The 57,671-nt window shown below is 69.0% G+C and carries 45 protein-coding genes (2 of these 45 cut by a window edge); 19 read left to right on the top strand and 26 right to left on the bottom strand.

Annotated elements, in window-relative coordinates:
* The 3 genes from HNR09_RS15625 to HNR09_RS15635 form a co-directional block, all read right to left on the bottom strand.
* On the bottom strand, window positions 1–927 hold the 5' portion of the coding sequence (locus HNR09_RS15625) for an ABC transporter ATP-binding protein (RefSeq protein ID WP_179542863.1). It extends 282 nt beyond the left edge of the window; only the first 927 of its 1,209 coding nucleotides appear in the window; its start codon is at window positions 925–927; the stop codon falls past the left edge of the window.
* A complete protein-coding gene (locus tag HNR09_RS15630; protein ID WP_343047572.1) occupies window positions 924–2,453 on the bottom strand; it encodes an ABC transporter permease in 1,530 nt (509 codons plus the stop codon). Before HNR09_RS15630 ends, HNR09_RS15625 begins: the two co-directional genes overlap by 4 nt.
* A gap of 75 nt (window positions 2,454–2,528) precedes the next feature.
* Window positions 2,529–3,578 (bottom strand): iron ABC transporter substrate-binding protein, encoded by a 1,050-nt coding sequence (locus HNR09_RS15635; protein ID WP_179542864.1) that lies wholly within the window; start codon window positions 3,576–3,578, stop codon window positions 2,529–2,531.
* Between the two features lie 367 nt (window positions 3,579–3,945).
* Here HNR09_RS15635 and HNR09_RS15640 point away from each other — a divergent pair, with 367 nt between their 5' ends.
* Window positions 3,946–4,428, top strand: coding sequence for a RidA family protein (locus tag HNR09_RS15640; RefSeq protein ID WP_179542865.1), 483 nt, complete (start codon window positions 3,946–3,948; stop codon window positions 4,426–4,428).
* Here HNR09_RS15640 and HNR09_RS15645 read toward each other — a convergent pair.
* Genes HNR09_RS15645 through HNR09_RS15665 form a run of 5 tightly spaced genes read right to left on the bottom strand, consistent with a single transcriptional unit; the run spans window position 4,383 to window position 8,210 of the window.
* A complete protein-coding gene (locus HNR09_RS15645) occupies window positions 4,383–5,858 on the bottom strand; it encodes a solute carrier family 23 protein (RefSeq protein ID WP_179542866.1) in 1,476 nt (491 codons plus the stop codon). The genes HNR09_RS15640 and HNR09_RS15645 overlap by 46 nt on opposite strands.
* Before the next feature lie 55 nt (window positions 5,859–5,913).
* Complete coding sequence (locus HNR09_RS15650; RefSeq protein WP_179542867.1) at window positions 5,914–6,633, bottom strand: MFS transporter; 720 nt, start codon at window positions 6,631–6,633, stop codon at window positions 5,914–5,916.
* Between the two features lie 7 nt (window positions 6,634–6,640).
* Window positions 6,641–7,252: an MFS transporter gene (locus tag HNR09_RS15655; protein ID WP_179542868.1), complete on the bottom strand. Its 612-nt coding sequence runs from the start codon at window positions 7,250–7,252 to the stop codon at window positions 6,641–6,643.
* On the bottom strand, window positions 7,249–7,728 hold the full coding sequence (locus HNR09_RS15660) for a redoxin domain-containing protein (protein WP_179542869.1): 480 nt from the start codon (window positions 7,726–7,728) through the stop codon (window positions 7,249–7,251). The genes HNR09_RS15655 and HNR09_RS15660 overlap by 4 nt, the downstream gene beginning before the upstream one ends.
* Before the next feature lie 41 nt (window positions 7,729–7,769).
* The gene (locus HNR09_RS15665; RefSeq protein ID WP_218881960.1) at window positions 7,770–8,210 is read right to left on the bottom strand and encodes a DUF3052 domain-containing protein; all 441 of its coding nucleotides are present in this window, start codon (window positions 8,208–8,210) and stop codon (window positions 7,770–7,772) included.
* A gap of 274 nt (window positions 8,211–8,484) precedes the next feature.
* Between HNR09_RS15665 and aceE the strand changes: the two genes are divergently transcribed.
* The 6 genes from aceE to fabF all read left to right on the top strand — a co-directional run bounded on the left by aceE (window position 8,485) and on the right by fabF (window position 16,521).
* Window positions 8,485–11,277, top strand: coding sequence for a pyruvate dehydrogenase (acetyl-transferring), homodimeric type (gene aceE, locus HNR09_RS15670; protein ID WP_179541105.1), 2,793 nt, complete (start codon window positions 8,485–8,487; stop codon window positions 11,275–11,277).
* A 159-nt stretch (window positions 11,278–11,436) separates the two neighbouring features.
* Entirely contained in the window at window positions 11,437–12,612 is a 1,176-nt protein-coding gene (locus HNR09_RS15675) for a PucR family transcriptional regulator (RefSeq protein ID WP_179542871.1), read from the top strand.
* A 103-nt stretch (window positions 12,613–12,715) separates the two neighbouring features.
* On the top strand, window positions 12,716–13,654 hold the full coding sequence (locus HNR09_RS15680; RefSeq protein WP_179542872.1) for an acyltransferase domain-containing protein: 939 nt from the start codon (window positions 12,716–12,718) through the stop codon (window positions 13,652–13,654).
* A 108-nt stretch (window positions 13,655–13,762) separates the two neighbouring features.
* Window positions 13,763–14,767, top strand: coding sequence for a beta-ketoacyl-ACP synthase III (locus HNR09_RS15685; protein WP_179543266.1), 1,005 nt, complete (start codon window positions 13,763–13,765; stop codon window positions 14,765–14,767).
* A 144-nt stretch (window positions 14,768–14,911) separates the two neighbouring features.
* Complete coding sequence (locus tag HNR09_RS15690; RefSeq protein ID WP_179542873.1) at window positions 14,912–15,157, top strand: acyl carrier protein; 246 nt, start codon at window positions 14,912–14,914, stop codon at window positions 15,155–15,157.
* 119 nt (window positions 15,158–15,276) lie between these two features.
* Window positions 15,277–16,521: a beta-ketoacyl-ACP synthase II gene (gene fabF, locus HNR09_RS15695; RefSeq protein ID WP_179542874.1), complete on the top strand. Its 1,245-nt coding sequence runs from the start codon at window positions 15,277–15,279 to the stop codon at window positions 16,519–16,521.
* A 224-nt stretch (window positions 16,522–16,745) separates the two neighbouring features.
* On the opposite strand, the gene HNR09_RS15700 is transcribed toward fabF, so the two are convergent.
* The 14 genes from HNR09_RS15700 to ffh all read right to left on the bottom strand — a co-directional run bounded on the left by HNR09_RS15700 (window position 16,746) and on the right by ffh (window position 29,145).
* Window positions 16,746–17,249 carry a DUF3145 domain-containing protein gene (locus HNR09_RS15700; protein ID WP_179542875.1) on the bottom strand — a complete coding sequence of 168 codons (504 nt, stop codon included), beginning with the start codon at window positions 17,247–17,249 and terminating at the stop codon, window positions 16,746–16,748.
* A gap of 277 nt (window positions 17,250–17,526) precedes the next feature.
* The gene (locus tag HNR09_RS15705; protein WP_179542876.1) at window positions 17,527–18,519 is read right to left on the bottom strand and encodes a tyrosine recombinase XerC; all 993 of its coding nucleotides are present in this window, start codon (window positions 18,517–18,519) and stop codon (window positions 17,527–17,529) included.
* Window positions 18,520–18,581: 62 nt separating this feature from the next.
* On the bottom strand, window positions 18,582–19,982 hold the full coding sequence (locus tag HNR09_RS15710) for a DNA-processing protein DprA (RefSeq protein ID WP_179542877.1): 1,401 nt from the start codon (window positions 19,980–19,982) through the stop codon (window positions 18,582–18,584).
* A complete protein-coding gene (locus HNR09_RS15715) occupies window positions 19,979–21,580 on the bottom strand; it encodes a YifB family Mg chelatase-like AAA ATPase (protein ID WP_179542878.1) in 1,602 nt (533 codons plus the stop codon). The genes HNR09_RS15710 and HNR09_RS15715 overlap by 4 nt, the downstream gene beginning before the upstream one ends.
* On the bottom strand, window positions 21,577–22,023 hold the full coding sequence (locus HNR09_RS15720) for a YraN family protein (protein ID WP_179542879.1): 447 nt from the start codon (window positions 22,021–22,023) through the stop codon (window positions 21,577–21,579). The genes HNR09_RS15715 and HNR09_RS15720 overlap by 4 nt, the downstream gene beginning before the upstream one ends.
* A 173-nt stretch (window positions 22,024–22,196) precedes the next feature.
* Entirely contained in the window at window positions 22,197–22,871 is a 675-nt protein-coding gene (locus HNR09_RS15725; RefSeq protein ID WP_179542880.1) for a ribonuclease HII, read from the bottom strand.
* Window positions 22,871–23,629, bottom strand: a complete 759-nt coding sequence (gene lepB / locus HNR09_RS15730) for a signal peptidase I (protein ID WP_179542881.1) — start codon at window positions 23,627–23,629, stop codon at window positions 22,871–22,873. The genes HNR09_RS15725 and lepB (HNR09_RS15730) overlap by 1 nt, the downstream gene beginning before the upstream one ends.
* Complete coding sequence (lepB, locus tag HNR09_RS15735; protein ID WP_179542882.1) at window positions 23,619–24,440, bottom strand: signal peptidase I; 822 nt, start codon at window positions 24,438–24,440, stop codon at window positions 23,619–23,621. The genes lepB (HNR09_RS15730) and lepB (HNR09_RS15735) overlap by 11 nt, the downstream gene beginning before the upstream one ends.
* A 55-nt stretch (window positions 24,441–24,495) precedes the next feature.
* Window positions 24,496–24,888: a 50S ribosomal protein L19 gene (gene rplS, locus HNR09_RS15740; protein WP_179542883.1), complete on the bottom strand. Its 393-nt coding sequence runs from the start codon at window positions 24,886–24,888 to the stop codon at window positions 24,496–24,498.
* A gap of 289 nt (window positions 24,889–25,177) precedes the next feature.
* Complete coding sequence (gene trmD, locus HNR09_RS15745; protein ID WP_179542884.1) at window positions 25,178–25,966, bottom strand: tRNA (guanosine(37)-N1)-methyltransferase TrmD; 789 nt, start codon at window positions 25,964–25,966, stop codon at window positions 25,178–25,180.
* Window positions 25,967–26,027: 61 nt separating this feature from the next.
* Entirely contained in the window at window positions 26,028–26,612 is a 585-nt protein-coding gene (gene rimM / locus HNR09_RS15750; RefSeq protein WP_179542885.1) for a ribosome maturation factor RimM, read from the bottom strand.
* A gap of 25 nt (window positions 26,613–26,637) precedes the next feature.
* Window positions 26,638–26,880, bottom strand: coding sequence for an RNA-binding protein (locus tag HNR09_RS15755; RefSeq protein ID WP_179543267.1), 243 nt, complete (start codon window positions 26,878–26,880; stop codon window positions 26,638–26,640).
* 18 nt (window positions 26,881–26,898) lie between these two features.
* Window positions 26,899–27,312, bottom strand: coding sequence for a 30S ribosomal protein S16 (rpsP, locus tag HNR09_RS15760; RefSeq protein WP_179542886.1), 414 nt, complete (start codon window positions 27,310–27,312; stop codon window positions 26,899–26,901).
* Window positions 27,313–27,516: 204 nt separating this feature from the next.
* Window positions 27,517–29,145, bottom strand: coding sequence for a signal recognition particle protein (gene ffh / locus HNR09_RS15765; RefSeq protein WP_179543268.1), 1,629 nt, complete (start codon window positions 29,143–29,145; stop codon window positions 27,517–27,519).
* Between the two features lie 105 nt (window positions 29,146–29,250).
* On the opposite strand from ffh, the gene HNR09_RS16545 reads away from it, so the two are divergent.
* The 4 genes from HNR09_RS16545 (at window position 29,251) to HNR09_RS15785 (ending at window position 37,547) form a co-directional block, all read left to right on the top strand.
* Entirely contained in the window at window positions 29,251–32,679 is a 3,429-nt protein-coding gene (locus tag HNR09_RS16545; RefSeq protein WP_179542887.1) for a glycosyltransferase, read from the top strand.
* Window positions 32,680–32,824: 145 nt separating this feature from the next.
* Entirely contained in the window at window positions 32,825–33,205 is a 381-nt protein-coding gene (locus HNR09_RS15775) for a hypothetical protein (RefSeq protein WP_179542888.1), read from the top strand.
* Window positions 33,202–36,012, top strand: coding sequence for a glycosyltransferase (locus HNR09_RS15780; protein WP_179542889.1), 2,811 nt, complete (start codon window positions 33,202–33,204; stop codon window positions 36,010–36,012). The genes HNR09_RS15775 and HNR09_RS15780 overlap by 4 nt, the downstream gene beginning before the upstream one ends.
* 140 nt (window positions 36,013–36,152) lie before the next feature.
* The gene (locus HNR09_RS15785; RefSeq protein ID WP_179542890.1) at window positions 36,153–37,547 is read left to right on the top strand and encodes an ATP-grasp fold amidoligase family protein; all 1,395 of its coding nucleotides are present in this window, start codon (window positions 36,153–36,155) and stop codon (window positions 37,545–37,547) included.
* Here HNR09_RS15785 and HNR09_RS15790 read toward each other — a convergent pair.
* Window positions 37,534–39,693 (bottom strand): acyltransferase family protein, encoded by a 2,160-nt coding sequence (locus tag HNR09_RS15790; protein ID WP_179542891.1) that lies wholly within the window; start codon window positions 39,691–39,693, stop codon window positions 37,534–37,536. The two genes, HNR09_RS15785 and HNR09_RS15790, sit on opposite strands and share 14 nt — an antisense overlap.
* Window positions 39,694–40,003: 310 nt before the next feature.
* On the opposite strand from HNR09_RS15790, the gene HNR09_RS15795 reads away from it, so the two are divergent.
* From HNR09_RS15795 to HNR09_RS15810, 4 genes are all read left to right on the top strand, one after another.
* Entirely contained in the window at window positions 40,004–42,085 is a 2,082-nt protein-coding gene (locus HNR09_RS15795) for an acyltransferase family protein (RefSeq protein WP_179542892.1), read from the top strand.
* Window positions 42,086–42,302: 217 nt separating this feature from the next.
* A complete protein-coding gene (gene wecC / locus HNR09_RS15800) occupies window positions 42,303–43,541 on the top strand; it encodes a UDP-N-acetyl-D-mannosamine dehydrogenase (protein WP_179542893.1) in 1,239 nt (412 codons plus the stop codon).
* A gap of 123 nt (window positions 43,542–43,664) precedes the next feature.
* Window positions 43,665–44,870 carry a signal recognition particle-docking protein FtsY gene (ftsY, locus tag HNR09_RS15805; RefSeq protein ID WP_179542894.1) on the top strand — a complete coding sequence of 402 codons (1,206 nt, stop codon included), beginning with the start codon at window positions 43,665–43,667 and terminating at the stop codon, window positions 44,868–44,870.
* Window positions 44,871–45,090: 220 nt separating this feature from the next.
* Window positions 45,091–46,365 carry an ammonium transporter gene (locus HNR09_RS15810; RefSeq protein ID WP_179542895.1) on the top strand — a complete coding sequence of 425 codons (1,275 nt, stop codon included), beginning with the start codon at window positions 45,091–45,093 and terminating at the stop codon, window positions 46,363–46,365.
* Between the two features lie 85 nt (window positions 46,366–46,450).
* On the opposite strand, the gene HNR09_RS15815 is transcribed toward HNR09_RS15810, so the two are convergent.
* The 3 genes from HNR09_RS15815 to wecB all read right to left on the bottom strand — a co-directional run bounded on the left by HNR09_RS15815 (window position 46,451) and on the right by wecB (window position 52,607).
* Window positions 46,451–47,683 (bottom strand): MFS transporter, encoded by a 1,233-nt coding sequence (locus HNR09_RS15815; protein WP_179542896.1) that lies wholly within the window; start codon window positions 47,681–47,683, stop codon window positions 46,451–46,453.
* A gap of 97 nt (window positions 47,684–47,780) precedes the next feature.
* Window positions 47,781–51,347, bottom strand: a complete 3,567-nt coding sequence (smc, locus tag HNR09_RS15820; RefSeq protein WP_179542897.1) for a chromosome segregation protein SMC — start codon at window positions 51,345–51,347, stop codon at window positions 47,781–47,783.
* 111 nt (window positions 51,348–51,458) lie between these two features.
* Complete coding sequence (gene wecB / locus HNR09_RS15825) at window positions 51,459–52,607, bottom strand: non-hydrolyzing UDP-N-acetylglucosamine 2-epimerase (RefSeq protein WP_179542898.1); 1,149 nt, start codon at window positions 52,605–52,607, stop codon at window positions 51,459–51,461.
* Between the two features lie 215 nt (window positions 52,608–52,822).
* On the opposite strand from wecB, the gene HNR09_RS15830 reads away from it, so the two are divergent.
* The 4 genes from HNR09_RS15830 to HNR09_RS15845 form a co-directional block, all read left to right on the top strand.
* Complete coding sequence (locus tag HNR09_RS15830) at window positions 52,823–53,950, top strand: ATP-binding protein (RefSeq protein ID WP_179542899.1); 1,128 nt, start codon at window positions 52,823–52,825, stop codon at window positions 53,948–53,950.
* 4 nt (window positions 53,951–53,954) lie between these two features.
* Window positions 53,955–56,282 carry an SGNH hydrolase domain-containing protein gene (locus HNR09_RS15835; RefSeq protein WP_179542900.1) on the top strand — a complete coding sequence of 776 codons (2,328 nt, stop codon included), beginning with the start codon at window positions 53,955–53,957 and terminating at the stop codon, window positions 56,280–56,282.
* A gap of 67 nt (window positions 56,283–56,349) precedes the next feature.
* Entirely contained in the window at window positions 56,350–57,300 is a 951-nt protein-coding gene (locus tag HNR09_RS15840) for an ABC transporter permease (RefSeq protein ID WP_179542901.1), read from the top strand.
* Window positions 57,297–57,671: the 5' portion of an ABC transporter ATP-binding protein gene (locus HNR09_RS15845; RefSeq protein WP_246348912.1), read on the top strand. 657 nt of this gene lie beyond the right edge of the window; the window shows 375 of its 1,032 coding nt (coding positions 1–375); it begins with the start codon at window positions 57,297–57,299; its stop codon lies off the right edge, out of view. Before HNR09_RS15840 ends, HNR09_RS15845 begins: the two co-directional genes overlap by 4 nt.

Raw genomic sequence — 57,671 nt, forward strand, 5'->3', positions numbered from 1 at the left:
CCCGGGTTGGCCGTCGGGGACCTCGGGCGAATTCTGAGGGGCCGTGAGCTCGGCTGCGTCCGGGGAGATCACTCGTATCTCACCCAGGGCCGTGGTGGCTCGGCCGGTGCCCGTGGTCCGCGCCGGGAGCAGCACCGACTCCCCGAGGAACTGTGCGGTGCGGGTGTCCCGCGGACGCCGGTAGACGGACTCTGGACTGCCGATCTGAGAGAGGCGTCCCTCCTGGAGCACGGCCACCTGATCTGCGAAGGACAGCGCCTCGTCCTGATCATGGGTGACCAGCACCGTGGTGGTGCCGGTGGTGGCGAGGATCTCACGCACTGCCTGACGAGTGGTCTCGCGGAGCCCCGCGTCCAGCGCGGAGAAGGGTTCGTCGAGCAGGATGACGTCAGGCCGGCGTGCCAGCGCCCGAGCCAGTGCGACGCGCTGCCGCTGGCCGCCAGAGAGCTGGTCGGGCCTCCGGCGAGCGTGCTCACGGTCCAGGCTGACCAGATCAAGGAGCTCCTCGACCCGGCGCCGGGTCTCCCTGCGTCGAGTCCCGCGCGGCAGGCCGAAGGCGATGTTGCCGGCGACGTCAAGGTGCGGGAAGAGCGCTCCGTCCTGCGCCACCAGGCCGATGCTGCGCCGATGTGGCGCCACGGCTGTGACATCGGCGCCGCGGAGCATCACGGCCCCGGATCCAGGGTCGAGGAAACCGGCGATGACCCGTAGCAGCGAGGTCTTTCCAGAGCCCGATGGCCCCACGATCGCGGTGGTGGTGCCGGCCGACACCTGCAGAGCGATGTCGTGAAGAACCCGCTCCCCGCCGAAGCTGACCGCCACGCCTGTGACCTCCAGTCCCGCGGGGGTGGCGACATCGAGCGGACTCGACGCGGCCGCGGCAGGGTGGGGCTCGGATGTCGAGGTGTTCAGGGTCAGGGCGCTCATCGGACCTCCTTGAGCAGTCGAGAGATCATCATCCAGGCCGGGACCGCGGCGACGAGCACCAGCAGCGCCGCAAACGGTGCGGCGGCCGCATAGGATTCGTTGCCGGTGTAGGTCCACAGCCGCGTGGCCAGGGTGTCGAATCCGGTGGGTCGCAGCATGAGGGTCGCGGGAAGCTCCTTGATCACGGTCAGCAGCACCAGAAGCGCCCCGGAGATGATCCCCGGGAGCATCAGCGGCAGGGTGACCCGGGCGTAGGCCAGCAGGGGGCTCTTGCCGAGTGCGCGGGCGGCATCCTCAAGCTCGGGAGGGGCGCTCAGCGCGGAGGAGAACACCGGACCCAGGGCCAGCGGCAGCATGAGGGTGCAGTAGGCCAGGGTGAGAAGCCACATCGTCTGATAGAGCCCCGGGAGCACAGTGATGCCCAGCATGACCACAGAGAGCCCGATGACCACGCCGGGCAGCGAGTGCGCCAGATAGGCGGTGCGCTCGAGGAGTCGAGCGAGCACGGTGGGGCGCCGGGCGAGCCATAGGCCCAGCGGCACCGCGACCACGGTGGTCGCGGCCGCCGCGGCGCCGGCGGCCCACAGAGAGTTTCCCAGTGCGGCGAGGATCTCCCCGATCGATCCGGGCCGCGAGACCCCCTGGGCACTCCAGACACCGAGGGCGCACAGCGGCACGCCGAGCCCGACGACGACCGGCGCCCATCCCAGCAGCGCGGCCGGGGCCGCCCAGCGCCCCACATCGAGAAGCTCCGGGCGCGTGCGACTCGCCCCGGAGAGGCTCGCGTAGCGGGTTCCGGTGCGTCGGATGCGTCCCTCCGCAGTGAGCACGCAGAGGGTGAAGACCAGCAGCACCGAGGAGAGCGCAATGCCTCCCAGCCGGTCGAAGCCCATGGAGAAGCTGGTGAACACGGCACGGGTGAAGGTGTCTACGCGCAGGATCGACACGGCACCGAAGTCGGCGATGACGTAGACAGCACACAGCAGCCCTCCGGCCGTGATCGCCGGAGCGGCCTGCCGTGCGGTGACGGTGAAGAACGTGGTGACCGGTCCCCGCCCCAGTGACCGGGCCGCCTCCTCCTGACCGGGGTCGACGGCGACCAGCGCAGCGACTGCGGGAAGGTACACATAGGGGTAGGTCACCGACGTGATGACCAGCACAGCGGCGGCGAAGCCCTCGAAGGTGGTTCCTGGACTGATCAGGGCGTTCATCGACTGCCAGCCGAAGGCCGCCACGTAGGAGGGGATGGCCAGCGGCAGCGCAGCGGCTACGCCCAAGGCGAGGCGGCCGCGCACCCGGATCCGGGTCACCAGCACGGCGAGACCGACGCCGACGGCCACGCACAGCGCCGTGACCGCACCGGTCAGGGCCAGTGAGGTGACGGCGAGCCGCCCGCTGCGCGCGCTGAACACCACGTCGATGAAGTCCCCCGGCGGGTACTGGGCGGCTCGGACCACCAGGTAGGCCAGCGGCAGCAGTGCCACACCTGTGCCCACCAGGGCGGCCGCCCGCAGCCACCAGGGCACACCGACGGCTCCGCCCCTGCCGGGGGCGGAGCCGCGAGTGCGCCGGAGGCGTCCGGCGGTGGCCAGGGTGATGGGTCAGCCCACCAGCCCGGACTCGGTGATCATCTGCACGGTGGTCTCCAGGTCTTCCAAGGAGTTCAGGTCGATCTCAGGGACATCCAGGTCCTCCAGAGCGGGCATCCCTTCGGGTCCCTCCACACCCTCGATCAGCGGGTACTCCGCGGTCTCCTCCGCGAAGTAGCGCTGTCCGTCCTCACTGAGCAGGTGCTCCACCAGCGTCTGGGAGGCCTCGTGTTCCGCGTCGAACAGCCCGACGCCGGCCACGTTCACCAGGGCCCCGATGTCGCCGCCGCCGAAGAGGTGGTTCGCGATGTTCAGGTCGGCGGGATCCTGTCCGAGCTCTGCCGCACGACCGTAGAGGTAGTAGTGGTTGACCAGACCCATCTCGATGGCGCCGTCGGCGACATCGGACACAATCTCGCCGTTCTTCTCACGGATCTGTGGATCGTTCTCGGCCAGGCCGGTGAGGAAGTCCTCTGCGGCCTGCTCGCCCTCGACCTCGCGGTACGCGGTCACGAAGGACTGGAAGGACGCGTTGGTCGGGGCGACGCCGACGCGTCCTTCGTACTCGGGCTCGGTGAGCTCGGCCACCGAGTCGGGCAGGTCCTCCTCGTCGAGGAGGTCCGTGTTGTAGACCAGAGTGCGAGCCCGGCCAGAGACGCCGATCCAGTGGTCCTCCGCGTCGCGGAACGCCTCCGGAACCTGGCCGCGGGTCTCAGCGTCGAGCTCGTCGAAGAGCCCCTCCTGAGCCACCGCGCCGAGAGCACCGGCATCCTGGGCGAGGAAGACGTCCGCCGGGGTGTCCTCTCCCTCTTCGAGGATCTGGGCCGCGAGCTCGGCGGTGTCGCCGTAGCGGACCTCTACCTCGATCCCCGAGTCCTCGGTGAACTGATCGATCAGCGGCTGGATGAGCTCCTCGTTGCGTCCGGAGTACAGCACGAGGCTGTCCTGACCGGCTTCGGCCTGCTCGCCGGCGCCGTCCTCCTGGTCATCGGCGGCGTTGCCGCAGGAGGTCAGCGTCAGGGCCAGCAGCGCAAGGGCCGCCGGCATCAGAGTGCGAGTCATCGGATGAGTGTCCTTTCCAAGGGGCGTTGCAGGTGCCCGGGCCGATGGACGTCCCGGGGTGCCCGGACGCCCGGAGCCGTGGCCCGGTCTGCGTGACTGTCGGAGTGGTGCGTGGCGACCGCGGGTGCGGTCCTTGGTGTGCGACAGCGCGTGCCCGACGTCCCCGACGGGCACAGTGCCACAGTATACGCAAGGCGGGTGTTCACTAATTGAGCCCCGGCGCCCTCCAGCGGAGTGAGGCACCCCTTGCCTGTCACATGACGCGCGTCAGCTGCTGGATGTCGCGCGTCAGCACCACGGAATATGACACGTCGGGGCCATCGGGCCCCGGCCCCCGATGGCCGCGGCGGGCTGAGATGATGAACCCATGGACGCCTCCCCCGCTGACCGGCCCTCGCCCGTCACCCTGCACCGCTCCGTCACGCTGAGCGATGTCGCCGAGTATGCCTATGCCTCCACCGTCCCCGCCGGAGCCCGACTGGCCTTCCTGGCCGGCTCCTGCCCGCTCGACGCCTATGGGCGGACCGTCGCCGTCGGCGACGTCGCGGGCCAGGCCCACCGGTGTGTGGAGAACCTGCGCACGGTGCTCAGCGAGCTCGGTGCCGACCTGAGCCATGTGGCCACCACCCGCGTGCTGGTCGCCTCGTCCCGGCAGCAGGACCTCGTCGCGGCCTGGGAGGTCGTCCGCGACAGCTTCGGCGCCCACGACGTGCCCAGCACCCTCGTCGGTGTGGCCGCCCTCGGCTACGACGACCAGCTCGTGGAGATCGAGTCCACGGCGGTCCTCGACGCGGAGCCGGCCGCTCAGCTGACGCCGAGGGCCTCCTGGATGGGCCCGGAGACGAAGTAGAGCACGAACAGCACGGCCGTGACGTACATCAGCGGATGCACCGCACGAGCCTTGCCGCGAAGCACCTTGATGACCACGAAGGTGATGAAGCCGGCACCGATGCCGTTGGTGATCGAGTAGGAGAACGGCATCATCACCACGGTCATGAACGCCGGGATGGCGATCTCCACGTCCGTCCAGTCGATCCGGGTGATCTGCTGCATCATCAGGAACCCGACGAGCACCAGCGTCGCCGAGGCCGCCTCGGTCGGGATCACGGCTGCCAGCGGAGCGAGGACGATGGTGGCCAGGAACAGCAGGCCGGTGACGACGTTGGCCAGGCCGGTGCGGGCGCCGTCGCCGACTCCGACGGTGGACTCGATGAACCCGGAGTTCACCGAGGTCGAGCCCAGGCCGCCGCCCATGGTGCCGATCGCATCGGAGACCATGATCCGGCGTGAATAGGGGATGTCGCCCTTCTCGTCCTTGATCCCTCCGGCGTTGGAGACGCCCACCATCGTGCCCAGCAGGTCGAAGAAGTTGGCCAGCAGCAGGGTGAAGATCGCCAGCGACGCGGCGATGATCCCGATGTTCTGCCAGGATCCCAGCAGGCTGAACTCGCCCAGGAGCGAAAGGTCCGGAAGGGTGAACCAGTCCTGGTCCAGCGTCGGCACGGAGAGCCCCCAGCCGAAGGGGTTCTCCTCGCCGTCGGGACCGGTCTGCGGGCCGACTCGGAAGATCGATTCCACCGTGATCGCCAGGACCGAGGCGCCGATGATGGAGTAGAGGATGGCCCCGCGCACCTTCGCCGCCCACATGGCGAACAGCGCGAACAGGGCCACCAGGAAGATCAGCAGCGGCCACCCGAAGAGGAAGCCGCCCACCCCGAGCTCGAGCCCGACGCCGCCGGAGTTCTGGATGAACCCGGCGTTCATCATGCCGATCAGGGCGATGAACAGCCCGATGCCGACGCTGATCGCCGTCTTCAGCGGCGACGGCACGGCGTTGAAGATCGCCGAGCGGAAACCGGTGAGCACGAGGATCAGCAGGATGAAGCCCTCGATGACCACCAGACCCATCGCGTCTGCCCAGGTCATGCCGGGCAGCACCACGATGCCGTAGGTGATGAACGCAGACAGACCCAGCGACGAGGACACCGCCATCGGGAACTTGCCGATGACGCCCATCAGGATGGTCAGCACTCCGGAGATCAGCGAGGTCGCCGCGGCGACCGCGGGCAGGTTGGGCTCGGTCCCTCCGCCCAGGTAGTGCCCCGTGGAATCCGCCGCGGCGCCGATGATCAGGGGATTGAGCACGATGATGTAGCTCATGGCCAAGAACGTGGCCAGTCCTCCACGGACCTCGCGCCCGATGGTCGACCTACGCTCGGAGATGTGGAAATAGCGGTCGAGGACGCCCAGCTGCGTCCTTGGGGAACTCTGAACACTCACGGGGACCCACTCTAAGCGATCAGCACCCGGGCGTCCGCCGGCCCTTCCCCACGCGTCACCGAGGAGGACCTCCTGCCGGCCCCTCCTCGGGCGCTCCGTCCACGAAGACCCTTCGCCCGGCGAACCACCCGGCCATGCCCTGCACACCCACCACCACCAGGAGCACCTGCAGCACCGGCAGCCAGGAGCCCGCGACGTCGACCAGCACGCCTGCCGCCAGCGGCCCGAGGCCGGCCACCAGATACCCGATGCCCTGTGCCATCCCGGCCAGCCGGGCCGCCTGCTGCGGTGTGCGCGCCCGCAGCGAGACCATGGTCAGGCTCACCAGCAGCGTCGCCCCGGAGGCGAATCCCGAGATCAGACACCAGATCGGGAGCAGCTCCGGAGCGAAGGCCATGCCCGCCACTCCGAGGCCCATCATCGCCGAGAGTCCGACGGCGATGACCCGCTGATCGCTGGTGCGCTGCATGAGCGGCCCCACCACCAGGCTCGCGACGATCCCCATCGCCTGATAGCCGGACAGCCACCAGCCCGCCACCGCCGGTGTGACGCCCTGATAAGTCTGGATCGAGGGCAGCCACGTGAGCATCACATAGAAGACCGCAGACTGAAGCCCGAAGTAGGCGGTCACCTGCCAGGCGACGGGCGAGCGGAGCAGCGCACGGCCGGGACGCCCTGCCGGGCCTGCGCCGCTCCTTCCCGTCACGCCCTCGGTGCCCCGCCCCTCGAGGGGGACGAGGTCCTGCCGGCCGAGCCGCACAGGGCCCTCACGCACAGGGCCCTCACGCAGAGCGCCCCGAGGCCGAGGTGGACCGCGCCGCACCCAGATGCCGGCCGTCGCGAGAGCGAGCAGCGCCGCGGCACCGAGGGTCAGCTCCCAGCCCCACCAGCTCGGCCAGGGGCACCGCCACTCCGGAGGCGACCGCCGCCGCGCCCACCAGCGTCGCGGTGTAGAGACCGGTCATGAGCGGGACCTGGTGGGGGAAATCACGCTTGACCACTGCCGGGACCAGCACATTGCCCACGGCGATGGCCGCCCCGATGATCGCCGTGCCCAGATACAGGGTCCACGCCCCGCTGGGCATCTGGCCACCGGGCAGCGAACGCAGCACCGTGCCGCCTGCCAGCACGACGAGGCCCACCAGGATGCTGCGCTCCATGCCGATCCGAGCCGAGAGACGATGCACCAGCGGCGAGAACACGCCCAGACTCAGCACGGGCAGGGCCCCGAGCAGACCGAGGGCGCTCGGGCTGATCCCGTTCTCCACACCGATCTGCTCGATCAGCGGGCCGACGACGGTGATCGCCGGGCGCAGATTGGCGGCCACCAGAAGCACGGTGGCCAGGAGCAGCAGGCGCGAAGGCCCCGCGGAGGGGGCATCGGCCGCGGTCATGCGGCGCGGCCGAGCTCGACCAGAGCCTCCTGCAGGTCACGCGACTGGTGGGCAGGGACGTGCTGGACGTGGCGGACCCGCAGAGCCGGGTCAAGGATGTAGCTGGTCCGCGTGGGGGCCCCGCGGGCCTCGTCGAAGGCGCCGCAGCCCCGGGCGACGGCGCCGTGGGGCCAGAAGTCGCTCAGCAGGTCGAAGCCGAGCTCAGCCTCCGTAGGGGCCAGGTGCTCGGCGTAGGCGCGCAGAGCATGGACGGCGTCACAGCTGATGGCGACCGCCCGGGCGCCCAGCTCCGCCAGGTCGCCGCGCGCCGCGTGCAGAGCCGCGAGCTCGGAGCCGCAGACGCGGCTGAAGGCGAAGGGATAGAACATCACCAGGGCCGGCGCCCCGGCGAGCTGCTCCAGGGAGAGGTCCTCCCCGTGGTGGGTGCGGCCCCGCAGGGACGGGATCCGGTCCCCCACGCGCAGCTGTCCGGTCACCCCTGGGCCTGCACCGTCGCGTCGGATCCGTGCCGCACCGGTCACTTGCGCGGCATGAGGCGCGCCGCGGCCCAGTGAGCACACACTCCGGCCGAGGAGGTCACGTGCAGCCCGGCGTTCGGCGCGGCGTCCTGGATCTCCACCGGAGCGACATAGCCGTCACGACCGGAGCGCGGGGTGAGCAGCCAGACGACCCCTCCCTCATCGAGGGTGGTCAGCGAGTCCACCAGCGCATCGGTGAGGTCTCCGTCGCCTTCGCGGAACCACAGGAGCACGGCGTCGACGACCTCATCGTCGTCCTCGTCGACCAGCGGCTCGTCGAGCAGATCCTCCAGGGCATCTCGGAAGGCGTCGTCGACGTCGTCGTCCACGCCGATCTCCTGGACGAGGGAATCGGACGAGAAACCCAGCTCCCCCAGCAGTCCGGATGTCTCGACCACATTGGTCGCGGCGTCGTAGAGCTGCCCGGTCTCAGCACTCAACGGGTCCTCGGCAGCGGCTGCCTGACTCACCTCGGGCGTCACTTCCTCTCATGTCATGGGACAGAGGACGACGGCGTGTGCCGCGCCTCTCACAGGCAACGTTACGTCCCCAGGGCGCTCGGTGGGAAGTGCGACACCTGGTGTTCCGGGTAGAGTTGCCGTGACGACGCGCGCCCGCACCCTGACGAGCGTGCCTGACCTCCACGGCGTCGCCGAGGACCATCCCTGTCCTCGGGCCACCGGCGTTGTCCTTCGATTTTTGAGAGAGGTGCTTGTGAGCGCTGGTGAAGAGATCTCGCATATTCGCAGTGGTCTGACCAATCAGCTTCCGGATCGTGATCCTGAAGAGACTCAGGAATGGTTGGAGTCTTTTGATCAGTTGGTCCAGGCTCATGGCACCGAGCGAGCGGAATACATCATCCGGACTCTGCTGCAGCGGGCAGGGGCGAAGTCCATCGAGGTCCCGATGGTGACCACCACTGATTATGTGAACACGATCCCGGTGGATCAGGAGCCAGAGTTTCCTGGTGATGAAGCCATCGAGCGCAGGTTCCGCCGGATTCTGCGCTGGAATGCTGCGGTGATGGTCCATCGTGCTCAGCGTGATGGTGTAGCAGTGGGTGGGCATATCTCCTCCTATGCCGGAGCAGCGACGCTCTATGAAGTCGGGTTCAATCATTTCTTCCGGGGCGCGGATCATCCCGGGGGTGGGGACCAGGTCTTCTTCCAGGGCCATTCCTCGCCGGGCAACTATGCCCGGGCCTATCTGGAGGGTCGGCTGAGTCAGGCGCAGCTGGATGGATTCCGTCAAGAGATCTCTAAGGCCCCAGAGGGGCTGAGCTCGTATCCGCATCCACGGCTGATGCCTGATTTCTGGCAGTTCCCCACGGTCTCGATGGGCATCGGACCGATGAACGCGATCTATCAGGCCCAGTTCAACCGGTATCTGGAACATCGAGGCATCAAAGACACCAGTGATCAGAACGTGTGGGCCTTCCTCGGTGATGGCGAGATGGACGAGCCCGAGTCCCGGGGGCTGTTGCAGCACGCGGCCAATGAGAAGCTGGATAACCTGCATTTCGTGATCAACTGCAATCTGCAGCGCCTCGATGGTCCGGTGCGTGGCAATGGCAAGATCGTCCAGGAGCTGGAGGCCTTCTTCCGGGGTGCGGGCTGGAACGTGATCAAGGTCCTCTGGGGTCGGGAATGGGATGATCTGCTGGCCGCTGATGAGGATGGCGAGCTGGTCCGGATCATGAACGAGACCCTGGATGGGGACTATCAGACCTATAAGGCCGAGTCTGGGTCCTTCGTGCGGGAGCATTTCTTCGGGCGTTCGGCCAAGACCAAAGAGATGGTCGCTGATCTCTCCGATGATGACATCTGGGGACTCAAGCGTGGTGGTCATGATTATCAGAAGGTCTACTCGGCCTATCAGGCCGCAGTGCAGACCAGCGGTAAGCCCACGGTGATCCTGGCCCAGACGGTCAAGGGCTATGGGCTGGGTCCTAGCTTCGAGGGTCGTAATGCCACCCATCAGATGAAGAAGCTGACCATCGAGGACCTCAAGCGTTTCCGCGATACCCTGCGGATCCCGATCAGTGATGAACAGATCGAGGCTGATCCCTATCAGGTGCCCTATTACCATCCTGGTGAGGACTCTGAGGAGATCACCTATCTGCGGGCTCGTCGGGCTGCTCTGGGTGGGCCTCTGCCGGCACGCAGGGTGGCTAAGAACACTCTGGAGCTGCCCGGGGAGAAGGCATATGCCCAGGCTAAGAAGGGCTCGGGCAAGCAGCAGGCCGCGACCACGATGGCTTTTGTGCGGCTGCTCAAGGATCTGATGCGTGATAAGAACATCGGGGCTCGGATCGTGCCGATCGTGCCCGATGAGTCCAGGACCTTCGGGATGGATTCCTTCTTCCCCACCGCGAAGATCTATAACCCCAAGGGGCAGAACTATCTGGCAGTGGATCGTGAGCTGATGCTGGCCTATAAGGAGTCTGCCCAGGGTCAGATGCTTCATCCCGGGATCAATGAGGCCGGTGCTACTGCGGCGTTCACTGCGGCAGGGACCTCTTATGCCACTCATGGGGAGCCGATGATCCCGGTCTATGTGTTCTATTCGATGTTCGGCTTCCAGCGCACTGGGGACTCGTTCTGGGCGGCAGCGGATCAGTTGACCAGAGGATTCATCATCGGTGCGACCGCGGGTCGGACCACTCTGGCAGGGGAAGGGCTGCAGCATCTGGATGGGCATTCCCCGATCCTGGCCGGGACCAATCCCGCGGTGAAGCATTATGATCCAGCCTTTGGCTACGAGATCGCTCATATCATCGAACATGGACTCTTCGAGATGTATGGCGATCATGACGGTGATCATGACCTGATGTATTACCTCACGGTCTATAACGAGCCGGTCACTCATCTGCCCGAACCTGAGGACCTCGATGTTGAAGGTGTCATCGGGGGCATCTATCGATTGGCCACTGCGGAATCGGCCGGGCTGGGAGAACACCTCAACAACCAAGACCCGGAGGGTCCGGCTGATCAGGGTCCGGTGGTTCAGCTGCTGGCCTCGGGGGTGGCGGTGCCGTGGGCGTTGGAGGCTCAGCGGCTCTTGGCCACTGATTGGGGTGTCGGGGCTGATGTGTGGTCGGTGACCTCTTGGAATGAGCTGCGTCGTGAGGCTCTGCGGGTCCAGGAATCAGCGATGCTGGATCCCGATCGTGAGCCTGGGGAGCCCTTTGTGGCCCGGCAGCTGGCTGGGGCGCGGGGTCCGATCATCGCGACTACTGATTTCTCTACTCAGGTCCCGGACCAGATCCGGCAGTTCCTGCCTCATGACTTCGCCACGCTAGGTGCTGATGATTTCGGGATCTCTGATACCCGGGCTGCCGCGCGCAGGCATTTCCGGATTGATGCTCATTCCATGGTGATTCGTGGGCTGCAGATGCTGGTCCAGCAGGGCCAGATCGATGCCGGGGTCCCTGAGGACGCGATCCGCAAGTATCGCCTTGCTGATGTCAATGCGGGCAGTACTGGAAGCACTGGTGGAGACGCCTGAACCACACCACCACCACTGAAGTACCGTATGCACCGGAGGGTGCCGGCGTCCTGACACAGGACGTCGGCACCCTCCGGTGCATACGGAGAAGACGCGGAAGGGCTTTGTAGGTGATGCACAACTGGCCGGTCACCTTCCCCGCGGGCTAGGCTCGGGGCCATGACCGCCTCCGCACCGCAGGTGCCTCCCCGCGTCCGGGTCTCCGAGGCGTCACTGAACGTGCTGCGGTCGCACACCGACCAGCTGACCACCGCTGTGAACCTCCATCTGGAGGGCACCTTGCCGTGGTATCGGCAGCTCACCACCGACGAGCGCGCCTCGCTGCGACTCATCGCCCAGCGCGGCATCATGGGGCTAGTCAACTGGCTGGACAATCCGCAGACCCGCTCCCTGCCGCTGGTCAACGAGCTGCTCGGCTCCGCTCCCACGGACCTGATGCGCAGCATCTCGCTGCAGCGGGCGCTGCAGCTGATCCGCACCATCGTCGAGGCCGTGGAGCACCGCCTGCCCGGTCTCGTTCCCGTCGGGGACCAGCAGGGCATGCTCGAAGCCGTGCTCCGCTACTCCCGCGAGGTCGCCTTCGCCATCGCCGACGTCTATGCCCGTGCGGCGGAGTCCCGCGGCGCCTGGGACTCCCGCCTGGAGGCGCTGCTGGTGGATGCGGTGCTTCGCGGAGAGGCCAGCGAACAGATCACCTCCCGTGCCTCGGCGGTGGGCTGGGGAAGCACCTGTGGCGTCGTGGTCGTCGTCGGGCCGGCCCCGGAGCAGGCCGACGCCGCCTTCATGAGTCACCTGCGCCGCCAATGCGTGCGCTTCGCCGCGGACGCGGTCGTCGGTGTCCAGGGAGACCGACTGGTGCTGCTGCTCGGCGGGGTCACGGACCTCGACACCGGCCTGGAGCGCATCATGCCCAGCTTCGGCCCAGGGCACGTCGTCTACTCCCGCATCGAGGGATCCATCGACCAGGCGCACCGCTGCGCCCAGGCCGCCTACTCCGGGCACGCTGCGGCCCCCGCATGGACGCTCGCACCGAACCCCGTGCCCGCAGACGACCTGCTTCCCGAGCGAGCCCTGGCCGGGGACGACACCGCCCGCCAGATGCTCCGCGACGCGATCTTCGCCCCCCTCGCCGAGGCCGGCAACGGTCTTCTGGAGACCGTGACCGCCTACATCAGCGCCGGGCACTCCCTGGAGGGAACCGCTCGCGAACTCTACGTGCACCCGAACACAGTGCGGTACCGACTCCGACGGGTCACCGACATCACCGGCTGGGACCCCACCGAGCCTCGCGACGCGTACGTCCTCCAGACCGCTCTGGCCGTCGGTCGCCTGTAGACTCGTGCAGGCGTCCGGTTTGTAGAGACCCCACAAAAGTACCCGGAGAGCTTGGTCTCACCGTGCCCCGCTCCGAGCAGCCGCGATATGGAAAGTTGGTAATGTGCTAGCGATCGTATGCCCAGGACAGGGTTCCCAGACCTCAGGCTTCCTCGCCCCGTGGCTCGAGGAGGCCGATTCTCGTGAGACCCTCCAGGCCTGGTCCGAGGTCGCCGGTACGGATCTGCTCCACCACGGCACCGAGTCCGACGAGGAGACGATCCGCGACACCGCCGTCGCACAGCCCCTCATCGTCGCCGCCTCGCTGCTCGCCGCCCGCGCACTAGGCCTCGCGCCCGGCATGCGCCCAGGCGATGCGGACGCCGCCCAGCTGATGCTGGCCGGCCACTCCGTGGGCGAGGTCCCTGCGGCCGCGCTGGCCGGGGTGCTCACGGAGGAGCAGGCGCTGACGCTGATCCGGGTGCGCGCCCAGGGCATGGCCGAGGCGGCCGCCGCAGAGTCCACGTCGATGGCCGCCGTGATCGGCGGGGTCGAGGACGAGGTCCGTGAGTCCATCACGTCCCATGGGCTGACGCCTGCCAACGCCAACGGACCGGGCCAGATCGTCGCCGCCGGCACCGCCGAGCGCATCGCGGCCCTGGAGGCTGCGCCCCCGGCTCGTGCTCGGGTCATTCCGCTGAAGGTCGCCGGAGCGTTCCACACCGAGCATATGGCTCCTGCTCAGCAGGCCCTGAGGGACGCCGTCGCCGATTTCGAGGTGGCCGACCCCGAGGTGCGTCTGCTCTCCAACCGTGACGGGCAGGCCGTGGCCTCCGGTGCCGAGGTGCTGGACCGCCTGGTGGACCAGGTGACCCGCCCGGTCCGGTGGGACCTCTGCATGGAGTCCATGAAGGCCGCCGGCGTGACCGGTGTGCTGGAGCTGCTGCCAGGAGGCACCCTGACCGGTCTGGCCAAGCGCGGTCTCAAGGGCGTGGCGTCCCTCGCCGTGAAGTCCCCTTCAGACCTGGACTCCGCGCGAGAGTTCATCCGAGACCATGCCTGAGTCGAGTCCCCGACTCAGCGCATCGACCACCGCACCATTGAGCAGGCAAGGACAGCTTCCGTGACAGCCACCCTCAACCAGCCAGAGACCGTCACCGGCACACAGGTGATGGGCATCGGCGCCTACCGCCCGGACGTGATCGTCGACAACGATCAGATCTGCCAGTGGATCGATTCCTCGGACGAATGGATCCGCCAGCGCACCGGCATCCGCACCCGCCACCGTGCTCCCGCCGACGTCTCCGTGGTGGACATGGCCACCGGCGCCGCCCGCGAGGCGATCGAGAAGGCCGGCCTCACCGGTGAGGACATCGGGGCCATCATCGTCGCCACCGTGACCCATCCGTACCAGACCCCGTCGGCGGCGGCCGCCGTTGCTCACCAGATCGGCTCCACCCCGGCCGCGGCCTTCGACATCTCCGCCGCCTGCGCAGGGTACTGCTACGGCATCGCCCAGGCAGACTCCTTCGTCCGCTCCGGCCTGGCGAAGCATGTGCTCGTCATCGGCGTGGAGAAGCTCTCCGACGTCATCGACAACCACGAGCGCAGCATCTCCTTCCTGCTCGGCGACGGTGCAGGCGCCGCCGTCGTCGGCCCCTCCGAGACTCCCGGGATCTCCCCCAGCGTGCTCGGATCCAACGGCGAGAAGTGGGACGCCGTGGCCATGACCGGCTCGCTGCTTCCGATGCGCGATGCGCTCCGCGACGCGCGAGCGAGCGGCGACGCCGCCGAGCTGCTGGACCCGGAGAGGGACCTCTGGCCGACACTTCGCCAGGACGGACCCACGGTGTTCCGCTGGGCGGTCTGGGAGATGGCCAAGACCGCGCAGAAGGCCCTCGACGCCGCGGGGGTCACCGCGGAGGACCTGGTCGCCTTCGCCCCGCACCAGGCCAACATCCGCATCATCGACGAGATGGTCAAGCAGCTCAAGCTGCCCGAGCATGTCACCGTGGGGCGAGACATCGCGGACGCGGGAAACACCTCGGCGGCGTCCATCCCGCTGGCCGTCCACCGCCTGCTCGAGGAGAACCCCGAGCTCTCCGGCGGTCTGTGCCTGCAGATCGGCTTCGGCGCAGGTCTGGTCTACGGCGCCCAGGTCATCCGGCTGCCCTGATCGGGCCGTTGAGGAGACCACCACAGATGTCCTGGCCCCACGGCACACGCGCCGCAGGCCAGGCCGAGAGCGTCAGGGACACCTGAGGCGCACATCACCACCCGTACGAGCGACACGTACGACTGAGAAGAAGGGAGCAGCCCCGTGGCTGACAAGAACGAGATCCTCGCCGGACTGGCTGAGATCGTCAATGAGGAGACCGGCCTGGAGACCGAAGAGGTCCAGCTGGAGAAGTCCTTCACCGAGGACCTGGACATCGACTCGATCTCGATGATGACCATCGTGGTCAACGCCGAGGAGAAGTTCGACGTGAAGATCCCCGATGAAGAGGTCAAGAACCTCTCTACGGTCGGCGACGCCGTCACCTTCATCGCCGACGCCCAGGGCTGACCACCTGACCTCGGTGTCCAGGGAGCGGGCCAGTGCCATGGCGCCGATGATCTCGGCCGCGGCGCCGGCCCGCTCCCGACTGAAGCACCCACCACCCACCACTGACCAGAGGTAGATCCATGACACGCCGTCTCGTCATCACCGGCCTCGGCGCCACCACTCCCATCGGCGGCGACGTGCCGACCCTGTGGAAGAACGCCCTGGCCGGGACCCCGGGCGCCAAGACCCTCGAGCACGACTGGGTCGAGAAGTACCAGCTCCCCGTCACCTTCGCCGCGGAGGTCGAGGTCGAGCCCGCCGAGGTGCTCGCCCGTCCCGAGACTCGCCGCATGGACCGTTCCACCCAGCTGGGCATGGTGGCTTCCCGCCAGGCCTGGAAGGACTCCGGCCTCGACGAGGCCGACGTCGACCCGGAACGTCTCGGCGTCTCCTTCGCCACCGGCATCGGCGGGGTGTGGACCCTGCTGGACTCCTGGGACACGCTGCGTGAGCGCGGGCCCCGCCGTGTGATGCCGATGACCGTTCCGATGCTCATGCCCAACGGCGCGGCAGGTGCGATCAGCCTGGACCTGGGTGCCCGTGCCGGCGCCCGCACCGCTGTCTCCGCCTGCGCCTCGGGCACCGAGGCTCTGGAGGTCGCGATCCGGATGCTGCGTGAGGGCGAGGCCGACATCGTGCTCGCCGGCGGCACCGAGGCTGCCATCCACCCGCTGCCGCTGGCCGCGTTCTCCTCGATGCAGGCGCTCTCCCGCCGCAATGACGACCCGGCCGCGGCTTCACGTCCCTACGACGTCGACCGTGACGGCTTCGTCATGGGAGAGGGTGCGGGAGCCTTGGTCGTGGAGACCGAGGAGCACGCCAAGGCCCGCGGCGCGAAGATCTATGCGGAACTGGCCGGCGCGGCCGTGACCTCGGACGCGCACCACATCACCGCCCCCGACCCCGAGGCGATGGGGGCATCGCGTGCGCTGCGCAAGGCTCTCGACGATGCCGGCGCCTCCGTGGAGGACGTCAGCCACGTCAACGCGCACGCCACCTCCACCCCGGTCGGCGACAAGCCGGAGTATGCCGCTCTGAAGTCCGCCTTCGGTGACCGTCTCGACGAGATCTGCATCTCTGCGACGAAGTCACAGACGGGTCACCTCCTGGGCGCTGCCGGAGCTGTGGAGTCGCTGCTGACCGTTCTGGCTCTGCACGACCGCAAGGCCGCAGTGACGATCAACCTGGACAACCAGGATCCGGAGATGCCGCTGGACGTGGTCACCGGCCAGGCGCGCGAGCTGCCTTCCGGCGACCAGGTCGCGCTGTGCAACTCCTTCGGCTTCGGAGGTCACAACTCGGTGGTGGCCTTCCGCACCGTCTGAGTCGCTGAGGACAGAAGAGGACAGAAGAAGGGCGGCCTGCCAGGATCTGAGATCCTGGCAGGCCGCCCTGTCTCACGCTGTGGGAAGCGCAGCCGCGTGGGAAGCGAACGCCCGGAGGCGGTTCAGCGGCGGATCATAGGACCGGCGAGCGGAGGAGGGCCTCACCGGGCCGAGTGGTAGGTGCACCGCGCGTGCAGGTGGCGCGGCAACATCGACGTGGGTACTCAGCCGACTCGATGGAGCCAGCGGACCGGAGCGCCCTCGGCGGCGTGACGGAAGGGGTCGAGCTCCTCGTCCCAGGCCTCTCCCAGGGCCAGCGAGAGCTCCTGGTAGACCACGGAGGGATCACCGGCGCCCATCTCATAGGCGTAACGGACGCGGTCCTCGGAGACCATGATGTTCCCGTGGACGTCGGTGGTGGCGTGGAAGATACCGAGCTCCGGGGTGTGTGACCAGCGGCTGCCGTCGCAGCCCGCACTCGGGTCCTCAGTGACCTCGAAACGCAGGTGCGCCAGGCTCCGCAGGGTGGACGCGAGCGTGGCGCCGACCCCCTGGGGGCCGCGCCAGCTGAGTTCGGCACGGTAGGTTCCCGGCTCGGCGGGCTGGGGCTCCCACTGGAAGTCCACTCGGGCATCGACCACCGACGAGACCGCCCACTCGATGTGTGGGCAGAGCGCGGCGGGCGCCGAGTGGATGTGCAGGACACCCCGGGCCGTGTGTACAGACATATCCATCCTCCGTAGTGCTGTTGGTACGTCTTCCCCTACGACCGACAGCGCTGATCCGGATGATGGATTGCTGGTGTGAAGTTGTGGCTCGACAATTGTGCATGACGTGCAGCTCATCTGCCAAGCCGGGCCCGGAGTCTTCTCCGGCCCGTGGAGCGGGCGACTGACCCGGACTCCGTGCACAGCTTAACAGGTGAGCTGCCAGGAGGACACCCTCTGAGCCTGCTGTGTCCGGCTCCCGGCGGGCAGGAGCGTAGGGGCAGGGACCCAGGTCCGCTCAGGCCCGGGGATGGGCCTGACCATAGGCCTCGCGCAGGCCCTCCACCGAGACATGGGTGTAGAGCTGAGTGGTGGAGAGTGACGCATGGCCGAGCAGCTCCTGGACGGTGCGCAGATCAGCGCCGCCGTCGAGCAGGTGGGTGGCGGCGGTGTGCCGCAGCGCATGCGGTCCCCGGGCGGCTGTGGTGCCCAGGGCCTCGAGAGCGTCGTCCACGACCTTGCGGACCACCCGCTGGTCGATCCTGCCCCCGCGACGGCCCACGAACATCGCGTCCCCCGAGCCCGGGGTCTCCAGGACGGGACGTCCTTCAGCGGTCCACCTCATCAGGGCCCGCTCAGCAGGCACGCCGTAGGGCACCATGCGCTCCTTGTTCCCCTTTCCGAGCACCCGGACCATGCGGCGGTCTGCGGCGAGGGAGGAACGGTCCAGTCCGACGAGCTCGGCCACACGCATCCCGGTGGCATAGAGCATCTCCACCATGGCGAGGTCACGCAGCGCCAGCGCGTGGTGCTCGGGGTGCTGCTCGCGGTCTGCGGCGGTGGATGCGCACCGTTCCGCGAGCCGACGGGTCAGCTCCTCGACGTGTCGGTCCTGGAGCACGTCGGGAAGGCGTCCCCCGCGCCGTGCCGTGCGCAGCCGGACGGAGGGATCCTCCTGCAGGGCTCCCCTCCGGTGTGCCCACGCGGTGAAGCTGCGCACCGCGGCGGTCTTGCGGTTGAGCGAGGCGCGGCTCAGTCCGCCGTCGTGGAGGTCTGCCAGCCAGGTCCGCAGGTGCGGGAGGTCCAGCTGGGCCAGCGGCCCGCAGGCCTGGGCGAGCTGGCGGAGGTCGGTGCGGTAGGAACGGACGGTGTGCGGGGACAGTCCCCGCTCGTGCTCCAGATGGCCGATGAAGTCCTCGAGCAGCGGGTCCTCGCCGGATCGCGACTGTCCTGTCGGCCGTCGCCTGTCGGGCTGCGGCCCCTCAGGGTCGGAGATGGCCTGTCCGCTCATGTGCGCAGTCTATCGGCGACGGCGCTGGATCCGGTCCCGGCCATGACACTCGACGGTGGGCGTCACCCGCCCAACTGGGAGCCCAGCGACCTGCCCCAGTGGCCACCTGACTCACGGGCGAGGCCCCGGCGCTGCAGCCTGGTGAGCCCGGCCAGCACCTGAGACATGGGCAGCCCGGCGACCTCGGAGACCTTGCCCGGGGCACTGAGTCGTCGCAGCGGGAGGGCATCGAAGAGCAGCCGGTCAGCCTGGCTGAGTCCGTCCACCACCTCCGGTCTCGCCCCGCCGGCGGGCAGGGGGAGCTGCTCAGCCTGCACGCCGGCTCCGACTGAGGACCCGACCTCTCCTGTGCCCAGGGCTCCCGACAGTCCTGCCATGAGCTCGACGACATCGGCTGCGTCGGTCACCAGCTCCGCCGGGGTCTCGCGGAGCAGTCGATGGCACCCCGCAGAACTGGGCGAGTGCACGCTTCCCGGCACCGCTCCCACCGGACGTCCGAGGGCGAGAGCGTGATGCGCGGTGTTCTGGGCTCCGCTGCGCCAGCGTGCCTCGACCACGACGGTCACCGCAGTCAGGGCAGCGATCAGCCTGTTGCGCTGCAGGAAGCGATGCCTGGTGGGGCTTCCTCCCGGCGGCATCTCGCTGAGCAGCAGCCCGGAATCCCCCAGACTCCGCAGCAGGGGCTCATTGCCGGCCGGGTAGAACCGGTCGAGCCCGCCGGCGAGCACGGCCACCGTGGGTGCAGGCCGAGGCTGCCTCCCCGCACTCGCCGCAGCACCACCCGCACCCGCCGCAGCCCCACCCGCAGCGGCCCCGGTCCTGATCCCCGTCAACGCCTCGTGACGCCGCAGGGCGGCCCGGTGCGCGGCGGCGTCGACCCCGTAGGCTCCGCCGGAGACCACGCAGACACCATGGCCCACCAGGTCCTCGACGAGCTCCGCGGTGACGCGCAGGCCATAGTCGGTCACCTCCCGCGACCCCACCACAGCCGCCCGTCTCGCCACATGGGGCAGACGGGCCAGGGCCTCCGCCGTATCGCCGCCGGTGGAGCGGTGCCACAGAGCCACTGGTGCCGCCCCTCCCAGGTCATCGAGCTCGCGCGGCCATCGGGGGTCCTCCGGGACCACGAGGCCGCCGCCCGCGCGCCGGATGGTGCCCAGGTCCCGGGCTCCGTCGGCCTGGCCACGGCGGGTGCGCCAGCGCGCGAGGCCCTCGGCGAGATCCCGCTGTCGCCGCCCCAGGCCCGCGGCCTCCCCCTGCACGGCGAGTTCCGTCCTCAGCCGCGCCCCGGGCCTGGAGTCGGACTGGATCAGCCGGTGGGCGTCCTCCGCCCCCAGATGACCGATGAGCAGGCCGGCCAGGGCGTCGCCAGGTTCCACCAGGCGACTGAGCTCAGCACGTCGGCGCAGCAGCTGCTCCACGTCGCCTGTTCCCGCAGCGCAGGTGTCCTCGGGGAAGGTCATGCGGCTCTCCTCTCCTCAGCTGTCTGACGCAGCTGCATGGCGGCGTCGACCTCGTCCGCGCCGGGCAGGGAGAGCCCGACCAGATCTGCCAGCGTCCAGGCCAGGCGGAGCACCCGGACGTATCCGCGCAGCGAGAGCACGGCACGGTCCAAGCAGGCGTCCAGTGCACGGGTGCTGTGCGGATCGAGACGCAGCTGCCCGGTCAGCAGGCGCAGGGGCAGGTCCCCGTTGGTGCTCATGCCCCAGGGGGCCAGCCGCTCCCGCTGGGAGGCTCTGGCCTGGACCACTCGGCTCAGGACCTCGGCGGAGCTCTCCCCGCTCTGCGCCAGGGCCATCGAGGCGGACCTCGGCCTCTCCACCTGCACCTGAAGGTCTATGCGGTCCAGCAGCGGCCCGGACAGCCGTGTCAGGTACGAGCGACGTTGCAGGACCGTGCAGCTGCAGTCCCGACCATTGCCGACCGCCATGCCGCACGGACACGGGTTGGCGGCCATGACCAGCTGGAAACGAGCAGGGTAGGTGACCGTCCCCGCAGCACGGTGCAATGTCACGGCTCCTGTCTCCAGGGGCTGCCGCAGCGCATCGAGAGTGGGCCGCTGGAACTCGGGCGCCTCGTCCAGGAAGAGCACACCACGGTGGGCCCTGGTCACCGCGCCCGGTCGGGCCAGCCTGGCACCGCCACCGACGATCGCGGCGGTGCTGGCACTGTGGTGCGGCGATTCGAAGGGCGCCCGGCGGGTCAGTCGCATGACCGGGCCGGCCTGCCCGGTCACCGACCCGATCGCCGTGACCTCCATGGCGTCGTCGTCGCACAGCGGCGGCAGGATGCCCGGCAGTCGTTCGGCGAGCATCGTCTTGCCGGCTCCCGGAGCTCCCATGAGGAGGAGGTGATGACCCCCTGCGGCCGCCGCCTCCAGTGCGAATCGTGCCTGATGCTGTCCGCGCACGTCTGCGAGATCGGCCACGCCTGGGCCAGGGTCCTCGGTGTCGAGCCCAGCGGCGGCACCGCCGATGTGCCGGTCCATCCCAGCGTCAGGGTCCAAGGGCAGCCGGCTCCGGTCGACGGCGTCGACGCCCCCGTCACGTCCTGCCGGGGCGGCGAAGCCCTTCGCCACCTCGTAGGCGTGCGAGGCGGCGAGCACCTCCACGCCGGGCACCAGAGCCGCCTCCGCAGCGTTCTGCCGGGAGACCACGAACCGCACCGCTCCTGCCCGGGCCGCCGCGGCGACAGCCGGCAGTACGCCCCGCACGGGTCGCAGCCGACCGTCCAGGCCCAGCTCGGCGAGGAAAACGACGTCCTCCGTGCCGACGACCAGCCCCTGGGCCGCCCATGCGCTGATCAGGATCGCCAGATCCAGCGCAGAGCCGGACTTGGGCAGGGAAGCCGGCAGCAGATTCACCGTGAGTCGCCGGGCCGGGAGGTCGAGACCCGTGTTCTTCGCCGCAGATCGGATGCGGTCCTGACTCTCCCGCAGCGAGGCGTCCGGGAGCCCCAACAGGATGAAGGCGGGCAGGGACTGGCCGATGTCGGCCTCCACCTCGATGAGATGCCCCTCCACCCCGACCAGCGCCACCGACCGCGCGCGTCCCATGCTCATGACCGGACATCCTCCAGGTGCTCGATCTGAGGCACGCCGAGCCCCGCCTCGGCCAGCGTCGACGCACCGCGACGCCCGGGTGGGAACAGCACCGCGACGACGTCGATGCGCAGCGGAACCCTGACTCCCGGGTGCTGGGCCGCGTATTCCCGCAGCAGACGGTGCAGCCTGGCCAGCTTCACCCCGGTGACGGCCTCGAAGGGATGCCCGTATCCCCGTCCCCGACGGGTCTTGACCTCGACGCCGACCAGCACGTCGTCGTCGAGGGTGATCAGGTCCAGTTCGCCGTGCCGGCTGCGCCATCGTCGTTCCAGGACGATATGCCCCCGTGCGACGAGGTGGGTCTCCGCGTGCTGCTCCCCCAGGATTCCGAGCTCATCCTTGGTGGGAGCCGTCCGGAGCGGACCTGCCTCCGGGACGGTCGGCGGGGGTGTGAAGTCCATGCGGTGGTGCTCCCTTCTTCGGTGAGCACCACTGTGCCGCTGAGCGGCCCGTCGGGACGACGCCGCAGCAGCGTCTGTGGAGTGTCGGGCGTGTCGTCAGCCGAACGCAGCAGGCTGTGGAGGAACACCGGCGGCCCCGCCTCAGCGGAACCGAGCGTGGGGCCCTCCCACGCTCACACCGGAGCAGGCAGCAGGTTCCAGGACCGTCGATGATGCGGGGTGATCCCCGACTCGACGAGAGCGGCGCGATGAGCCGCCGAGCCATAGCCCCGGTTGGAGTCCCACCCATAGCCGGGGTGCTGGAGCGCCAGCTCCTCCATCAGGGCGTCACGACGGACCTTGGCGATCACACTCGCCGACGCCACCGAGAGCGCCTTCACGTCCGCCTTCACCATGGAGGTGACCCGCGGCGACCGCCCACCGGTGAGCCAGTCATGGGAGCCGTCGAGGATCACTGCGTCCACGGCCCGTCCCAGTCGGTCCTCGACCTCGTCGAGCCCGGCCAGACCAGCTTCGCGGAGGGCCGCGGTGATGCCGACCTCATCGATTCTGGCTGCCGCCCGATGCTGCACGCTGGATGCGGCGGCCCGCGCCGTGACGATCGGTGCCCAGCGCCCGCGGGCCTTGGCCGTGAGCAGCTTGGAGTCCCGGACGCCGTGGAGCCCCTCGGCCACCCCGGTGGCCCGGCAGAGTCGCAGCTCCGGCTCGTGCAGGTCATAGACGGTGACCCCGACGCTGACGGGCCCCGCCAGCGCGCCGCGGCCCACCTCGTCGACCCCGGCCACGTAGCGGGCCCCAGTGGCGGCGGCCAGCTTCAGCTCGGGGAGCAGGGTCGCGTCCTCCGGCATCAGGGTGCCTCGGGCACGTCGAGGAACGGCTCCCTGTCCGAGCCGCCGCCGGACCACCGATCCAGGGGCCAGATGATCGCAGTGGACCGCCCGATGACGTCCTCCATCGGCACCGCGCCCATGTCTCCGTCCTGGACATGGGCTCGGGAGTCTGCTGAGGCGGAGCGATGATCACCGAGCAGCCAGACGTGGTCGTCGGGCACGGTCACGGCGAACTCGGCCTGGCTGGGCACGTCTCCCGGGAACAGGTACGGCTCATCGACGGGTTCGCCGTTGACGCTGAGCCGGCCGGAGTCGTCGCAGCACTCGACCTCGTCGCCGTCCAAGCCGATGACGCGCTTGACCACGTAGTGGGCGGAGGTGTCGGGCATCAGGCCCAGGAAGACCAGCGCATCCTGAGCCGCAGTGGTCTCCGTCTGTTCGGCCGAGCCCCACCAGCCGCGGGTGTCCTCGAAGACGACGACGTCACCGCGCTCGACGTCCATGACCTCGGGCGCCAGCAGGTTCACCACGATGCGATCGTCGACCTCCAAGGTGGCCTCCATCGATTCCGAGGGGATGTAGAAGGCGCGCATCAGGAAGGTCTTGACCACGAAGGAGATGACGAGCGCCAGCACGATGATGGTGCCGACCTCGACCAGGAACGCCGCCGCAGGACTCCTGTCCTTGAGGCGACGACGGGTCCCGTCGGGGCGCTCGTGCGAGGACGTGTCCTCCGGTTCGTGCGGCACCGCGGACGTCTCGTCCTCACTGGTCATCCGGGATCTCCTGGCTCTCGTGGTCGTCGGCAGAGGCCTGCCCGCCGGTGCGGACCGCCTCCGATGCGGGAAGCTCAGCAAGATGGCGTCGTGAGCTCCAGGGCAGGAAGACGTCGGTGGCCCGGCCGATCAGCCGATCTTCGCTGATCATACCGCCACCGGGGGCTCCGAGCAGGGCACGGGAGTCCACCGACTCCGTCCGGTTGTCCCCCATCACCCAGAACCGTCCCTCAGGCACCTGGACCTCGAAGCTCTGTTCCGAGGCCGGGGTGGACCGGGTGGCCGGCTGAAGCAGGTAGGGCTCCTCCAGGGGTTCGTCCCCGACGGTGACTCGACCCTGGGCATCGCAGCAGGCCACAGTGTCGCCGCCGACTCCGATGACCCGCTTCACGTAGGTCTGCGGCGGAGCCCCCTGCCCGAACCAGTGACCGATGTGCTGGACGAACCGCACCATGGCACCCTGGTCGCGCTGATAGGGGGCGAAGGACCCCGTGCCGTCGAAGACGACGACGTCACCACGCCGGACTCCGTCCTCATCGGGGTAGGACCGGTCCACCAGGATCCGTTCGCCGTCGTCGAGAGTGGGCTGCATGGAGACCTGGTCGACCGTGTAGACGTCGATCACGAGAGTGCGCACCGCGGTTGCGGCCAGCACGGCGACGAGCACGGTGAGCACCCCGAGATGCCACAGCCGCAGACGTGCGCGCCGGCGCCCCCGGCGGCCCGCCCCCGCCGCCGGGGGGTGAACATGCGACGAGCCCCGAGTCGTTCCGGCGTCGCCGGATGACTCGGGGCTCGTGGAGGCAGACATGATGAGGAGCCTGATCTCAGGGACGCGCCCGTCGCTCAGGCCGACCCCGGACCGCTCAGGCCTCGGGGGCCTCGGCGCCCTCGGACTTCTGGCGGGCGATGGCCGACTCGCGCTTCTCACGGATGCGGGCGGCCTTGCCGTGGCGGTCGCGCATGTAGTAGAGCTTCGCGCGGCGGACATCACCGCGGGCGACGACCTCGATCTTCTCGGTCACCGGGGAGTGCACCGGGAAGGTGCGCTCCACGCCGACGCCGAAGGAGACCTTGCGGACGGTGAAGGTCTCACCGACGCCGTGTCCCTGACGGCCGAGCACATAGCCCTTGAAGACCTGGACACGGGTGGTCTTGCCTTCGACGATGCTCACGTGCACGTTGACGGTGTCGCCGGGGCCGAACGCGGGAATGTCCTGACGCAGGCTGGCCGCGTCGACGAAGTCGAGAGTGTGCATGGTGCTTTCTCCTCAGACGACTGCCACAGGTCACTCGTCTTGGTCACAGACCTCTCGCCCGGAGTGCGGGCGCGCCGTTGCGGCGGGGTCATCAGGCTGGTTCTCCGGCGCCGACAGGATCAGCGGCACCGGCGGCCCGGCTGTTGATGGTCATCCCCCGTGGCAGATGCGGCCATCCAGCAGGCACAGGGACTTATTATGCCAGATCGGCGCCGGGAGTGGCGACCAGGGGCACGCCGAACGAGGCGCCGAGGCGGGTGAGCCCCTGCGAATCGCCGCACGAGCCGACTCAGTCTCCCTCCGCCTCGCGCCTCGCCGCCTGCTCCTGGGCGACGATGTGCTTGGCATAGAGGTCGGGGCGGATGCGGCGCGTGCGCAGCAGCTGCTCCTCGCGGCGATGCTCCTCGATCCGGGCATGGTTGCCGGAGAGCAGGATCTCGGGCACCTCGAGGCCTCTCCAGACCGCAGGCTTGGTGTAGACGGGATACTCCAACAGACCGTCGGCGTGGGACTCCTCCTCCAGCGACTCCGGGTTGCCGAGCACTCCGGGCAGCAGGCGGGTGATGGCCTCGACCATGACGATGATGGCGACCTCTCCCCCGTTGAGGACGTAGTCGCCGATGCTCATCGGGCGGACCTCGAAGTGATGTCCGGCCCAGGCTGTGACACGCTGATCGATGCCTTCGTACCGGCCCGCCGCGAAGACGAGGTGCTCGCGCTCCGACAGCTCCTCGGCGGTGCGCTGGGTGAAGAGCTCCCCCGCGGGGGTCGGGACGATGAGCACCGGAGGCTCGCCGGCCGGGTGCCGCTGACCTGGCTCGTCTTCTCGGGGGGACGGGTTCCGCCCGGCATCAGCGAGGACGTGCTCCAGTGCCAGCGCCCACGGCTCGGGGGTCATGACCATTCCGGCTCCTCCGCCGGTGGGCGTGTCGTCGACGGTGCGGTGCCGATCCACGGTGAAGTCGCGCAGCTGGTGACGGCGCAGGTCGAGCAGGCCTTCGCGCTGGGCCTTGCCGATGAGCGAGAGGTCCAGGGCGTCGAAGAACTCGGGGAAGATCGAGACGGCGTCGATGCGCATCGTGAGGGATGCCTTCCTGTGCTTCCTCCGCGGCGCCTTCAGCGTCGAAGCGGAGGAGATGTCAGAACAGCCCGACCGGCGGGTCCAGTCGGATCGTGCGAGCCTCGACGTCGATCCCGGGAACGAGCTCCTCGACGAAGGGCACGAGCACCTCCTCGCCGGACGGAGTCTCGACGGACAGCAGGTCCTGGGCCGCGCCGGTGATGATCTCACGAGCCGTACCGAGGTCCTGCTCCTGAGCTCCCACGCAGCGGAAGCCGGCGATCTGGTGGCTGTACCAGCCGTCCTCGTCCTCCGGCTCGGCGGGGACCTCGACGTGGAGGAAGGAACCGCGCAGCGCCTCCGCGGCGTCGCGGTCGCCGATGCCGGCGAAGGTCAGCAGGCAGATGCTCTTGTTCCACCGCTGGCCGGAGACGGTCAGCGAGGCGGTCGTGCGGTCGGGGGTGGCGCGACCAGGGGTGCGGATGAGCACGGCGCCCGGTGCGAGACGCACCGTGGGCTCATCGGTGAACAGCTGCACGGTGACCTCGCCGCGCACGCCGTGCGGCTTGCCGACACGAGCGACCCGCAGGCGCTCCGCCGTCTCCGGCAGTGCCTGCGGGTCGCTCGTGTCGGGGTGCTCCCGGCGCTGATGAGCAGAGCTCATGGGTGTCCGATGACCGTGACGCCGCTCAGCGACGACGGTCGGTGTCGACGACGTCGACCCGGACGTGGTCCCCGTCGGGGAGCGCCGCGATCACGGTGCGCAGTGCCTTGGCGGTGCGTCCGGCCCGGCCGATGACTCGGCCGAGGTCGTCCGGGTGGACCCGGACCTGGAGCACATCGTGGCGGCGGCCGCTGCGGCGGCGCACGTCGACGTCGTCAGGCGAGTCGACGATGCCGCGCACGAGATGTTCGAGGGCGTCGGACAGCACTGCATCAGTCACTGTGGATCACTCAGCCTTGTCCTCGGAGACCTGCTCCGCAGCCTCCTCGGCGGGGGCCTCGGCCTTCGGGGCGCCGGCCTTCTCGGAGAGGACCGAACCCTTCTGCGGGATCACGAACTCTTCCTTGGCGGCCCGGGTCCGCAGGGTGCCTTCGGCACCTTCGAGACCCTTGAACTTCTGCCAGTCGCCGGTGATCTTCAGCAGTGCCAGGACCTGCTCGGTCGGCTGGGCGCCGACGGAGAGCCAGTGCTGGGCACGCTCGGAGTCGATCTCGATGAACGAGGGCTCCTCGGTCGGGTGGTACTTCCCGATCTGCTCGATGGCCGCACCGTCACGCTTGGTGCGGGAATCGGCGACGACGACACGGTAGTACGGTGCGCGGATCTTGCCCATCCGCTTCAGACGAATCTTGACTGCCACTTGAGTGGTCCACTCCTGTTTCTGGTGTCAGGGGCGCGGTCGAGCATCGCGCTGCGTGGGGATTGCTGCTCAGATCGATGCGACCGCTCAATGCCGATGAACCCGCCGCGGGAATAGAGGGTCGCCACGGCTGATCAAAGTACCTTCCTATTCTGTCAGAGAAACCGCCGTCGCGCGATTCGGCGCGCGCTGACGGCCCTGAGCTCACTTGAGATACTTCTCGAAGCCCTTGGGCAGGTTCAGCTGGGACGGGTCGAAGTCATCCTCCGCACCGGCCCCGAAGCTCGAACCGTCCATGCGCCTGCTCGCGGCCTCGGCCTTCCGGCGCTCGGCCTCCTGGGCCTCCTGCGCGGCGCGGGCAGGGTTCCCGGAGCGCGCCTTCTTCTTCCCCTTGCCCTTGACGGCCTTCTTCTTCCCCTTGCCGGCTCCGGGACCCATGCCGGGCATCCCGCCCATGCCCTGCATGCCTCCGCCGCCGGGCATCGCTCCGCCGCCGGGCATCTGCGGCATCCCGCCGCCGGCCATCTTCTTCATCATCTTCTGGGCCTGCGCGAACCGCTCGAGGAGCTGGTTGACCTCAGAGACATGGACGCCGGAGCCCTTGGCGATGCGCGCCCGACGCGAACCGTTCATGATCTTCGGGGCCACCCGCTCATGGGGGGTCATCGAGTAGATGATCGCCTCCACGCGACCGATGGAGGACTCATCGAACTGCTCAAGCTGCTGGCGCATGCCCTGGGCGCCGGGCATCATGCCCAGCATCTTCTTCATCGAGCCCATCTTCTTGAGCTGCTGCATCTGCGCGAGGAAGTCCTCGAGCGTGAAGTCCTCCTGGTCAGCGAACTTCTGGGCCATCTTGGCGGCCTCGGCCTTGTCCCAGCTGGCCTCGGCCTGCTCGATGAGCGAGAGCACGTCGCCCATGTCGAGGATGCGCCGGGCCATGCGGTCCGGGTGGAAGACCTCGAAGTCCTTCAGACCTTCGCCGGTGGAGGCATACATCACCGGCTTCCCCGTCACCGAGGCCACGGACAGCGCCGCACCGCCGCGGGCGTCGCCGTCGAGCTTGGAGAGCACCACACCGGTGAAGTCGACGCCCTCGTTGAAGGACTGGGCGGTGGTGACCGCGTCCTGGCCGATCATCGCGTCGATGACGAAGAGGACCTCATGCGCTCCGACGGCGCTCTTGATGTCGGCGGCCTGCTGCATCAGCTCGGTGTCGACGCCGAGCCGGCCGGCGGTGTCGATGATGACGACGTCGTGCAGCTTCTCACGGGCCTCCGCGACGCCGGCGCGGGCGACCTGCACCGGGTCGCCGGTGGGGGTCTCGGCCTCCGAGGACACGCCCGGGTGCGGCGCGTACACCGGCACGCCGGCGCGGCCTCCGCCCACCTGGAGCTGGTTGACCGCGTTGGGTCGCTGAAGGTCACAGGCCACCAGCATCGGGGTGTGGCCCTGGTTCTTCAGGCGATAGGCCAGCTTGCCCGCCAGAGTCGTCTTGCCTGCGCCCTGGAGGCCGGCGAGCATGATGATCGTGGGCGGATGCTTGGCGAACTGCAGCTCACGGGTCTGCCCGCCGAGGATGCCGACGAGCTCCTCATTGACGATCTTGACGACCTGCTGGCCCGGGTTGAGGGCCTCGGAGACCTCGGAGCCCAGGGAGCGCGCCTTCACACGGGCGATGAACTCGCGGACGACCGGGACGGCGACGTCGGCGTCAAGCAGGGCACGACGAATCTCACGGGCGGTGCCGTCGATGTCAGCCTCGGTGAGGCGCCCCTTGCCGCGCAGGTTCTTGAAAGTCGCTGTGAGGCGATCGGAGAGGGAGTTGAACACGGGGTGCAGGTCCTTGATCGACAGTGCTGGGGCAGGCATGGCAGAGCAGCTCCGGCCTGCGTGGCCGACCGGGCGTGTCAACTGCCGAACCTCTAGAGTAGCAATGTGCGTTGGACAGAGACTCCCCCGGCAGGGCCGCAGACGGTGCCCGCCTCCATTGTCGCCGCCTCGTCGGCTTCCCCACCCGCCCCTGCTCCGTCTGCGGACGGGCACTCGGACGACGGTTCACCCGCGGTCGCCTCGGCCGGCACGCGCACGGATGCCGAGGTCGTCGCGGCCGCCCTGGGCACCCACCAGGCGATGCTGCGCACAGTGGAGGACGCCCATCACCGGGCCGCCGGCAGCTGGGAGTCCGGCACCTCCGACGACGCCTCCGCCACAGCCCGCAAGGGCCGTGCGCGCTCCCTCGCGACCGGGACGGGCAGCTCAGCCTATGCGGCCGCCGCCGACTCCTCGGCCCGCCCGACGGACCGGCTGCGCCGAGCCCACGCGCAGGCCCACCGGCTGCGGGCCGACGAGCACCGGCAGCGCCACGAGTTCCTCGACCAGATCTCCTCCATCGCCCCCTCGGCGGTGTCAGCACTCGGCGCGCAGGACCTCGAGGCGCTCACGGTCCCGGCCGAGATCGGCGCCGAGGCTCTGCACACGCCCGCCCGCCAGCTCCAGGACGCGCTCGAGGCGTCTCAGGGCCTGCCCGACGGCGAACTGGGCATCTCCCGGCCGAAGCTGCCGGTCCGAGTAGGGCTCATCGCCTCGCCACGGGTGCACTCCCGCTTCACCGGCCTCGCCGACGTCGTCGGGCTCACCGGGGGCACCTGGCGGGAGCTCCTCGACGACCTGGACGTGCTCCTGGTGGCCACCGACACCGGCCCGCTTCCGCTGCAGTGGGAGGAAGCGCTGGCGGCCGACCCCGAGGCCCGCGCGCTGCTGGAGGCCCTGGACGAGGCCGAGGAGCCCGGGGAGCGGCAGGCGCTCGAGCACGCCCTGGCACTGCGCCACCTGGCCCAGACCGTGATCCCCGCCTTCCGCGGACGCGGCATCCCGACCGTGCTGCTCTCCACGGCGGGCACCGACATCGCAACCACCGGGGAGCTCGCGCGCGCCTGCTCCCGGATCGTGACCACCGATGCCGAGGCCGCCGCACTGTACCGCGCCCAGGAGACCGACTCGATCAGCGTGGACGTGGTGCCCGCAGGGGTCAATCCGCTGATCCACAGCCCCCTCGGGACCCGCCCTGCTCGCACCGACCTGGTGGCGCTGCTCGGCTGCGAGCAGTCTCATCCCGCCCCCCATCTCTCCCGACCGCCCTATGCCCCGGCCCTGCTGGACGGAGCGCTGATCTCCGGCCGTCCGGCGGTGTTCCTCCAGCCGGACCCTTCCCAGGCCCCGGACTCCGAGCACTGGGTGATCCCCACCCGGTACGGCCCCTGGACCATCTCCGCAGACGAGGCCGCCGACATCGACCTGACCTACGGCACCGAGAGCCTGCAGCGCGGCATGGACGTGGCGCTCGCCATCAACGCCGTGGTCGGCTCCCAGGCGGTGTTCGACCCCCAGGTGCTGGAGCTGCAGGCCTGCGGCACCATGGTCATCGCCACCTACAACCAGGGGCTGAACTCGTACCATCCGCACACCTACATCGCGAACTCCGCCGAGGATGTGGCCAAGACCCTGCAGCTGACGTCGCGGGAAGAGCTGCGCCGCGTCCAGGGCGACGGCATCCGGAAGGTCTTCACGGACCACCACGCCTCGGATGTGCTGCGCCGCATCTGTGCCCGTGCCGGCCTCGAGGTCGCTCCGGTCCGTGAACGCGTGCTCGCCGTCACGACCGAGCACACCACGGCCCTGGCACGCGAGATGGCTGAGCAGAGTCACGGCGAGGTCGAGCTCATCACCTGGGAGGAGCTGGAACGGCGCATCACCGCCGAGGGCGCCGAGACCGTGGCCGCTCAGCTGGACGTGCTGCTTCCGGTCTCTGCGGACCGACAGCACTCCCCCACCTATGTGGCCGACCATGTGGCGGCGTTCCGCTATCAGTCGGCTGCGGTCACCCAGAAGCTCGACGGTGACGCCGCCGCCACCGACGCGCAGGCCCACCGGCACCGCACCGGCGTCGTGGACCTGGACCTGACCGCCTGGTGGCGGCCGGAGCCGACGCTGCTCTCCTCGGTGGAGTCGCTGCACCAGGCCGCCGAGCAGGAGCGGGTGTACTGCCTGGACCACCTGGGGCACCATCGTGCGCGCAGGACCACCGGATCGTCGAGCGGCGACGCTTCGTCGGGCACCAAGGGTTCACCGGGCACCACCATGGCCCGGCCCTCGTTCTGGGAGGTGGTCCGCGGGGAGGCCCACACCTCAAGGCACACCCCCACGGTGATGCGCCGACGGGGAGACGCTGCGCGGGCCTCGTCGGCGCCGTCGCCGTCCTCCCAGTCGTCACACACCCCCTCCGCCGGATCCACCGCGGTGGCCCCCGCCCCCGGTTCCCCGGCGGCACGTCCTCGCCGCCCGCTGCCGGAGCCGCACCAGGGCGACGATCTGCCCCAGGTGCAGGACGAGGCCCGTCGCACCGCCGAGGAGCTCGACCTCAAGCTCGCGGTGGTGGTGCCGATCTACAACAACGGAGACCATCTGCGGCACAAGGCCTTCGCCTCGCTGCGCCGCTCCAGCGTCTTCGAGCAGATGCACATCCTGCTCGTCGACGACGGCTCCACGGACCCGGCCACGGTGGACACCGTGGAGGAGCTGGCCCACGACTGGCCCCACGTCACCGCCTACCACCATGCCCGTGGCGGATCAGGCTCCGCCTCCCGGCCTCGCAACACCGGCCTCGCCTTGAGCTTCACTCCGTACGTGACCTATCTGGACCCGGATGACGAGGAGCTCGACGACGGCTACTGGGAGCTCATGGAACGTCTCGAGGAGGAGCCGGACGCCGACTTCGCCTTGGGCACGATGGCCGTCTGGACCTCCCGGCGCACAGTGCACGACTACCACGCCTGGTTCGCCGGTGCGATCCCCCACCGGGACGGACTCTTCCGGGTGGACCGGGGCACGCTCCCCGCGATCGGCTTCCGGCCCGCGAGCATCGAGGCCCTCGTGGCCCGCACCGACTGGCTCAAGTCGCTGGAGCTGGTTCAGCCCGAGGGCGCAGTCGGTCAGGACACATATTTCTTCCAGCAGCTGCTCTACCACACGAGGGCCTACGCCCCGGTCTACCGCCCGGTGTACACCTACTACGGCGCGGTGGACACGTCCATCGTGAACGTGGTGTCCCCGAAGTACTTCCGGAAGTATCTGATCCTCGAGCAGGCGCGTTCCGCCTGGCTCCGCGAGACAGGGCTGCTGGAGGCCTATAAGGAGCAGCGCTTCGAGAGCTTCTTCGTGACCTGGTACCTGAGCAAGTACAAGCGTGTCCTGCCGCATGAGCGCCAGGAGGCCGCCGCCGTGCTGCGGGAGATCGCCGACGCCTACGGCGAGTACAGTTGGACGTCACCGAAGGCCCGCAGCTTCATCCAGGGCCAGCTCGACTGACCATCCGGATGTGGGCACCGCGCTAGCGGCTCTCCCAGGAAGAGCCGCTAGCGTGAACCAGAGCCCACCGCCCGGCGCGGGTCCTGTCTCCCCTGCGGAGCTCAGGGCCCGGCCCGTTCCATGACGAGGAGTACTGAGGACCCGCATGAGTGCAGATGCCGCGACCGAGCAGCAGCCCCTGTCGGAGGACGCACGTGACGTGATCGTCGCGCTGCTCGGCCAGCAGGAGGCTCTGCTCGCCGAGCTCCGCTGGGCCTACGACCAGCTGGAGCGGACCCAGGAGTCCGACATCGTCGAGCTCCGCGCCCGCGTCGCCAAGCTCGAGCACCGCGTGGCCGCAGGCAGGCATGTCACCGCACCCGCCTCCGCGCCCTCGGCACCGGACTCCTCCGACTCCCGCGTCGGCCAGGTGCTCAGACGTGTGGAGAACGCCGTCCAGGAGCCGGAGCGCACTTTCCGTGCGGCGAAGCGCCGCGTGCGCCGCCAGGTCGGGAAGGCTGCCCGGCGAGCAGGGCTCTCCCGGTGACCCCGGCCCGTCTGGTGGGCCCCGCCGCACGTCAGGCCGAGCTCGACCGCGCGCGTGAGCAGGTCGGCCAGCTGATGAGCTCGGCCGATCCCCTGGACGCGCTGCGCGTCCACGGTTCCTTGGACACTCTCGGCGTCCGGGACTCGTCGCCCTTCTGGGGCGGACGGTCGGGCAGCGAGGAGCTGGTCGCAGAGCTGCTCCCCGCCGTGGGTGCGCTCCCTGTGCTGGAGTCCGGCGCCTCACGCCCTGCCCTGCCCTGCTCCCTCGCCGTCCTCGGTGATCCGCAGCTGGCAGAGATCCTGCAGGGCTCGGCCGATCTGCAGATCGTCGACCCGGACGACTGGGAGTCTGCAGTGGCGCCTGCCGACGCGGTGCTGCTCTCCCCACAGACGGTGAAGTCACCGCGAGCCCGCGGCCGAGTCATCGCCGCCGCCCGGGAGGCCTCCATCCCGCTGATCTACCTGGACCTCACGCTCCCGGTGCCCCAGCCGCCGGAGATCAGGCTCGCCGCGCGCTGCGACGTCGTCCTGGCCGTCTCGGACACGGCAGCCGAGGAGTACCGCGGCGGAGTCCCCGCCTCCGTGCAGGTCGCCGAGCTGGTGCACCCCATCAGCCCGCTGCGCCGATCCCCGCTGGGATCTCGTCAGCAGCCGATGCGCCTGGTCTCACACCTGGAAAGCCGGCGCGCCGGAGCTCTCGACAAGGATGCCCGCTGCAGTCTGCAGTGGATCCACGACGGGGTCATCGCCTCGGGGTCACAGCTGCTGATCGATGAGAACGTCCATGGCCGTGGGGCCTGGCGTCATAGGACCCCGGTGCGGCACCGACCGCACCTTGCTCCCTCGGCGCGGACGCTCGTCTCCGAGTTGGACCGGCTCGCCCCGGTCAGCGTGGTGACCCAGGAGGTGGCCGGCTCACAGACCTTCTTCTCACCACGGACGCTGGACCTGCTGGCCTCGAGCTCCCTGGTGCTCTCCACCTACAACCAGGGGCTCAACTCGCACTACCCGGAAGTGCACATCGCGAACTCGGCCGAGGACGTGGCCGCAGGCCTGGAGGAGCTGCACCTGGAGGAGCTTCGCCGCGCTCAGGGCGACGGCGTGCGCCATGCCTTCCGCCGGCACCACGCCGTCGACGTGCTGCGCGAGGCACTCAGGATCGCCGGGCTCCGGGTCCCGGACGCCGCGGACCGGGTCCTGGCGGTCACTACCGAGGACGAGCGCGCCGACCAGCTCCTGGCGGAGGAGCTGCAGGTCCAGCAGTCCGGCGCAGTGGAGCTCGTGAGCTGGTCCGAACTTCCCGGACGAGAAGGCACGTTCGACGTGCTGCTGCCGGTCTCTGCCCGCCGACGCTACTCCCCCACCTATGTGGACGACCACCTGGCCGCGCTCTCGTACCAGTCCGCGCCGGTGACCGGGAAGATCGACGCCGACAGTGCAGAGGCCGCAGACCGCCACGCCCATCGCGACCTGGAGGGTCCCGGGCTGAGCGCCGATCGGGCCTGGCCGGCAGCGGCCCCTGACGGGCCGCTCACCGACATCTCGCTCAGCGCGTGGCTGCACCCGGATGCCGCGCGGCTGGCCTCGCCCGAGGCGCTGTGCGCCGGTGCCGGCCGAATCCACCTGCAGGACCACCTGGGGCACCATCTCCGCGAGCCGGGGCTCGCGGAGATCCACGTCCGCTCCCACGAGACCACGGCGGCAGAAGACTCTGCCGGAGGTCCTGCGGAAGACACCGTCCGGCGGGCCCCGAGCGCTCTCACCCACGGTGAGGACCTCGAGGCGGTCCGCGGGGAGGTCGCACGGACGGCCGCACGTGAGGATCTGGACCTCTCGGTGATCGTGCCGGTCTACAACAACGGCGAGCACCTGCGGCACAAGGCCTTCGCCTCGCTGCGGCGGTCCACCGTCTTCGACCAGATGCACATCCTGCTGATCGACGACGGCTCCACCGACCCGGTGACCCTGGACACCGTCGAGGAGCTGACCACGGCGCACCGCAACGTCAGCTCCTTCCACCATGCCCGTGGCGGATCAGGCTCGGCCTCCCGCCCCCGGAACACCGGACTCGAACTGGCGCAGACCCCGTACCTCACCTACCTGGACCCGGACAATGAGGCCATCGAGGACGGCTATGCCCGCCTCTACGAGGAGATCACAGCCCACCCGGACGTGGACTTCGTGCTGGGGAATATGTCGCAATGGGCGCGCAGACACACCCGGCTGCCTTACGCGGGGATCCTTGCGGAGACCTTCGCCGCCCAGATCGAGGAGGACGGTTCTCTGGCGGTGCCTGACCGCGCGCTGGAAACACTGAGCTTCCGTCCGTTGGGCATCCAGACCGTCGTCGCGCGCACCGACTGGCTCAAGGGGCTGGGCATCAGCCAGCCCCCCGGGGCCGTCGGGCAGGACTCCTACTTCTTCCAGCAGATGCTGCACTATGCGCATCGGATCCGGACCCTCGACGTCGGCGTGCACACGTATTACATGGCCGTGAGCAACTCGACGATCAACACCCTGAATCCGAGCTACTTCAAGAAGTACCTGCCGCTGGACAGCGCACGGGCCCGGTGGCTGGACGAAGTGGGGCTGTTGGAGGCCTACCGCCGGGACCGGTTGGAGCGTTTCCTGGTCTCCTGGCACCTGCCGAAGCTGAAGAAGGTCCGACCCGAGGAGTGGTACGAGGCCGCGGAGAACCTGGCGGAGCTGCTCGCCTGCTACGGCGAGCATGTCTGGACCGACCCTGCCGCGCTGGAGTTCTGGGATGACCTGGAGGAGGCACGGAGGAGTTCGGCGAAGCGCCGCTGAGCCTCGCCAGCCGCCGCTCAGCCCAGAACTCCGCCTGCGGCGACTTCCCGAAACCGCGGCCGCACAGTACGTTGGATCCAGCGACGTCCGCCACCGCGGGCCGGGACCGTCGACGCTTGTCAGCCACGGGAAGGAATGCCATGCCTCATGTCCCTCCGGCGCTGCGCCGAAGGATCCCAGGCATCGGCTGGCGCGACCGGAAGATCGCGTTCCTGGAGACCCGCGTCGACCAGCTGGCCGCTTCGCGGCAGGAGCTGCAGGACCTGCTCTCCGCGGCACGCACCTCGATCCGGGAACGGCTCCAGCAGTCCCATGCCGAGAAGGCCCGCCTCCGTGAGGAGCTGCAGGAGACCCAACGGAGGCTCGAGGCCGCGGAAGAGGACCGCGCGCGCTATCGTCGCTCCTCGTTCAAGGCGAAGCTCTCCTCCCACATCGCTGCGGTGAACACCGCGAAGTTCTCCGGCTGGCAGGCAACCTCCCCGGCGACGCAGTTGCCGTTCAAGCTGCGCAGCTACGCGCTGGCCCAGAGCCACGGGGTGAGGATCCCGACCGTCCACCGGGTGTGGGAGCGCGCCGAGGACATCCGCCTCGAGGACGACCTCGGCAGCGCTGACGGTGTCGACCACTTCGTGCTCAAGGCCGACGGTGGTCACAGTGGGCTTGCTGTCGTGCCGCTGCGGCGGACCGCCCACGGATGGGAGACCCTGACCGGGCACCGTGCGTCGAAGGACGGCGTGCTCGAGGCCCCTGTGATGCGCCGGCTGGATCGCGCCCGGGGGCCGTTCTTCCTGGAGTCCTTCCTCCAGCCTGAGTCAGCTTCCGGGTCTGCTCCCGGGGCCGTCGCGGACGGAGTTCCCGATGCCGAGGTGCGGATCCCCGAGGACATCAAGGTCTATACCGCCTACGGAGAGATCCTCCAGGTGCTGGTGATGCGCACCCAGGGTGTGGAGATCATGGACCGGAAGTCCTTCACCCGACGGTACTTCGACGCGCAGGCCAGGTGCCTCGGAGAGGTGCTCCCCGGAGCCGCCTACGACGACACCATCACCGCGCCACGGCAGTGGGCGGATCTGATGGCCGCAGCCCGTCGACTCTCGGTCGCCGTGGGGACCCCTTTCGTGCGCGTGGACCTCTACGCCACCCAGGACGGCCCCGTGCTCGGTGAGCTCACGCCCACTCCGGGCGGCGCCCAGGAGTACCTGCTGGACCATGACCTGGCGCTCGGGGCGGCCTGGATGCGCGCCGAGGTCCGGCTCTCCCGCGACATCGCCCGCGGTCGGCCTGCGGGCACGCTGTTCGGCCCTCAGGAGTACACCTGGTGGTACCCGGAGGTCGATGCCGACGCCAGGGATTCTGCCGAGCCGCAGGGTCCCTCGACCTGGCCGCGGCTGCAGGCCGAGGCCCAAAAGCACTTCACCGCCCCGGAGGAGACCGGGCAGCGCCACACCCTGGAGGAGTCCCAGGGCTCCATCGTCGACGGCGTGCCCGCGCCGCACCAGGATGCGGCGACTCCCTCAGCCCTCAGTCCGCGCTGAGGATCGCGTCCTCAAGCCTCTGACCGATCTCATCGGTGACGGAACGCACGAAGTTCTCCGAGAGGTGGCTGTTGTCCCGGAAAGTGATCGCCCCGCCGAGCACGGCATGGCAGGTGACTTCGTCGCAGAGCAGATCCTCGGTCGGGACGAAGTGGAAGTTCTCCACGCCCCGGAAGACGTCTTCAGACCGGGTCAGCCAGCGGTCACCGACCCGGGTGTCCTCCAGGTCATCATCACAGGCGGTGACGTCGTCCTCGTGCAGCGCCACACACTCAGGCAAGGTCTGCTCCTCCTGGCTCTCCTTGTTCATCCGTGGGACCTCACCGAAGACGGCCACCTCCTTGCCGGCCTCCAGCCACGCGTCGATGGGAGCGTACATCGCCCGAGCGGTGTCGGTCAGCTCGACGTCGTGCGCAGGCAGGTCGAGGTCCGTGCCCGGATCCCCGAAGGAACTGTGCATCTGGCTGGCCGCGATCACCACGGTCTCGACGTCCTCGTCCTGAGCCAGCTTCTCGACGATCTCGGCGTTGGCCCGAGCACATTCTCCGGAGTCCTCGTCGATCTCGCCGGCTCGCGGCGTGCACGCCGACCGGGTGAGCACGAGCAGACGCTTGTCGTGCTCCTGAGCGATCTCGTCGAGGGCCGGCAGCCACATGGTGGCATGGGAGTCGCCGACGACGGCGATGGTGCCCTCGGCAGCGGAGGCTCCGGCACCGAGCCAGCACTCCGGAACGCCCTCTGCGTCGGTCTCGGCCTGGCAGTCCGGGTAGGCGGGTTCGCTGTTCTGCGCGGTCACCTGCGCCGGATTCGGCATCAGTCCCAGATCGCCCTCGAGCGGATCCCCGCACTGGTCCGGGTTCGCCAGCGCGGCATACCCGTAGCAGGGGTGGTCCTCGGAGAGCTCCGTGTCCGCGAAGCCGCGCTCCACGGCGGCCACGGCGACATGCGCGGTGGAGATCACCAGGGCCATCCCGGCGGCCGCGGCCACCAGGCTGCCCCAGGTGGGGCGCAGGAGGCGCGTACGGCGCAGCGGGGTCTCCACGTACCGGGTGCTGAAGGCGGAGAGACCGATGACAGCCAGGATGAGGAGGCCCTTGACGTACCAGCGATCGGCCTCATCGCTGAGGTAGGGCGAGAAGATCACCACCGGCCAGTGCCAGAGGTAGATCGCGTAGGACCAGTCACCCACAGCCGTGGCGGGGCGCCGTGAGAGCCACCAGTGGATGCCGGTGCCTGCCCCTCGCCCACCGCACATCAGGATCAGCACAGTTCCCACAGTGGGCAGCAGCGCGGCCCAGCCCGGGAAGGCCGTGGTCTCGGAGTAGAACCAGGCCGAGGAGAGAATCATCGCCAGGCCGAGCCATCCCAGCAGGTCGGCCAGCCGGCCGGTGAACTGGCTGGATCCCATCACCAGCGCGAGCAGCGCGCCGAGCGCGAACTCCCATATCCGGGTCGGGGTGACGAAATAGGCCTGCGCGGGGTCCTGACCGGTGTACCAGACGGAAAAGACGAATGACGCCACGCCGAGCACGGAGAGCACAGCGATGAACGTGGTGCGGACAGCCTGAGGGGTGCGCGCGGCGCGGGCGCCGGTCACCAGCAGGGCCAGCACCAGCAGCAAGGGCCAGAGGACGTAGAACTGCTCCTCGACGGAGAGCGACCAGAAGTGCTGCACCGCCGTGGCCTGCTCGTCGAGCTTGGAGTACTCCACCGAGTCAGCGGCGAGGATCCAGTTCTGCACATAGAGGGTGGAGGCGACGATCTGGCGCAGCGTGGACTGCCACGCGGTGGAGGGCAGCACGAGCACAGCGGTGACAGCGGTGACCAGCAGCACCAGCAGACTCAGCGGCAGCAGGCGACGGATCCGGCGGGCCCAGAACTGTCCGAGCTTCACGGTGCCGGTGCGGGCCGCCTCCTTGAACAGGTGAGCGGTGATCAGATATCCGGAGATCACGAAGAACACGTCGACGCCGACATAGCCGCCCGGCAGACGTTCGGGCCAGAAGTGGTAGGCCACGACGAGCAGCACGGCAAGAGCACGCAGCCCCTGGATCTCGGGCTGGAATCGGCTCCCCCGCCGCGACCGACCCGACATGGACGGCGTGGGGGCCGGCGTCGCCTGGGGCGTGGTGGAGGATGCGGTCATCTGCGTGGCTGTCCTGTCTCAGCGGATCTGATCTGGGAGGGATAGTGGCGGTCGGCCCGGGTCCTGGCGTCACACCGTCCCAGCGAACAGTAACCGATGCGCCGCCGCAGCAAGGATCGATCCGGCGGGTCTTCCAGCAAGTTCATGGGGACCTCCCAGTTTTCTCCGCCAACCTGCACGTCCGCCAGGTGCCGGTCCGCCTCGTCACACTGCGGCTGACGATGACGGGGGACTCACCGACGAAGTCTCCTGACCCGATCATGGTCGGACTACAGTGGATGCCGCCACGAGACTCCAGGAGCACCCCACCTTGTCCACACCCCCGCCCTCTGCGCCGTCGTCGGCCGCCCACTCCCGATCCCTGGACCGCGGCGTCCCCGTCAGCCGTTTCCGGCCCGAGCTGCACGGAGTCCGTGGCGTGGCGATCCTCGGCGTGGTGCTGTTCCACATCTTCGGCGGTGGACGTGTCTCCGGCGGCATCGACATCTTCCTGGCGATCTCCGGGTTCCTGTTCACCGCGATGCTGTTGCGTGAGGCAGCCTCCCGTGGCGGGAGGATCAGCCTGGCACGGTATCTCGCCCGGCTGGCCCGGCGGATCCTGCCGCCGGCCGTCGTCGCCGTCGCGGTGACCACGATGGCCGGACTGCTGATCCTGCCCAGCACTCAGCACCACCAGATGCTCACCGAGGCACGCGCGGCGCTCCTGTACTTCGAGAACATCGAGCTGGTGGCCTCCCAACTGGCCTATGAGGCTGCCGGCCCCGGAAGCAGCCCCTTCCAGCACTTCTGGTCGCTCTCGGTCCAGGGTCAGTTCTACCTGCTCTGGCCGATCCTGGCTGTGCTCTCCGTCCTGGTGGCCCGGGCGCTGCGCCGACCCGCGATCCAGGTCATGACGGTGTGTGTCTCCCTGGTGCTCATCGCCTCCCTGGCCTACGCACTGCTGATGCAGCAGCAGCACCAGGAGGCCGCCTATCTGATGACCCGCACCCGGATGTGGGAGCTGGCCTTCGGCGGGCTGCTGGCTCTGCTCGGCGCGCGCCTGACCCTGCCGCGTCGACTGCGCGGGGCGGCAGGATGGACCGGACTGCTGCTGATCCTCTCCTGCGGATTCGTCCTCGACGGCGCGGCGCTGTTCCCGGGACCCTGGGCGCTCTGGCCGCTGCTCGGCCTGGCCCTGGTGCTGGCCTCCGCAGGCCCGGAGGGCGGACAGGCAGACCCCGCGACGTCGGCGACACGGCTGCTCTCCACGCGACCGTTGGCGTGGGTGGGCAACATCGCGTACGGCCTGTACCTGTGGCACTGGCCCCTGCTGATCTTCCATCTCGAGCTCTCCGGCCGTGATCAGGTGGGCGTGCTCGACGGGATGGCCCTGGTGGCACTCTCGCTGCTGGCTGGCTGGGCCACGTTCCAGGGGATCGAACGCCGCACGGCATCCGGGGGATCGCTGGCGCCGCGCGTTCCGCTCACTGCGGCCGCGGGATCACTGGCCATCGGCGCAGCGGTCACCACGATCGCCCTGATCGGCACGACGCTGCAGCTTCCCGAGGGCTACTCCATGGCCGGCGCAGACCGACAGCAGCACCCCGGAGCGGCCGTGACCGTCGAGGATGCCGACTCCGCCCCGGCGGGAGCGGAGATGTTCCCCGGACCCGAGCTGCTGGCCGCCGACCGGCCGCAGTACTACACCTGGGACTGCCGGCAGCCTCCCTACGGCGGCATGGACACCGCCGAGGTGCTGATCTGTGAGGATCCGGATCCGCCGCCCGATCCCTCACGGACGGTCATGATCACCGGCGGCTCCCACGCCGGACAGTGGCACCACGCCTGGATGATGCTCTCCGACACCTATGGCTGGGAACTGATCATCGCCGACAAGTCCGGCTGCCGGCTCCAGTCGACCGAGAACGCCGCGACGAACGCCTGTGCGGCCTGGAACGAGAACCTCATCGACGCTGTGGCCGAGCGGGAGCCCGATCTGGTGGTCACTCCCGGCACCGTCATGGACCGGGACGGCGAGTTCATCGTGGACAGCGCTCCGGAACGTTGGGAGGAGATCGTCGACACTGGTGCCGAGCTGCTGCTGATGCGCGGCACCCCGCGCCCCTCCCAGCGGGTCGCCGACTGCCTCGCCGAGGGCGGCACTCCGCTGGACTGCGGAGGCGACCCCGCGCAGATCGCCGAGACCGATCCGCTGGAGGTCCAGGACATGCCCCAGGGAGTGCACACCGTGGACCTGACCGAGCACATCTGTCCGGAACGGACCTGTGACGCCGTCGTCGGCAATGTGCCTGTCTGGTATGACGGCAGCCACCTGAGCACCTACTACGTGGAGACCCTCGCCCCGATCCTGGAGGACCAGCTCCAGGAGGAGATCCCGGAGCTGTTCCGCTGAGGGCACGGCCCGGTCATCCGCCGCCTCCGGTCGGCGCTGTGGAGGGGCTGGTGATAGTGACGTGATATAGAGTTGCTGGCGTTGCCGTGCTGTGCACGTCTGCGCTCCCTTGTCTGCCTGCGGAATCTCTTCAGGCCTGGCCCGGAGCGGGGGTGGGCCGGTCTCGCGGCTGAGGTCTCATGGTCTTGTTTCGTGTAGTTCGAGGAAAAGAGTTCTTGTGGTTTCGAGGGAGTTCTCGACTGTCGGTGTGATCGGTCTGGGGTATATCGGATTGCCCACGGCCGCGATTCTGGCTGACAGTGGTGTGCGGGTCATCGGCATGGATGTCTCGGCGGGCAATGTCGAGGCGATCAATGATGGTCAGGTGCCCTTCGTGGAGCCTGGTCTGCGGGAAGTCCTGCAGCGTGCGGTGGCGGCGGGGATGCTCTCTGCCTCGACCCAGACCCCGAGTGCGGATGCTTATATCGTGGCGGTGCCGACCCCGTTCACCGAGGGTCATTCTGCTGATCTGTCCTATATCGAGGCTGCTGCTGATGGGATCGCTCCGAAGCTGACCGGTGGGGAGCTGGTGATCCTGGAGTCGACCTCTCCGCCGGGGGCCACGGAGCATATGGCTGAGCGGATCTTGAAAGCTCGTCCGGATCTCTCGGCCGGGGATCTGTTGGTCGCGCACTGTCCGGAGCGGGTGCTGCCGGGACGGATCATGGTGGAGATGATCACCAATGACCGGATCGTGGGGGGTCTGACCGTTGAGGCGGCGCAGGCGGCGAAGGTCCTCTATGAGAACTTCTGCACCGGTGAGGTGCTGCTCACTGATGCCAAGACGGCGGAGATGGCGAAGCTGACCGAGAACAGCTTCCGGGATGTCAACATCGCGTTCGCCAATGAGCTCTCGGTGATCTGTGATCAGCTGGGCATCGATGTCTGGGAGCTGATCGGTCTGGCCAATCATCATCCGCGGGTCAATATCCTTCAGCCTGGTCCTGGGGTGGGTGGGCATTGCATCGCGGTGGATCCCTGGTTCATCGTCGATGCGGCTCCGGAGGCGGCGCGGTTGATCCGTACTGCTCGGGAGACCAATGATGCCAAGCCTGAGTGGGTGCTGGGGCGGATCGAGCAGGCCTTGGAGCATCATGGTCGTGAGGCTACGGTGGCGTTGATGGGTCTGGCGTTCAAGGCTGATATCGATGATCTGCGGGAGTCTCCTTCGCTCTCGATCGCTGAGCGTCTGGCGGAGCGTGCTCCGGAGGCGCGGATCTTGGCGGTGGAGCCTCATATCGAGGAGCTGCCGAAGTCTCTGGCGCAGGCCTCGAATGTGTCTCTGGCGGGGATTGATCAGGCGTTGGGTTCTGCGCAGGTGTTGGTGCTGCTGGTGGATCATGGGCAGTTCAAGGCCATTGATCCGGCCCGGTTGGCTGGTCATACGGTGATCGACTCCCGCGGCATCTGGCGCTGATCCCCACCGCGTGCGGGGCTTCCGACACCCACCACGGCCTCGGTGCGGTCCCACCGGCCGAAGCCTGCGGCGGCACGGGCGAAATCCACCCTCCAGAGTCACCGACTGTGACACACTGGGCGGGTGGATTTTGACGTTCTGACCCTTTTCATCGTTCTGGCAGTCATCTTGGCCGGGACCGTCGGCTTCTTCCTGCTGCAGGGCGGCAGGAAGCTCCCCGAAGGGACCTATCCGGAGACCCGCGACGCCGACGACCACCCTGAGGGGCCGACTGGCACCGCTGTCACAGAGGCTGACACCGCGCCGCTGACCTCGGAGGAGGAGGCCGCCGTCGAGGCGGCCGAGTCCGTCGAAGCGGTCGAGGAGGCCCCTGAGACGACGGCCCCTGCGGTCGAGACCCCCGAGCCGGTGGCCGGCCGTCTGGCACGGCTGCGCGCCCGGCTGGTGAAGTCCAACAACGTCTTCGGCAAGTCGCTGCTGGCCCTGCTCTCCTCCGACTCCATCGACGAGGACGTCTGGGACGAGATCGAAGAGACCCTGCTGATGGCCGACCTCGGCACCGAGCCGACCATGGAGCTGGTCGAGCGGCTGCGCGAACGGGTCACCGTCGAAGGCTCCCGAGACCCCGAGAGGGTGCGGTCTCTGCTGCGGGAGGAGCTGACCGCGCTGGTCGACCCCTCCCTGGACCGCAGCCTCACCCTGGACGCCTCAGGGCGCCCCGCCGTCATGATGGTCGTCGGCGTCAACGGCGTCGGCAAGACCACCACGGTCGGCAAGCTCGCCCGTGTGCTCGTGGCTGAGGACAAGGACGTGATCCTCGGTGCCGCGGACACCTTCCGTGCCGCCGCGGCCGAGCAGCTCACCACCTGGGGCGCTCGGGTGGGCGTCCCCACCGTGAAGTCCGACGTCGAAGGCGCCGACCCCGCCTCGGTGGCCTACGAGGCCGTCTCCGCAGGCATCGAGCACGAGGTCGACGTCGTCATGGTGGACACCGCCGGCCGCCTGCAGAACAAGGCCAACCTCATGGACGAGTTGGGCAAGGTCAAACGCGTGATCGAGAAGCTCTCCGACGTGGACGAGGTGCTGCTGGTGCTCGATGCGACCACCGGGCAGAACGGCCTGAACCAGGCCAAGGTCTTCTCCGAGGTCGTGGACGTCAGCGGTATCGTGCTCACCAAGCTCGACGGCACGGCCCGCGGCGGCATCGTCGTCGCCATCCAGCGCCAGCTGGGTGTTCCGGTGAAGCTCGTCGGCCTGGGCGAGGGTCCGGACGACCTCGCACCCTTCGACGCCGAGAGCTTCGTCGACGCCCTTCTCGAGGAGCGCTGACCTCACCCCTCCCGTCCAGGCCAGGCCTCTCCGCAGTCAAGACTGCCGCGTGTAAGCTCCCGCTTGTCGCCCCGGATCCCAGTGATCCCGGGTGAGGAGCGGGAGTTTTTACGTCTCTGAAACATGAGGGCGGCGTCGTCGAAACACGGACCGACAACCATGGAATCCAGCTCGCATCGGTGAAAGACATCGGTGAGTAGTTGTTTCCTTGGAGGGACACATGGAAATCGTGATCGAAGACGTTGGCGTGATCTGGGTGATCGTCGCCGGAGCGCTCGTGCTGTTCATGACGCCGGGCCTCGCGCTCTTCTACGGCGGCCTCTCGCAGACTCGCTCTGCGGTCAACATGATGATGATGAGCTTCGCCGCCATGGGCCTGGTTGCCCTGACGTGGGCGCTGTGGGGCAACGCCATCGCCGGGGCGGATCCGGTCGCCGGCGGCCTGTTCGGCAACCCGACCTCGGACTTCGTGCTCTTCGAGTCCATGGCGGCGGGCGGTGACTCCTTGGTGTGGGTCGGCTTCGGTGCCACGTTCGCCATCATCACCACGGCCCTGATCTCGGGCGCTGTGGCTGACCGTGCCAAGTTCGCCGGGTGGATGGTCTTCGTCCCGATCTGGATCACGCTGGTCTACGCTCCGCTGGCCTTCTGGGTCTGGGGCGACGGCGGACTGCTCGTCGAGGGCGGCTTCATCGGTGACACCGTGGGCGAGGCCGTCGACTTCGCCGGCGGGCTCGTAGTCCACATGTGTGCCGGTGTGGCGGCCCTGGCCCTGGTGCTCGTCATCGGGCCGCGTCAGAAGTTCGCCCCGAACAAGCCGCACAACGTGCCGTTCGTCCTGCTGGGTGCCTCCATCCTCTGGTTCGGCTGGTTCGGCTTCAACATCGGTGAGGCCGCTGACGTCGAAGAGGCTTCGCTGAACTGGATCAACACGTTGCTCGCACCGGCGGCAGCCCTGGTCGCCTGGCTGATCACGGAGTGGGCTCGCGGCAAGAAGCCCACCCCCGTGGGCGCGGCCTCGGGAATCGTGGCCGGCCTGGTCGCCATCACCCCGGCGGTGGCCTTCGTCACCCCGTTCGGCGCCATCATCATCGGCCTCGTCGCAGGTCTGGCCTGCTGCTTCGCCGTGGAGTTCAAGTACGGCAAGTTCGACGACACGCTCGACGTGGTCGGTCTGCACCTCGTCGCCGGCCTCTGGGGCACTCTGGCCATCGGGCTGTTCGGGAGCGAGGAGCTCATCGGGGACGGCCGAGGCAGCCTCTTCCTCAACGGTGACTTCTCCCTGCTCTGGGCGCAGATCGTCGCCTGCCTGGTGACGCTGGTGTTCGCCTTCGTGGCCACATATGTCATCGCGATGGCCATCCACAAGACCATGGGCTTCCGCGTCGAGCCCGAGGTGGAGCGGGGCGGCATCGACACCGTCGCCCACCGCACCGATGCCTACTCCAGCGACGCCGTCCCCTCGGCGGCCGAGAGACACAACGTCTCGAGCTGACACCGGCACTCGCCGTGACAGGCAGCGGGCCGGAGGCATGCGCATCATGCGCATGCCTCCGGCCCGCTCGTCTGCCTCCCCGGGCTCACCCGCTGCGCTGGAGGGTCTCCGGCGCTCGTGTCCAGGCGATGGCACCGATCATCAGGATGACGCCGGTCAGCCCAAAGGCCCATGCATATCCGAGACGGTCGACGATCAGCCCGGCCACCAGCGGGCCGACGATAGCCCCGAGGTCCTGAGTCATCTGGAACGTGGCGACTACCGGCCCCCCGTTGCGCCCCTCCCCGACGACATCTGCGATCGCCGCCTGCTGGGCAGGATTGACCAGGCCGGTCCCCGCGCCGGAGACGAGGCTCAGGAGGATCAGCACCCAGGGTTCGGGGGCGAGGCCCAGCGCCCCGGTGGAGATCGCGGTGATGACCAGGCCCAGGATGATCGGGCCCCGGCGCCCGTACCGGTCCGTCCGACGGGAGAAGAGCAGCACCGCGGCGACGTTGCCCGCTGCGAAGGTCGCCAGCACCACGCCGGCCAGCTGTGAGGAATCGATGATGAACCCGGAACCGACGAAGGCGGTGGCGGCGAAGAGCGGAACCATCGAGTTGCGCAGTCCGAAGGTGGCCCAGCCGTTGGCGAACCCGGCGGTCAGCGCCGCCCGGTAGCCGCGCACCGCCCAGGCCTCCTGCAGAGTCGCCCGCTGCCGCTCGTCCCGGCGTCCGCGATCCTCTAGGCGGGAACCGCGCAGCATCACGAAGACGATCATCGCCGCGACGACCAGTGCGCCCCCGTAGACCAGGAACGGCACGTGCGGTCCGAAGACCAGCAGCGCTGAGCCCACCAGGGGCCCGGCCACATTGCCGATGAGGAAGGCCGAGGCGTACGCCCCGGAGATCTTTCCGCGGATGCTCGGCGGAGACTTCCGTGCCAGGAAGGTCATCGCCGAGACGGTGAAGAACGTGGAGCCGATGCCCCCGACCGCCCGGAAGGCCAGAAGCAGCTCGTAGCTCGGTGCGTAGGCCGTGGCGATCATCGATGCCGCGACGATCAGCAGCCCCACCACATAGACCGGGGTCTCCCCCAGCATCTGGGTGAGCTTGCCCGAGGCGGGCGCGAAGACCAGCCGGAAGAGCCCGAAGGCGGAGACCACCGCCGAGACGGCCAGTGCCGAGACTCCGAAGTCAGCCGCGTACTGCGGAAGGATCGGTGCCACGATGCCGAACCCGATCGCCACGACGAAGGCGGCGAGAATGAGCACGCGCAGTTCGTTGGGGATCGGGGTCCGGGTGCGGTCCGCGGTGCGTGCCGCATCGTCGACAGCCATCCTTCACTCTCCTGGGAATGTGTCGGCGCAGCAGACGGCCGACGAGAAGTCTCTGACCTGCTTCGCAACGCCTGACAGGGTCGCCTTGTTCCCAGGATCAGACGGCGGGCTGAGACTCCGTCGCCCGGTCTTCGTCGGCACGGGCGAGCCGTTGGGAGACTACTCGGGTGGAGCCGTCCTGGCGCATGGAGACGCCGTAGAGCGCGTCGGCGATCTCCATGGTCCGCTTCTGGTGGGTGATGACGATCAGCTGCGAGGAGGCACGCAGCTCCTCGAAGATCACCAGGAGCCGGGAGAGATTGGTGTCGTCCAGGGCCGCCTCGACCTCGTCCATGACGTAGAAGGGACTCGGGCGCGCCTTGAAGATCGCGACCAGCAGGGCCACGGCTGTCAGTGAGCGTTCTCCGCCGGAGAGCAGGGAAAGACGCCGGATCCGTTTCCCCGGCGGGCGGGCGTGGACCTCGATGCCGGTGTTGAGCATGTCCTCCGGATTGGTCAGCTCCAGGTGGCCCTCGCCGCCGGGGAACAGCCGGGCGAAGACCCGTTCGAACTGCGCCTTGGTGTCGACCCAGGCCTCGGTGAAGACGCGTTCGACGGTCTGGTCGACGTCGGAGATGATCTCCAGCAGGTCCTGCCGGGAGCCCTTGAGGTCGGCCAGCTGCTCCTGCAGATAGCTGTGCCGCTCTTCCAGGGCGGCGTGTTCCTCCAGGGCCAGCGGGTTGACGTTTCCGAGCGCCTTCAGGTCCCGGCGTGCCCTGTCCAGGCGGGTCTGCTGCTCGGCCCGGTCGTAGGGTCGAGCCTCAGCATTCTCGTCCTCCGGATCTGGAATGGGCTGGTCCGGGCCGTAGTTCTCGATGAGGTACTCGGGGCTCAGGCTGAGTTCCTCGTGGCCCCGCTGCTCGGCGGCTTCAAGACTGACCCTCAGCTCCGTACGCGTCAGCTCGGCCTGGTGGAGCCGACTGGTGACGGAATCGAGATCCTCCGCCTCGGCCTGTCGCTCCTGCCGCAGCCGTTGGATCTCTGCGGCGAGGTCCCGATGCCGATGCTGAGCGTCGTCGTGGGCGTCCTGAGCCTCCTGCAGGACGGTGCTGATCCGTTCCACCGCCTGCTCCGCCTCGGCCTGCACGGCCTCGGCCTGCTGCGCCCGGCTGCTGCGCGCCTCGGCGACGCGCCGGGCCTGCTCCCGCCGGGTCTCCTCGGCCTGGGCGCTCCGACGCAGCCCGGCGGCCCGCTCCTGCAGCTGGTGATGCTGCTCCTCGGCCGCGCGCAGGGCCAGCCGCGCCTCCACCTCCTCACGCCGATCGGCGGAGGCCTGCTCGGAGAGCCGGTCGCGTTCCTCGGCGGAAGGCTCCTCCTCGACGTCGTCGCTCTCCGCTGCGGCCAGCCGTGCGGAGGCCTCATCGAGCTGCTCCTGCGCGTGCTGCCGTGCCTGAGCCACCTCGGCGATCTCCGTCTCCGCCGCCGCGATGCGCTCTTCGGCGCGGGAGACCTCGGAGCTGAGACGGCCGAGCTGCTCCGTGGTGGCGGTCATCTCGGCGTCGTTGGCGTGCAGCGCCTCCAGGCTCTCCTCCGCGGCAAGCTCAGCGGCGCGCGCGTCACCGGCCTGAGTCTCCGCCGCCGCCTGCACCTCGGCCAGGTCACGTTCGGTCTGCCGAAGAGTCTCGGTGAGCTCGGTGATCTGGGCGGTGATCGCCACATCAGAGTTCTCCAGGGCGGTGCCCCCGATGTGCTCGCCGCGGCGCAACACATCGCCGGAGGCGGTCACCGCCGTGCGCACGCCCGAGAGCGCCAGCGCCTTGCGTGCAGAGTCGAGATCCCGGCAGAGCACCACACCGTCCAGGGCGTGGGACAGCGGGGCGCTGAGCTCGGCGGGACCGCTGATCGCGGCACCGGCCGACAGCACACCCTCGGGCAGCCGAGCGGTGAGATCGCCCGCCGAAGGGGAGTCCGCCGTCTCCTGGGTCGGATAGATCAGGTGCGCTCGACCCTCATCAGCCTCGGCCAGCCGTGCCAGGGCTTGGGCCGCCTGCTCGGCGTCGGCCGCGACGAGGGCCGTGTCCAGGGATCCCAGACAGGCGGCCAGCGCCTTCTCCCAGCCGCCGGTCACGGTCAGCCGATCGGCAAGCGGGATGAGCTGCTCCCATTCCCTGCGCAGCGCCGCCGCCCCATCCCGGGGCGTGCGGGCCGCCGACAGCCCGGAGAGCCTGGCCCGGTACTCGTTGACGGCGGCCTCGAGCCGACGACGTTCGGCCAGGAGCTCGTCGTAGCGCCCCTTCAGCCCGTCGTACCGTGCCTGAGCCTTCTCGTAGGCGGCGTCGAGGTCCTCCTCGCCGGTCTCGATGCCGGCGATCCTCTGCTCCAGGTCGGCGAACTGGGCGCGGGAGCTCTCCCGCACCTGCCGAGCCTGCTCACGCTGCTCCTCAGCCCGACGCCGGCGCGCCTCAGCGGCCTCGATGCGCCCCTGGGCGGCGTCCACGCGGCCCCGCAGGGTCGCCAGACCGGCGCGACGGTCGGCGACGGCCCGCAGCTGCTCCGTCAGGCGGGTCTCCTCGGCCTTCAGTGCCTCCTCGCTGGCGGACCGACGCTCGCTCGTCTCCTCGAGGCGAGTGCGGCTCTGCTCCACCTCGGTCTGTTGGGTCTGGGCCTCCTCCGCGACCTGCTGAGCCTGGACCCGGAGCTGCTCGGGGTCCCGCCCGGAGTCCTCCACCGTGGCCGAGGCGTAGAGGCTGCGGGATCGCTCAGCGGCCACCGAGGCCACGGAGCGCAGCCGCTCCTGCGCCTGGGCCAGCCGGTGGTGACCCGCCAGCAGCTTCTCCCCGCGCAGCCGCTGCGCGCGGGACTGCTCCTCACGGGCGGTGATCCGCCGATCCTGCCCCTGCAGGGAGGCTCGCAGCTCCTCAGCCCGACTGCGGTCCTCCTCCTCGCCACGGCCCGACTCGTGCAGCGCGGTGGCGGCCTGGATGAGGTCGTCGGCGATGAGTCGGGACAGAGAGTCGCGGACGTCATGCTGGATGCGCTGGGCCCGGCGGGCGACCTTCGCCTGACGACCGAGCGGCGCCAGCTGACGGGAGATCTCGGAGATGAGGTCCTCGAGCCGATCCAGGTTGCCCTGCATCGACTCCAGCTTCCGGACGGTCCGTTCCCGCCGCCGCCGGTGCTTGAGCACGCCGGCGGCCTCCTCGATGAACCCGCGTCGCTGCTCCGGGGTGGCCTGTAGGATCTGGTCCAGCTGCCCCTGGCCGACGATCACGTGCATCTCCCGGCCGAGCCCTGAGTCGGAGAGCAGCTCCTGGATGTCGAGGAGGCGGCACTTCTGTCCGTTGATCGTGTATTCCGAGCCCCCGGTCCGGAACATCGTCCGGCTGATGGTGACCTCGGAGTATTCGATGGGCAGTGCGCCGTCGGAGTTGTCGATGGTGAGGCTCACCGAAGCGCGGCCGAGCGGCTGCCGATCTGTGGTTCCGGCGAAGATGACGTCCTCCATGGAGCCGCCGCGCAGGGACTTCGCCCCCTGCTCCCCCATCACCCAGGCCAGGGCGTCGACCACGTTGGACTTTCCTGATCCGTTGGGACCGACGACGGCGGTCACCCCGGGCTCGAATTCGAAGGTGGTCGCCGAGGCGAAGGACTTGAAGCCCCGGATGGTCAGCGTCTTCAGATGCATGCCCGGATCCCCTCCTTCTGCCTCTCCTGCGTCTGTGCTGGACTGTGTTGGGTTGAGCTGGGCTGACTATGGCTGCGCCGGGCAGGGATCGCCCGGATTCAGCCCTGGGATTCAGCCCTGCGGGGAGAAGTCCGGCATCCGCTCGCCGAGCCCGAAGAGCTTCTCCAGCGCGGCCACGGTGCGCGCGGCAGCCGCACCGTCGCCGTAGGGGTTCACTGCGTTGGCCATCGCTCGGTAGGCCTCAGCGTCGTCGAAGAGCGTGGACACCTCGGTGACCACCCGGTCCTCGTCGGTGCCGATGAGACGCACGGTGCCGGCGTCGACGGCCTCCGGCCGCTCGGTGTTCTCGCGCATCACCAGCACCGGTTTGCCGAGGCTGGGGGCCTCCTCCTGGACGCCCCCGGAATCCGTGAGCACCACGGTGGCCAGGTTCATCAGACGGGTGAACTCGCCGTAGGGCAGCGGCTCCGTGACGATGACGTTGTCATGGCCGGCCAGCGCGGGCAGGATCGCCTCACGCACCACCGGGTTGCGGTGGGCCGGCAGCACGATGAGCTTCTCCGGGTAGCGATCGGAGAGCCGCGCCAGCGCCCGTCCGACGCCCTCCATGGCAGAGCCCTGGTTCTCCCTCCGGTGGGTGGTGACCAGCAGAACGTCCTGACCTGAGGCTGCCGCATCCTCGAGCTGCTGGTCGGAGAACGGCACCTGCTTCTCCGCGACCTCGAGCAGCGCGTCGATCACGGTGTTGCCGGTGACCACGACGTCCTCTTCGGCGATGGCCTCACGCAGCAGGTTCGCCCGCGACTGGCTGGTGGGCGCCAGGTGCAGGGAGGTGATCTGAGAGGTCATCTTGCGGTTGGCCTCCTCCGGGAACGGGGAGAACAGGTCGAAGGAGCGCAGCCCGGCCTCGGCGTGGATGACGGGGATCCCGACGTAGAAGGCGGCCAAGGCCCCCGCCGTAGTGGTGGTCGTGTCTCCCTGGACGAGGACGGCGTCAGGCTTCTCCTCGGTGAACAGCGCGTCGAGACCGGTGACCGTCCGGGTCAACACACCGTTGAGGGTCTGACGCGGCTGGATGATGTTCAGGTCATGGTCAGGGACGATGCCGAAGAGCTCGTTGACCTGGTCCAGCATCTCGCGATGCTGGCCGGTGACGGTCACCCGGCAGTCGAAGTGCTCGCTGGCCTGTAGGGCCTTCACGATCGGAGCCATCTTGATCGCCTCGGGCCGGGTGCCGTAGATCGGCATGATCCGCTTCATCGCCGTAGTTCTTCCCCTCTGATGGTGGATCTCATGTCTTCGCTGGAGAACGCGGACTCCGTATGGCTGTCCTCCGGCGCTGCCGCCGGTCCGGCTCGAGCGCCGTGGACGCGGGCGCCGCTGCCGGAGTCACAGCGCCCAGCCTATCTGCTGCGGCACGCGCATGGGCGCAGACAGCCGGTCCCGTGCCGCACTCCTGCGCTAATGTGGTGGCGATGAGCAGCTCAGCAGACTTCACCGGGGAGGCCCTGGAGGGACGGCGGCGCCAGCGGGCGCGACACGCGTTGGCCTTCCAGGACCCGCAGTCCCCGACCCGTCGGCTGCTCGCCCGTTTCCCCGACGTCGACTGGGCCGCCCCGCGGGAATTCGCGAGCGCCCCCTCGCCGACCCGGCAGCTGGTCGCCGCCGCCCGCCGGAAGAAGGTCACCAAGCACGAGGTCCAGCACGGCTATCGGACGTTCACGCTCAACGGGGACGTCATCGGTGGACTCAACCAGCGCACGCACACCCTGGTCAGCGATCAGGCCAAGCGCGCCTGCCGCGCACGGCCGCTGGCCAAGCAGTATCTGCAGGCCATGGGAGTCCCCACCCCGGCGGGTCGCGGCTTCCGCGTCCGCGAGTTCGACGATGCCGTCGCCCACTGCGCGGAGCTCGACGGACCGGTGACCATCAAACCGGCCACCGGAGCTGCCGGAGTCGGGGTGTCCTGGGCGGTAAAGGCTGAGGAGGACCTTCGACCGGCGTGGGAGTACGCCCGGGCCGCCCGTACGACGCCCCTGCAGCGCAGCCTGGAGCTGCTCGTCGAGGAGCACGTCACCGGCATGGATGTCCGCGTCTACGTGGTCGGCGAGACGCCGGTGGCCGCAGTGGCCCGACTGCCGCTGTTCATCGTGGGTGACGGCCGTTCCACCGTGCGTCGGCTCGTCGAGGACGCCGTCGCCGCCCGCTCCACGAACTCCTACCTGGCCAAGCATGCGCCCGAGGTCGACGACGACGCGCTGGCCGAGCTGGGACTGAAGACCTCGGCCGTCCTCCCCGCAGGTGAGATGCGTGACATCAGCGGCACCTCCAACCCTCTGGTAGGAGGCGTCACCCTCGACATCACCACCGAGCTGTGCCACGGCCACCGCGAGCTCGCGGTGGATGCGATGTGGGCTCTGCCCGGCCTGCGCGCCGCCGCCGTGGACATGGTGGTGCCGCACCTCGAGGTCTCCGACGGTGCGGTCGTGGTGGACCTGCACGACGACGCCGACCTCTCTCTGCACCGCTACCCCTCCTACGGCGCCGTGAGACGTCCCGCAGATGCCATCATCGAGCAGATGATCCAGCGGGCGAGGCGCTGACTCGGTGACGACACTCCCCTCCTGGGTCGGTCCAGCACGGCGGCTCGGCTCCTCCTCGCACGCCCTGAGCCATGGCCTCCCCGAGCGTCGCCGCCTCCCTGAGCTGCACGGGGTGCGCGGTCTGGCGATCCTGGGGGTGGTCCTGTTCCACCTCTTCGGAGCCGGCCGGGTCTCTGGAGGCATCGACGTCTTCCTGGCGATCTCCGGCTTCCTGTTCACCGCGATGCTGCTGCGAGAGGCCGCCGCCACCGGGCGCATCGCCGTGACGGACTATCTGGGAAGACTGGTGCGCCGCATCCTAGCCCCAGCTGCCCTGGTCATCCTCGTGACCGCAGCGGCGGGGCTGCTGATTCTGCCGGTCACCCGGCACGGGCAGCTCCTCACGGAGGCGAGGGCCTCACTGCTGTGGCTGGAGAACCACGAGCTGATCCGCTCGCAGCTGTCCTATGAGGCCGCCGGGCCGGAGACCAGCCCTTTCCAGCACTTCTGGTCGCTCTCCGTGCAAGGTCAGTTCTATCTGGTGTGGCCCCTGCTTGTGGTGCTGGCCGTGCACCTGGCTCGCCGCACCGGGCGCTCCGCCGCCGGGGTGATGGGTCTGCTGACCTCCGGAGTGCTGGTGGCCTCATTCGCCTGGGCGGTGCATCAGCAGCAGGTGGATCAGGCGGCCGCCTACCTGATGTCCTCGACCCGCGCCTGGGAACTCGCCTTCGGCGGGCTGCTGGCGCTGCTGGCCGTCCACCTGCGGCTTCCGCCACGGTGTCGCGGCGCGGCGGCCTGGCTGGGCCTGGGGCTGGTCATCAGCTGCGGCTTCGTCCTGGACGGCGCTGCTCTCTTCCCTGGCCCCTGGGCGCTCTGGCCGCTGCTGGGACTGGCCCTCATCCTCTCCGCTGCGCAGGCCGCCCCCGAGGATGACTCCGGAGCTGTCGGCGACGCAGTCACGGGGGCGGGGCGACCGAAGCCGCTGAGGCTGCTCTCCTCGCGACCCCTGGCCCGGACCGGCGATCTCGCCTACAGCCTGTACCTGTGGCACTGGCCCGCGCTGATCCTGCTGCTGGAGATCACCGGCGCCGAGCGGCTTGGTCCCGGTGGCGCCGTGGTGGTGCTGGCCTTCTCATGGGCGGCGGCCTGGGCCACACACCGATGGGTGGAGGTTCCCCTCGCACGTCTGGGGCGGCCGGGACGTCAGGTCGCGGCCGGCACCTCCGTGCCGGTCTCCCCTCCGCACCCGATGGCGCGCACCGCCTCCCCCGCCTCCGGCGGCCGGGGCGCTCGGAGGCAACGGAACACCCTCGCCCTCGCCGCCGCGACGTTGACGGTGACCACCGCCGCCATCACCGTGCATCTGCAGGTGTCCACTGACCCGCAGGAGGACGGCCTGGCCATGCAGGGCATGGACCGTCACCTGTATCCCGGGGCGTCGGTCACCGCCTCCGAGGCCTCCGCAGCCGCGGCCTCCTTTCCCTCCCTCGACGCCGACGAGGTGCCGGTCTTCCCCGAGCTGGTGGGGCTGGGCCAGCGCGTCCCGGAGTACGCGACTCGGGACTGCCACCAGCGGACGGGGGACGATCCGGGAACCGGCGAGGTGCTGGTCTGCGAGGATCCACGCAGCCCGGAGAACCCCCGGGCGACCATCATGCTGGCCGGCGGCTCCCATGCGGGACACTGGCAGCACGCCTGGCTGATGCTGGCCGAAGAGCATGACTGGGAGGTGCTGGTCGCCACCAAGGGCGGATGCGTGTTCCGTCACATCGAGGACCTCGAGGACAACCAATGTGCGCGCTGGAACGCGGGCTTCGCCGAGGTCGTGGCGGAGCGGAGCCCCGATGTGGTGGTCACTCCGGGGACCCGCCTCCCCCGGGAACCGGGTGAGGAATTCATCGTCGACGGCGCCCAGGAACGATGGCAGGAGATCACCGACGCCGGTGCCGAGCTCCTGCTGATGCGCGGCACTCCCCGCCAGCTGACCAATGTCCCCGACTGCCTGGCCTCCGGCGGAGACGCGATGAGCTGCGCCCCCGACGGCGGCAGGTTCGCCGAGACCAACCCCCTGGCTGAGCTCGGGCTGCCGCCGGGCACGGCCACGGTGGATCTCAGCGAGCTGTTCTGCCCCCAGGGCCAGTGCGCGGCGATCATCGGCAATGTGGTGGTCTACCGAGACAGCCACCACCTCACCAACGAGTACGTGGAGACTGCGGCCCCCTACCTGGAAGACCGAGTGCGTGAGGCGATGCCCCATCTCTTCGAGGTGGAGTCCCAAGCTGTCGGGGCGCCGGACGGTGAAGGGCCCGCTGATACAATGGCTGGCGCTCCATGGGGAGGCCGTTCCCTGTGAGAGCCTCACGACGGCGGGACCGGCAGCCTGCCGGTACTGCGACGAAGTCCCCGGAAGGATCGTGGTGATGGCCACTCCGACAGCAGAGCGCACGGCCGCCCAGAACGGGGCGGACGCCTCGCACGAGGCCGCCCATGTGGTGCAGCTGGACGGCAGCTCGCTGGTCCGGGTAGGTGCCCGCCCCCGGCTCTTCGACTACATCCGACGCCTGTGGACCTTCCGGCACTTCATCATCTATGACTCCCACTCCCGGGTGCAGACGGCCAACTCCAACGACGCCATGGGGCGCGTGTGGATGGTCGTCAACCCGATCCTGAGCGGATTCGCCTATTTCCTGGTGTTCGGGATGCTGCTTGACCTCTCCCGCGGCATCAGCAACTTCATCGGGTACCTGATCATCGGCGTGTTCATGTTCCGCTACACGACGTCAGCGGTCTCCTCCGGGGCGAGTTCGATGGTCAGCAATCAGTCGGTGGTGCAGGCTTTCAATTTCCCCCGCGCGAGCCTGCCGTTCGCCATCAACGTCCGTGAGCTCTTCTCCAACGTGCCCATGCTGCTGGTGATGGGGGTGCTGGTGCTCACCATCGGAGACGTGCCGCTGGCCGGCACCGAGCCGACGCCCGTCTCGGTGGACTGGCTGTGGCTGTTCATCTTCCCCGTGCTGGCACTGAACTTCCTGCTCAGCACGGGTCTAGGGATGCTGCTGGCGCGTGCGGTCTCCGCGTACACGGATGTGAAGCACATGATCAGCTTCGGGATGCGGATCTGGTTCTACACCTCGGCGGTCTTCTTCACCGTGGACCGTTTCGCCGGGGCCCCCGGCGGTGAGTACATCGAGTTCGCGATGTACCACAACCCGATGTTCTGCGTGCTGGACATCATCCGCTCCACCTGGCTCTACGGCGAGATGGCCGACCCTTATCGCTGGGTCGTGCTGATCACCTCCTCGGTCAGCATCTTCATCATCGGTTTCCTCGTGTTCTGGCACGGCGAAGAGAAGTACGGGAGGGAACGATGAGCGTCCCGGTGCGGAACTACACACCACGGCGGGTGAACTGGGGATCCTCCGGCGAGTCGGAGGTCCTCACGGCGCACACCGGCGAGCTGGACCTCCTGCAGCAGGACCAGCTCTTCGAAGAGATCGCCTGGGCCGACGAGGCGCGGGAGCCTGAGGTAGAGCGACTCGACGCCAGCCAGATCGCCGTGGCGGTGGACCAGGCGTCCATGATCTACAAGATCCGCTCCTCCTCGGAGTACCGCAACTCCCAGCGCAGGATCTCCCGCCAGTTGGGCAGGATCACCGGCTCGGGCTGGGCCCACGTGCCGGCGCTGCAGGATCTGAGCTTCGTAGTGCGGCAGGGCGAATCCGTGGGCGTGATCGGCACGAAC

Source organism: Nesterenkonia xinjiangensis (assembly GCF_013410745.1).
GTDB lineage: Bacteria > Actinomycetota > Actinomycetes > Actinomycetales > Micrococcaceae > Nesterenkonia > Nesterenkonia xinjiangensis.

Excerpts from the sequence above, each read along its gene's own strand:
- HNR09_RS15635 (WP_179542864.1), bottom strand. The coding sequence starts at position 3,578 with ATGACTCGCACTCTGATGCCGGCGGCCCTTGCGCTGCTGGCCCTGACG.
- HNR09_RS15640 (WP_179542865.1), top strand. The coding sequence starts at position 3,946 with ATGGACGCCTCCCCCGCTGACCGGCCCTCGCCCGTCACCCTGCACCGC.
- HNR09_RS15655 (WP_179542868.1), bottom strand. The coding sequence starts at position 7,252 with ATGACCGCGGCCGATGCCCCCTCCGCGGGGCCTTCGCGCCTGCTGCTC.
- HNR09_RS15675 (WP_179542871.1), top strand. The coding sequence starts at position 11,437 with ATGACCGCCTCCGCACCGCAGGTGCCTCCCCGCGTCCGGGTCTCCGAG.
- HNR09_RS15685 (WP_179543266.1), top strand. The coding sequence starts at position 13,763 with ATGGGCATCGGCGCCTACCGCCCGGACGTGATCGTCGACAACGATCAG.
- fabF (WP_179542874.1), top strand. The coding sequence starts at position 15,277 with ATGACACGCCGTCTCGTCATCACCGGCCTCGGCGCCACCACTCCCATC.
- HNR09_RS15700 (WP_179542875.1), bottom strand. The coding sequence starts at position 17,249 with ATGTCTGTACACACGGCCCGGGGTGTCCTGCACATCCACTCGGCGCCC.
- HNR09_RS15705 (WP_179542876.1), bottom strand. The coding sequence starts at position 18,519 with ATGAGCGGACAGGCCATCTCCGACCCTGAGGGGCCGCAGCCCGACAGG.
- HNR09_RS15710 (WP_179542877.1), bottom strand. The coding sequence starts at position 19,982 with ATGACCTTCCCCGAGGACACCTGCGCTGCGGGAACAGGCGACGTGGAG.
- HNR09_RS15715 (WP_179542878.1), bottom strand. The coding sequence starts at position 21,580 with ATGAGCATGGGACGCGCGCGGTCGGTGGCGCTGGTCGGGGTGGAGGGG.
- HNR09_RS15720 (WP_179542879.1), bottom strand. The coding sequence starts at position 22,023 with ATGGACTTCACACCCCCGCCGACCGTCCCGGAGGCAGGTCCGCTCCGG.
- HNR09_RS15725 (WP_179542880.1), bottom strand. The coding sequence starts at position 22,871 with ATGCCGGAGGACGCGACCCTGCTCCCCGAGCTGAAGCTGGCCGCCGCC.
- lepB (WP_179542881.1), bottom strand. The coding sequence starts at position 23,629 with ATGACCAGTGAGGACGAGACGTCCGCGGTGCCGCACGAACCGGAGGAC.
- lepB (WP_179542882.1), bottom strand. The coding sequence starts at position 24,440 with ATGTCTGCCTCCACGAGCCCCGAGTCATCCGGCGACGCCGGAACGACT.
- rplS (WP_179542883.1), bottom strand. The coding sequence starts at position 24,888 with ATGCACACTCTCGACTTCGTCGACGCGGCCAGCCTGCGTCAGGACATT.
- trmD (WP_179542884.1), bottom strand. The coding sequence starts at position 25,966 with ATGCGCATCGACGCCGTCTCGATCTTCCCCGAGTTCTTCGACGCCCTG.
- rimM (WP_179542885.1), bottom strand. The coding sequence starts at position 26,612 with ATGAGCTCTGCTCATCAGCGCCGGGAGCACCCCGACACGAGCGACCCG.
- HNR09_RS15775 (WP_179542888.1), top strand. The coding sequence starts at position 32,825 with ATGAGTGCAGATGCCGCGACCGAGCAGCAGCCCCTGTCGGAGGACGCA.
- HNR09_RS15785 (WP_179542890.1), top strand. The coding sequence starts at position 36,153 with ATGCCTCATGTCCCTCCGGCGCTGCGCCGAAGGATCCCAGGCATCGGC.
- HNR09_RS15790 (WP_179542891.1), bottom strand. The coding sequence starts at position 39,693 with ATGACCGCATCCTCCACCACGCCCCAGGCGACGCCGGCCCCCACGCCG.
- HNR09_RS15810 (WP_179542895.1), top strand. The coding sequence starts at position 45,091 with ATGGAAATCGTGATCGAAGACGTTGGCGTGATCTGGGTGATCGTCGCC.
- HNR09_RS15815 (WP_179542896.1), bottom strand. The coding sequence starts at position 47,683 with ATGGCTGTCGACGATGCGGCACGCACCGCGGACCGCACCCGGACCCCG.
- smc (WP_179542897.1), bottom strand. The coding sequence starts at position 51,347 with ATGCATCTGAAGACGCTGACCATCCGGGGCTTCAAGTCCTTCGCCTCG.
- wecB (WP_179542898.1), bottom strand. The coding sequence starts at position 52,607 with ATGAAGCGGATCATGCCGATCTACGGCACCCGGCCCGAGGCGATCAAG.
- HNR09_RS15830 (WP_179542899.1), top strand. The coding sequence starts at position 52,823 with ATGAGCAGCTCAGCAGACTTCACCGGGGAGGCCCTGGAGGGACGGCGG.
- HNR09_RS15840 (WP_179542901.1), top strand. The coding sequence starts at position 56,350 with ATGGCCACTCCGACAGCAGAGCGCACGGCCGCCCAGAACGGGGCGGAC.